This is a genomic window from Vibrio sp. 1288 (assembly GCF_033344475.1).
The window spans coordinates 57,672-115,342 of the sequence record NZ_JAWPOX010000001.1 but is presented as its reverse complement, the minus strand read 5'-3'; the positions used below and the strand labels follow the sequence as shown (position 1 = coordinate 115,342).

Here is a 57,671-nt window from a genome sequence, read left to right as displayed (position 1 = left end):
GTTTATCGCAGCTGGTATGGGTGGCGGTACCGGTACTGGTGCAGCGCCTGTTATTGCTGAAGTGGCTAAAGAGCTTGGCATTCTAACAGTAGCGGTAGTAACTAAACCGTTTAGTTTTGAAGGTAAAAAGCGTTTGGCATTTGCTGAGCAAGGTATCGATGAGCTCTCTAAGCATGTTGACTCTTTGATCACGATTCCAAACGAAAAGCTACTTAAAGTACTTGGTCGTGGTGTAACACTACTAGAAGCTTTTGCAAGCGCTAACGATGTTCTTAAGAATGCCGTTCAAGGTATTGCTGAGCTAATTACTCGCCCTGGCATGATCAACGTCGACTTTGCGGACGTAAGAACTGTAATGTCTGAAATGGGTCACGCAATGATGGGTAGCGGCATCGCCAAAGGTGAAGACCGTGCTGAAGAAGCGGCTGAAATGGCAATTTCTAGCCCACTTCTGGAAGACATCGATCTAGCGGGCGCTCGTGGTGTTCTTGTCAATATTACTGCTGGTCTGGATATGCGTCTTGACGAGTTTGAGACGGTTGGTAATACAGTGAAGGCATTCGCTTCTGACAATGCGACTGTTGTTATCGGTACTTCTCTAGACCCTGATATGACTGACGAAATCCGCGTAACAGTTGTAGCGACAGGTATTGGTAATGAGAAAAAGCCAGATATCACGCTAGTTGCGGGTGGTAAAGCGAAAGTGGCACCGACGCCGCAAGCTCAACCACAGCAACAAGCAGCGGCAACGCAAGCTGAAGAAAAACCGGCACAGACCTTGCAAAATAATCAAGTGCAAGAGAAGCCACAGGTAACTCCTCAGCCGACAAACACTGCTCCTTCTTCTCCAGCTTCGTCGAGCCAAAGTTCTGCGGCTCCAAAGCAAGAAAAGGAAAGTGGTTATTTAGATATACCGGCATTTTTGCGTCGTCAGGCTGATTAATCTTTAACCCATAAATTTGACATGGCTCAAAATTATGGTAGCATTCACGGTCGACGTTACAGACGGCCGTGTTTTGTAGCAAATTTTTGAGAGGCAAGCAGATGATCAGACAACGTACTCTGAAAGAAATAGTGAAAACAACTGGTGTGGGTCTCCACTCTGGTCGTAAAGTCACACTTACTCTGCGCCCGGCTGCTGCAAATACAGGTATCATTTACCGTCGTACAGATGTAAATCCACCTGTAGATTTTCCAGCTGATCCAGCTTCGGTTCGTGACACCATGCTTTGTACTGCATTGGTAAACGATGAAGGTGTGCGTATTTCAACTGTTGAGCACTTGAATGCGGCACTTGCTGGTATGGGCATCGATAACATTGTTGTCGAAGTAGACGCACCTGAAATTCCGATCATGGATGGTAGTGCAAGCCCATTTGTATACTTGCTACAACAAGCAGGTATCGAAACGCAAAATGCGCCAAAACGCTTCATCCGCATCAAAAAGCCAGTTCGTTTTGAAGATGGTGATAAATGGGCAGAATTTGTACCATTTAACGGCTTCCGTATGGACTTCGAAATTGAGTTTAATCACCCAGCGATTGAATCAGACGAGCAACGTTTGCTGTTTGATTTCTCGTCAAAAGGCTTTGTTCGTGAGATTTCTCGAGCACGTACGTTTGGCTTTATGCGTGATATCGAATATCTACAATCTCAAAACCTAGTTTTGGGTGGTAGTTTTGACAATGCTATCGTTTTGGATGATTACCGTATTCTTAATGAAGAAGGTCTACGCTTTGAAAATGAGTTTGTGACTCACAAAGTGTTGGATGCGATTGGTGACCTTTACATGTGTGGCCACCCAATCATTGGTGAATTCCGTGCCTTTAAATCTGGCCACGGTTTAAATAACCAACTGTTACGTGCTGTTCTTGCAGATCAGGAAGCGTGGGAGTGGACTACATTCGAAGAAGAAGTCGGCTCACCAGTAGCATTCGCAGAACCAAATATGGTGCTTGCGTAAATACTTGGCATTAGAATTAATAAAAAACCAGGCTTATGCCTGGTTTTTTGCTATTTGGCTTTAATCCTGGATTTATCAATAACATTCAAGCTTTCAGCATATTGAAATAACGTTCACTTACGATCTTCCTTTTCTGCCATATCGGCTAATCGTTTTAAACGCTCTTGAATTTTCGGTGGCGCCATGTCGGCAATCGTCATTAATGACTTTGCTGCAGATTCGGTTAGTGGTGGACGCTTAGGTCTGTCGTCTTGTTGAAAGCGGTTTCGATATAGTGAAGGATTGATCCTCACTTCAACGCTCATCAGCTTGGCAAAGCCTTGAGTACGAAGTTTATTTAGGATCATGAGGCGATCGTAATCGATCTTCATTTTGATCGCGGCACTAGAGACATCGATCAATAGATGGCCGTTACGAACATTCGCTACTCGGCAATGATCGGCCGTCCCCGTGGGTAAGACCTCTTGCAAAGCTTGGTTAAGCTGTAAGATTTCTCCAGCATGTTCTTGAATCTGCTTGAACTGTGACTCAGCAATAACATCTTCAGTCGAGGTTGGACGGTGATCACGCATAGGTAAAATCTAATTTTGTTGAGATATGGCTATTCTAGAGCAGCTTTCTATCAAGGTATAGTTTACATTAACGTCTTTAGCTTCAGTTTTACAATGTAGCAAGGTAAAAAGCAAAGTTTGCTCTGGATGGATTACACATATTGCGGTATGCAATATCGGCTAATCAGTCACCACTTTAAGTAAAAACTTCAGAGTGCTTCAAACAAATACGTCTATTTATGGTTGTATCGATTAAAAATCCTTACACTAAGCCACATTGTTTCAAAACTTAGCCTTGAAATATGGATGTTTGAACTCAATATCTTTGATAAATGATTTATCTCAGTATTCTTAGTTCCAAACTGGCAGAGACTGAAGGCATTATGAGTAGATCGGGAACGGTCTGAATAAAGAGAGATTCACGAAAAATGATAACTAAGCTACTGACAAAAGTGATTGGCAGTCGCAACGACCGAACACTGCGCCGCCTTAGAAAAATTGTAAAAGAAATTAATAACTATGAGCCAACATTCGAGGCTCTAAGTGATGAAGAGTTAAAAGCAAAGACGGTTGAATTCCGTGAGCGCCTAGAGAAAGGTGAAACTCTTGATAAACTACTTCCAGAAGCTTTTGCTACGGTTCGTGAAGCATCTAAGCGTGTCTACGGTATGCGCCACTTCGACGTCCAGCTTATCGGCGGTATGGTTCTAAATGCGGGTCAAATCGCTGAAATGCGTACGGGTGAAGGTAAAACGCTGACGGCAACGCTTCCTGCTTACCTAAATGCCCTGGCTGGTAAAGGCGTTCACATTGTAACAGTGAACGATTATCTAGCTAAACGTGATGCAGAGACAAACCGCCCTCTATTTGAATTTTTAGGTATGACTGTTGGCGTAAACGTGCCAAACATGCCTCCTCAAGAGAAAAAAGAAGCGTACCAAGCTGACATCTTGTACGGAACGAACAATGAATTTGGTTTTGACTACCTTCGTGACAATATGGCTTTCCGTAGCGAAGATCGCGTACAACGTGAACGCTTCTTTGCAGTTGTCGATGAGGTGGACTCAATCCTAATTGATGAAGCTCGTACCCCTTTAATCATTTCTGGTCCTGCTGAAGATAGCTCTGAGCTATACACCCGAATCAACCTTTTGATCCCGCATCTTAAAAAGCAAGACAAAGAAGACTCTGAAGAATATCGTGGTGATGGTCACTACACTGTTGATGAGAAATCAAAGCAAGTATACCTCACAGAAACGGGCCAAGAGTACGTTGAAGAACTGTTGGTGAAAAATGGTCTTATGGAAGAGGGTGACACACTTTACTCTCCGACTAACATCAGCATGTTACATCACGTGAATGCCGCTTTGCGTGCTCATGTGTTGTTTGAGCGCAACGTTGATTACATCGTTACTGACGAAGGTGAAGTAGTAATTGTTGATGAACATACTGGTCGTACAATGCCAGGTCGTCGTTGGTCTGAAGGTCTTCACCAAGCAGTAGAAGCGAAAGAAGGCGTTAAGATTCAAAACGAAAACCAAACTTTGGCTTCGATTACCTTCCAGAACTACTTCCGCTTATACGAAAAACTGTCTGGTATGACAGGTACTGCGGATACTGAGGCGTTTGAGTTCCAATCTATTTATGGCTTGGAAACGGTGGTTATCCCAACCAACAAACCTATGATTCGTAACGATATGCCGGATGTGGTGTACCGCACCGAAGCTGAGAAGTTTGCTGCAATCATTGAAGATATCAAAGAGCGCGTTGCGAAAGGTCAGCCAACATTGGTTGGTACCGTATCGATTGAAAAATCAGAACTACTCTCCAACGCCTTGAAGAAAGCGAAGATCAAACACAACGTATTGAATGCGAAATTCCATGAGAAGGAAGCGGAAATTGTTGCTGAAGCGGGTATGCCGGGTGCGGTAACTATCGCGACCAACATGGCCGGTCGTGGTACGGATATTGTGCTTGGCGGTAGTTGGCAATCAAAAGTGGAAGCTTTGGAGAACCCAACTCAAGAACAAATCGATGCGATTAAAGCAGAGTGGAAAGTGGTACATGATCAAGTACTAGATGCTGGTGGTCTACACATCATTGGTACTGAGCGCCACGAATCTCGCCGTATTGATAACCAGCTACGTGGTCGTTCTGGTCGTCAAGGTGATGCGGGTTCATCGCGCTTCTACCTATCTATGGAAGACTCTTTGTTACGTATTTTCACTTCTGATCGTATGGCGAGCCTTATTCAAAGTGGTATGGAAGAAGGTGAAGCTATTGAATCGAAAATGCTTTCTCGCTCAATTGAAAAAGCACAGCGCAAAGTGGAAGGCCGTAACTTTGATATCCGTAAGCAGCTACTAGAATACGATGATGTGGCGAACGATCAGCGTAAGGTTGTCTACGAGCTGCGCGACGAATTGATGAACGTTGAAGACATCAGCGGTATGATCGAGCAAAACCGTGAAGATGTGCTAACAGCGGTTATTGATGAGTACATCCCGCCACAATCACTAGAAGATATGTGGGACGTTGAAGGTCTACAAGAGCGCTTGAAAGCAGACTTCGATCTTGATGCGCCAGTGAAGCAATGGCTTGAAGAAGACGATAAGCTTTACGAAGAGGCGCTACGCGAGAAGATCATCAATCTAGCCGTTGAAGTGTACAAAGAGAAAGAGGAAGTGGTGGGTGCGCAAGTACTTCGTAACTTCGAGAAATCGGTTATGCTTCAAACTCTGGATACGCTTTGGAAAGAGCACTTGGCAGCAATGGATCACTTGCGTCAGGGTATTCACTTACGCGGCTATGCGCAGAAGAACCCGAAACAGGAATACAAGCGTGAATCGTTTGAACTGTTTGAAGGTCTACTAGAAGCGCTGAAAACTGATGTGATTACTGTTCTATCTCGCGTTCGAGTTCAGCAACAAGAAGAAGTTGAACGTATGGAAGAGCAACGTCGTGCGCAAGCTGAAGAGGCCGCTCGTCGTGCTCAAGCGCAACACGCAGCAGCACAAAACCCTCTTTCTGAAGGTGAAGAATCTGAAGAAGGTTCAAGTCAGCCAATGGTACGTGATGAACGTAAAGTAGGTCGCAATGAGCCTTGCCCTTGTGGTAGTGGTAAGAAGTATAAACAGTGCCACGGCAAAATCGACTAACGTATTAGTCAGATAATGTTTTAAAGAGTCGCCTAGGCGGCTCTTTTTTTAAGCAAATTCTGTGGCTGTCGAATTTCATAAGTTTTGATAGCATCGGATAGTTTTAGAGATGCAAAGACCGTTGAAGTGTAACGGCCTGAGAGTTAGGAACCCCTATGAAAAGAATTCACATAGTCGCGGCTATTATTTTTAACCAAGACAAATCAAAAATTTTTATTACAAAGCGTCCAGACGACAAGCATAAAGGCGGGTTTTGGGAGTTTCCCGGCGGGAAAGTCGAGTCAGGAGAAAGTATTGAACATGCTCTAGCAAGAGAACTTGAAGAAGAGGTAGGAATTGAAGTTACTGAGCAAGCCCTTTTCGAGCATTTGGAATATGACTATCCAGACAAATCACTTAAGTTTGATTTTATTACGGTATCTAAGTTCAGTAATGAGCCTTACGGCCGAGAAGGTCAAGAAGGTCGCTGGGTTGAGATAAGAGAATTGGGTAACTATGCCTTTCCTGAAGCGAACGTGCCTATCTTGGAGCGTGTCGTAAAAGAGTTCGCTTAAGCCTGATGAACTTGCTTGTGGTAACCACGGTATGTTGTTAGTTTAAACAGATTAAGCGAAACGAGAGAACGAGAGCAAACCTCGTTATCCAGAGAAGGAGAGAAAGCGCAATGGTTCGTATTGCAATCGCAGGAGCAGCAGGCCGAATGGGCCGTAATTTGGTTAAAGCTTCACACCTTAACCCAGAGGCGACAGTGAGCGCGGGATCAGAACGACCTGAGTCCTCACTTGTCGGTGTCGATATCGGTGAACTTTGTGGTGAAGGCAAATTCGATGTGTTCTTAACGGATGATCTTGCTAAAGACGTCGATAATTTTGATGTAATCATCGATTTTACTGCCCCAGTAAGTACGTTGGCGAATCTTGAACTGTGTAAGAAGCATGGAAAGAGTATTGTGATTGGGACGACTGGTTTCAGTGATGCAGAGCGTGAACTGATTGACGAAGCCGCTAAGCAAGTGCCTGTTGTCATGGCTCCTAACTACTCTGTTGGTGTGAACCTAGTATTTAAGCTTCTTGAGAAAGCAGCCAAAGTGATGGGCGACTACTGTGATGTTGAGATTGTCGAAGCACATCATCGTCATAAAGTTGATGCTCCTTCTGGTACCGCTATCGGGATGGGCGAAGCCATTGCTGGTGCGATGGGCAACAAGCTGAATGATGTAGCTGTCTATGCGCGAGAAGGTATCACAGGTGAACGTACTAAAGATGAGATCGGCTTTGCTACAATTCGCGCTGGCGATATCGTCGGTGAGCACACAGCCATGTTTGCTGATATCGGGGAACGAGTGGAGATAACGCACAAAGCGACCGATCGTATGACGTTTGCTAATGGCGCCGTCAAGGCCGCTGTTTGGTTGAGTGCCAAACCAGCGGGCTTTTATACCATGACAGATGTTTTGGGATTGAATGAACTCTAAATACATAATTATTCGCCGGCGGTAGCCGGCTTTTTTATATCTATAGAATTATTTGTAAATGAAATGATTCTAACAGAAAGTATTTTGGTGCTTACTTTTGTCGTTGTTTTGTTTGTTTTGTGGGTGTTTTGGGTTTTGATGTCTAAAAACTAATGTCTTTTTTGTCGAGTGAACGTTTGCGTGAAAAATTCATACTTTTTTGTGATCTCTAAAAAGTTCAAATTTGTAAAATTCATTAAACCTCTATGCCTCTCTATGTAATAGCATGTAAAAGTTATCTTTTTGGGCCTTACTGATTCAAAATGACCTTACTCGCTAGAAATTAATCATTTATTTTTGATTGTAGGTTGACAGGTTTCGAGTCCAACTTTAGAATACCGCCAATTTGTCTGAAATACCTATTTATGTAGATTTTATAGGTAAAGGAAGGCATGTTTGCAGTTTGATTTATTTTTTTTGCATTTTTATTCTGGAGGTTGTCTTGGGTAAATTAGCACTGTTGGTCCTAGAAGATGGGACAGTGTTCCGCGGAGTGTCCATAGGGGCAGATGGTCTTTCCGTTGGTGAAGTCGTTTTTAATACCTCGATGACGGGGTATCAAGAAATCCTCACTGATCCTTCCTATTCTCAGCAAATCGTCACTCTCACTTATCCTCACATTGGCAATACCGGAACCACTTCCGAAGATGAAGAATCCTCTTCCATTCATGCACAAGGCCTTGTGATTCGCGATCTTCCTCTAATCGCTTCTAACTTCCGTAACGAACAATCCCTCTCTGATTATCTTAAGTCTCAAAATATCGTTGGCATCGCTGATATCGATACTCGTAAGCTCACTCGTATCCTGCGTGAAAAAGGTGCTCAAAACGGCTGTATTGTTGCGGGCAACAACCTAGACGAAGCTTTGGCACTAGCGAAAGCAAAAGAATTCCCAGGCTTAAAAGGAATGGACCTTGCGAAAGAAGTTACAACAAAAGAAGCGTATCAATGGAAGCAAGGTTCGTGGACGCTTGAAGGTGGACTTCCAGAGGCGAAAGATGACAGCGAGCTGCCATACCACGTTGTCGCTTACGACTTCGGCGCAAAACGCAACATCTTACGAATGTTGGTTGACCGTGGCTGCCGCTTAACGGTTGTACCTGCAGAAACGTCAGCGGAAGAAGTTCTGGCACTAAATCCAGATGGCGTATTCTTATCAAACGGCCCTGGTGACCCAGAACCATGTACTTACGCGATTGAAGCAACCAAAGTGTTCCTAGAAAAAGGCCTGCCAATTTTTGGTATTTGTCTAGGTCACCAAATTCTGGCGCTAGCATCAGGTGCGCAAACGGTGAAAATGAAGTTTGGTCACCACGGTGCAAACCACCCAGTAAAAGATTTAGAGCGTAACGTTGTGATGATTACCTCGCAAAACCACGGCTTTGCGGCAGATGAAGCAACATTACCGGAAAACTTACGTGCTACTCACGTATCGCTATTTGATGGCTCTTTGCAAGGTATCCACCGCACAGACAAGCCAGCATTTAGCTTCCAAGGTCACCCAGAAGCGAGCCCTGGTCCACATGACGCGGCACCGCTATTTGACCACTTTATCGAACTAATCAAAAAACACAGCGCTTAATTCGGAGTAGTAGATAATGCCAAAACGTACTGACATTCAAAGTATTCTAATTCTTGGTGCTGGTCCGATTGTTATCGGTCAGGCATGTGAGTTTGACTACTCTGGCGCACAAGCGTGTAAAGCTCTTCGCGAAGAAGGCTACCGAGTTATCCTAGTTAACTCTAATCCAGCAACGATTATGACTGACCCAGAGATGGCAGATGCGACTTACATCGAGCCGATTCAGTGGGAAGTGGTACGCAAGATCATCGAGAAAGAACGTCCTGATGCAGTTCTGCCAACTATGGGTGGTCAGACAGCACTTAACTGTGCGTTAGATTTAGAGAAGCACGGCGTTCTCGCAGAGTTTGGCGTAGAGATGATTGGTGCAACGGCTGATGCAATCGACAAAGCGGAAGACCGTTCTCGTTTTGATAAAGCGATGAAGTCTATCGGCCTTGAGTGTCCTCGCGCAGATACAGCGAAGAGCATGGAAGAAGCTTACAAAGTTTTAGATATGGTTGGCTTCCCTTGTATCATCCGTCCATCGTTCACCATGGGTGGCACTGGTGGTGGTATCGCGTACAACAAAGAAGAGTTCGAAGAAATCTGTCGTCGTGGTCTGGACTTATCTCCGACCAACGAACTTCTTATCGATGAGTCACTCATCGGTTGGAAAGAGTACGAAATGGAAGTCGTTCGTGACAAAGCGGACAACTGTATCATCGTATGTTCAATCGAGAACTTTGACCCAATGGGCATCCATACGGGTGACTCAATCACGGTTGCTCCAGCACAAACACTGACTGACAAAGAATACCAGCTTATGCGTAATGCATCGCTAGCTGTTCTGCGTGAAATCGGTGTTGAAACAGGTGGTTCAAACGTACAGTTTGGTATCAACCCGAAAGATGGTCGTATGGTCATCATCGAGATGAACCCGCGTGTATCTCGCTCTTCTGCGCTAGCATCAAAAGCAACAGGCTTCCCAATTGCGAAAATTGCCGCGAAACTGGCTGTTGGCTTTACGCTAGACGAACTACAAAACGACATCACAGGTGGTGCAACACCTGCGTCATTTGAACCAACTATCGACTACGTCGTAACTAAGATCCCTCGCTTTAACTTCGAGAAATTTGCTGGTGCAAACGATCGTCTGACAACTCAGATGAAATCGGTTGGTGAGGTAATGGCGATTGGTCGTAACCAACAAGAATCTCTTCACAAAGCACTGCGTGGCCTAGAAGTTGGCGCAACTGGTTTTGATGAGATGGTCGATCTGGAAGCGCCAGATGCACTGACTAAGATTCGTCACGAACTTAAAGAAGCAGGTGCAGAGCGTATCTGGTACATCGCCGATGCATTCCGAGCGGGTATGTCAGTCGACGGTGTGTTCAACTTGACTCAAATCGACCGCTGGTTCCTGGTTCAAATCGAAGAAATTGTAAAACTCGAAGAACAAGTCAAGGCGGGCGGCTACGCAGGTTTGACCAAAGAAGTGCTTCGTCAGATGAAACGCAAAGGCTTCTCTGATGCTCGCTTGTCTAAATTGCTTGGTGTCGCTGAAAGTGAAATTCGCCGTGCTCGTGAGCAGTTTGATATTCATCCGGTTTACAAACGTGTGGATACATGTGCAGCAGAGTTTTCTTCTGACACGGCTTACATGTACTCATCTTACGATGAAGAATGTGAAGCAAACCCAACAGACAAAGATAAGATCATGGTTCTTGGTGGCGGTCCAAACCGTATCGGCCAAGGTATCGAATTCGATTACTGTTGTGTTCATGCATCACTTGCGCTGCGTGAAGACGGTTACGAAACCATTATGGTTAACTGTAACCCAGAAACGGTATCTACTGACTACGATACGTCTGATCGTCTGTACTTCGAGCCAGTAACTCTGGAAGATGTACTGTCTATCGCTCGCGTTGAAAAACCAAAAGGTGTGATTGTTCAGTACGGTGGTCAAACGCCACTTAAACTGGCTCGTGCTCTAGAAGCGGCTGGTGTGCCAATCATTGGTACTAGCCCAGATGCTATCGACCGTGCGGAAGACCGTGAACGCTTCCAAGCCGCTGTTGACCGTTTAGGTCTACTTCAGCCAGAAAACGCGACAGTAACAACGATGGAGCAAGCGGTTGAGAAATCGAAAGAAATTGGCTTCCCATTAGTTGTTCGTCCATCTTATGTACTCGGTGGTCGTGCGATGGAAATCGTATACGACGAGCAAGACCTGCGTCGCTACTTCAACGAAGCAGTAAGCGTATCGAACGAGTCTCCAGTTCTGCTAGACCGTTTCTTGGATGATGCAACCGAAGTTGATATTGATGCTATCTGTGACGGTGAACGCGTCGTTATCGGCGGTATCATGGAGCACATCGAACAAGCGGGTGTTCACTCTGGTGACTCTGCATGTTCACTGCCTGCATACACGCTAAGTCAGGAAATTCAAGACAAGATGCGTGAGCAAGTTGAGAAGTTAGCATTCGAACTCGGTGTGCGCGGTTTGATGAACACGCAGTTTGCTGTGAAAGATAACGACGTTTATCTAATTGAAGTGAACCCTCGTGCTGCTCGTACGGTACCATTCGTATCGAAAGCGACAGGCGCTCCTCTAGCGAAAATCGCTGCACGTGTAATGGCGGGTCAATCTCTAGAGTTACAAGGCTTTACTAAAGAGATTATCCCTCCTTACTACTCAGTGAAAGAAGTGGTTCTGCCGTTCAACAAATTCCCTGGTGTTGACCCTCTATTGGGCCCTGAAATGCGCTCAACAGGTGAAGTAATGGGTGTGGGTGCAACGTTCGCAGAAGCTTACGCGAAAGCAGAGCTAGGTTGTGGTGCGGTTTATCCTGAAGGTGGTCGTGCGCTACTGTCTGTACGTGAAGGTGATAAAGAGCGTGTTGTTGACCTAGCTTCTAAGTTAGTGAAACTGGGTTACCAGTTGGATGCGACACACGGTACAGCTGTAATTCTGGGCGAAGCGGGTATTAACCCACGTTTGGTAAACAAAGTACACGAAGGTCGTCCACACATTCTTGACCGCATCAAGAACAACGAATACACCTACATCGTAAACACGGCTGCTGGTCGTCAAGCGATTGAAGATTCGAAAGTTCTACGCCGTGGTGCACTGGCTGAAAAAGTGAACTACACAACGACACTGAATGCAGCGTTCGCTACATGTATGTCTCATACTGCAGACGCAAAAGCGTCAGTAACTTCGGTTCAAGAGTTACACGCTAAAGTGAAAGCGAGTCTAGACGCGTAACAGATAAAAATCAGTAAGCTCATTAATCAGGACTTACATGACAACCTCATTGCCCGCTCATTTGAGCGGGCTTTTTTATATCGAGGTTTTTCTAAAATGAAGAGCATTAAAGTGTGCTAGGAACGATTGGTATGCTTCGCTTTTGAAGATCATTAAGCTAATGATGGCAAGCAATGTACCCAAAGATGAAGAAATAGTACTACCATTTGCTACAACAAAATTAATGCTGCAAGTGAGAATGATAAAAGAGATAGTAAGTAAGTTTATTTTTGCAGCAACACTTAATCCTTTGCTTATTGTCAGAATGTTTGGAATGCATACAACAACAACCGTAATAGCTCCCAATGTAAGGAGGTAAGTATCTAGAGCAATGTGTTGAGTGAAAGAAAACCAGTCATTCCAAATGCTTAAGCTAATAGCCAGACCAATAGTCAATGCCAAGTATAAACATATACTTAGTGAGATGTTTGCTATGCTAATTGATTTAGTATTCAACTTTCAATTCCTCATAGATTCCAATAGCAAGATTTCTTAACTCTCCCGAATAACCGCTTCCTACTATGCTAATTGAGCCTCCAATTGCATCTAGAAGCTGATGAGAAATGGATGCGGATATTGTTGCTTGTGAATACCTCTTAGGAATTTCTCCTGACAACATTAGCTGTTTACGAGCTTTATTCGAAATGCTCGGAAGGTTTTTACGGATGATTTCTTTAGTTAATCTTGTTCTTTCTTGTCTGTTTAAGCCTTTTAGAATCTCGGGAACGCCTTTCTTAGTGGTTTGCTTAAGAGATTGAACCATTTTTATCGTTTGATATCCACTAGCGCCCGCTCCAGCTAAGGAGATGTAATCTAAAGCTTTAGTTGTATTTTGATACCACTCATTACTGTCTATATCCGATAATTTGTCTGGTGATTTAGATACCATACGGGTTCTTGCTACTCCAATAGCACATTGAGCTGTGGCAGCAACAGTAGCGGCGTGTGAGATATAGGACATAGTTACGCCCACAGGACCACTTACTGGTATTGTTAGCCCCGAACCAACTACCCCAATCCAGCCAATCGCTGCACCAATACAGCTAATGCTCGCTGATAGAAGCTCTTGATTGAATCTTGATTTTGACTCTTCCTGTTTTATTTTTTTTGCAAATTCTTGAGATGATTGTAATTTTATCGGTTCTCGTAGAATGATAAAGGTAGGATTGATATGGCATGTGGATTTAAAGTCTCTTAAGCGTACAACGGTGAATTTGTTATCAATATAAATTACACCCGCACCGCTAGTCTCTGGTTTAGCGTCAATAACGCTGAATAGCTGATTAATATTCACTATCTGTTCGATTTTTAAGCGTAATTGCTGTTCTTTTATTGATGGTCGAGTCAGTAAGGCTTCCATTATTTTCGTTTTTTATCAGATTAAATATTTCCTATTAAGACAGCATTTTCTTTTTCTATCAAAATATTAAGAGGCTCTTGAGGTGAGGCTCTATATTTGGATGTAATTGATATTTTTAATGTATCATTCTCTAGATTTATTAACTGATGAAAATTAGGAATAGATTGATGTCTTGACTTTCCATTGGTAGTTTTGTGAATAAGTGCTACCGTTTCTTCCTCTTTGATACCTCTTCAAAAAGGAAGTGTAGTGGAAATCACGGTTGAAATTTTGTTGGCCTTATTTTTGGTTGCGACTGCCGCAGGCTTTATTGATGCGATGGCTGGTGGGGGAGGGCTCATTACGCTCCCTGCGCTTTTGGCTGCGGGGTTGAGTCCGACTCAAGCTCTAGCGACCAATAAGTTACAAAGTTCGTTTGGCAGTTTCTCTGCTAGCTGGTATTTCGTGCGTAACGGTATTGTTAGCTTAAAGGAAATGCGTTTTGCGATACTCTGCACTTTTATAGGCGCTGCAATCGGTGCCGAGGCTGTGCAGTTTATTGATGCTAGCGTACTCACCAGTTTGATCCCTGTTCTTTTGATAGCCATTTCCCTCTATTTTTTACTCGCGCCAAGTACGCGAAAAATCGATGGAGAACCAAAGTTATCTGAAGCGATGTTTGCGCTATGCATTGGTGGCGGAATCGGTTTCTATGATGGCTTTTTTGGCCCTGGGACTGGATCTATTTTTACTGTTTGTTTTGTTGCACTAGGTCACTTTTCTTTGGTCGAAGCCACTGCTAGAACCAAAATTCTCAATTTCACGTCAAACATTGCGGCACTACTCTTTTTTATCTTCGCTGGGTTGCCTGTGTGGAAGCTTGGCTTAACCATGGCTGTTGGCGGTTTTCTTGGTGCTCAGTTAGGAGCGAAGGTCGTGGTAAGTAAAGGACAAAAATGGATTCGTCCTCTAGTTATAGTGATGTCGATGCTTATGGCAACGAAACTTCTTTGGCAACAACATCAGCAATGGATTCTGTCAGTGCTTTAACTCGTTCGCTACGATATGTGCTGTGACGTAAGCAGATATGTATTGGTCGAACTAACTGATCTAGCTCTTCAAAGTCATAGCAGAACTTAGATGTGATATTAAGTGTCGTTAGGATAGATTTAGGGATTAAAGCGGGAGCCATACCTCCCAAAGCCAGTTGTGCTGCCGCAGTATACGAATCCATTTCCATCAAAGGTTCGATTCCGTGTTTGGATAAAATAGCTTGTTGATATGTGTTGGCAGGGTTAGTTAAGTCATTGGTCAAAATAGCTTTAGGTAGTTGTGAAAGTGAATGTCGACTGACAATTGAGAAAGGTTCATCGGCGAGGTGAAGGCTCATTAATCCATGATGAGGTGGTAGATAGCCAGCGCAAAATCCCAATGTTGCTTTGCCTGATTTCACATTCTCAATAATGCGTGGCGTATGATTGGTCGATATTCGTATGTACTGATCATGGGCAAAGTGTTCTGCCATGATCATGCTGAGGTATCCCGCCACTAAGGTTTCAGAGCAGTCCATTTTGATTAAAGAAGTATCTTCTATTTGTTGTTGATCGTGGATTTTTCCTCTTAACTCATTGAACGTGGGTTCTATTGTGTTTATGAGGGCAAGGCCATCGGAGGTCAGCTTTATGTGCCGACCATTTGGCTCTATCAATTTTTTTCCTAACTTCTTCTCTAGATTTGAAATACGTTTACTCACGGCAGATTGACTAATATAGAGTTGACTGCCTGTGCGGCTCATGGTTTTTTCTTTACTGAGGACAAGTAACGTTTCAATACCTTCAAGCAACATAATGATTAATGAAAGTTAGGAATGGTTGAGATAATTTAGCGAATTGCCCAAGAATTGGCGAATCAAATGAGCATAAATGAGAGGAGCCGACACTTGGTCGACTCCATGGTGAGTGATGTTGTTGGTGTTTAACGGTTAATGGCGAAAGTTGGCAGGGATAGATGCCAACGAATCGCACCGAGACGTATAATGAGCGTTGAGATTACACCAGCGAGTAAAGCCGTTGAGTGGTCATAACCCATGTTTACCGCCATCGTATGGAAGATGCCGCCAATAATACATGCCGTAGCATAGACTTCACTTCTTAATACCATAGGAACTTCGCGAGCCAGCACGTCTCGTATAATGCCACCGCCACAGCCAGTAATAACCCCCATTATCACCGCGACCATCCCAGATGCATTGTAGGCGAGTGCCTTTTCTACTCCTATTCCTACAAATACAGCGAGACCGATGGCATCACAAACGGGTAATACCCACCATGAGAGTCGCTTGGGTCTTCGAATAACAAGCATGGTTAGTAGACACGTAACAAATATCACCCATAAGTAAGTCGTATCTGTTATCCAAAATACGGGAGTGGCACCAAGCGCCATGTCTCGGATTGTTCCGCCACCTATAGCAGTCACACTGCCGAGCACGATAACGCCGAATGGATCCATTTTTAAACGGCCCGCCAGTAATACGCCAGAGATAGCGAAAACAGCGGTACCGAACAAATCGATCATATAAAGCAGCATGGAGTCCATGTTACTTAGTACCTTTAAATAGTGTGAGAAAAAATGGGCGGAAATTGTACGGTATTTGCCACGAAATCGTTAGCGTTTTTGACGAACGCTTTTAAAGTGCTCACACACTTCCTTGATCGCGTTCAATGTGCGTGGTGTCGGACGGTTAATCCAATCAGAGTTTAGGGACCAGATGTGTTTGTTTTTAAGGGCAAGAAGCTCATTACTCCACTCAGCCCACATACCATCGTTACTCATTGCGTGACGAGAAGTAAAAATAACCTCTGGCTGGCGAGTAATGACTTGTTCGATGCTAACTTGAGGATAAGGCGCGCTGGATGCGGCGAAAATGTTCTCACCACCGCAAAAAGTAAAGACTTCACTTGGCCAGTTCTTTCCGGCGACAGTGATGATAGGCTTTTCACTCAACTGATAAAAGTAACGAACTTTCTCGTTCGTGTTGTACTGTTCTTTTAGTGTACTCAGCTGCGTTCTAAAATCTTCAGCGGCCTTTTTTCCTACTTGTGGAGTTTCGCTGTATTGGCTGAGTTGCTCGATATTATTGGCGATATCTTCTAATGAACCTGTAGTGGAGTAATAGATAGGAATACCGAACTGTTTAATTTTCTCCAACTCTTTAGCGGGGTTTCCGGCTGGCCAAGCAATCACTAAGTCCGGTTGAAGAGCAATAATGCGCTCTAATTTAATTCCTTGATAATTTGAGACTCTTTCTAGCTGCTTTGCCTGTTCTGGATAATCGCTCATTTCGCTGACAGCAACAAGCTGGTCTCCTAGCCCTGCAGCAAAGGCAATTTCGGTGGCATGTGGAGCTAAACTTATAATGCGTTGAGCGGGTTGAGCGACGGTCGCTGTCGAAACAAACAGCGTTAATGCGAAGCATAATTTATTCATCATAATCCTTGATAAATTATTCCTAAAAGCAAACTTTGGATTGCGATCCAAGCCAGGACGCGCCAAACGAGCAGCGTATGTATTTGTGAAAGGTGAATAGCCGATGGCGCAATGCGCCCACCGATTTTTGCGCGCTCTGCACGCACACCTTGATAGATAGCAGGGCCGCATAAAGACAGTTGTAGTTTGTGTCCGATAGTACATAACACCCAACTAGGTCCTGGTAAGGGCCAAGACTTCGCTTGCTGTTGTATTCCAGAGAGCACATTACTTGTATTCTTTCCGGCAGCTAAAAGTATGGCAAAGAGACGAAGTGGAATAATATCCAGAGTAGCAACCAGTTGAATCACAGGTTTACCAAAGGGCAAATATTGGCGTCGGCTAGGGGACCACACTCGCGCTAATTCTGTTGTGAGTCGATACATTAACGCACCAATACCACCTGTTAGTGCGTACCAAAATAGCACACCGATCACGTTGCGGCTGTATGCCATAATCAGGGTTTCTGAGCCAGCTTTACCTATGCCAACGAGCGAGAGGCTACCAGTATCGCGATTAAGGTATGGTCTCAGTAATGCTCGACACTGAGCTTTGTCTTCCGAAGACATACTAGTTACGAGCTGTTTCGTTAACGTTTCGCTGTTGCGCCAGTCTAGCGCAAGGATCAATAGAACCAGTTCATATAAAGGGATTTGCCAAACAAATGGCTTTACTGCAATCAGTAATATCAAACAAGGAAACAGTATCAAGCCTAGTGCAAGACTGCCTGAGATTACACTCTGTGAGTAATTGTGATTATTGTTCACTTTGTTGGCTAGCTGTTCTGCTAGCTTTCGCCATAAAGTGATGGGGTGCGCTGAATGGGGGATTGGCACTAGAAGGTGCAAGAGCAGTGCGCCCCACATTATAAGGAGCGCACCGTTGGCATAAAATGACTGAAAAACTTCTTCCATGAATGAGTCGTTTACTTAATGAGTTCCAGCATTTTGAATACCATTTCGGAAGAGCTTTTTGCTGCTAGAGGCAGGAACTCATCAAAGCTCATTGGTGATTCTTTATCAGCGACATCAGAGATTGCACGCACAACAACAAACGGAGTGTTGAATTGATGACAAGTTTGAGCGATAGCAGATGCTTCCATTTCTACAGCGATAACTGACGGGAAGTGTTTACGAATAAACTCTTGACGCTCAGCAGTACAAACAAACGCATCGCCAGTACAAATTAGGCCGCGAACCGCATGAGTGTTTTCCATTTGTGCTAGGGCTTTTTCGGCTAAGTCCATTAGCTTGTCATCCGCTTTGAATGCAGCTGGTTGACCGGCCATTTGGCCAATCTCATAACCAAAAGCGGTTACGTCTGCATCGTGATGACGAACTTCTGTAGAGATAACTACATCGCCAAGGTTTAAGCTTGAATCGAAACCGCCAGCAGAGCCTGTGTTAATCACAACGTCTGGTTGGTATTCATCAAGAAGGATTGTCGTGCCCACCGCCGCTGCAACTTTACCGATGCCCGATTGTAGTACGACGACTTCAACATCGTTAATTTGACCAGAGAAAAACGTACAACCTGCTTTATTTACAGTTTTGCAGTTTGTAATTGCTTGCTTCAGGATGGTCACTTCTTGTTCCATCGCACCGATGATACCAACTTTCATAACACTCTCTTTAAGTAAATATTTTAGTTGGCCGAGAGTATAGCACTCCCCGTTGGCAGTTTTCTATTTGATGAGCTTCGCTTGAGTGAGCTTTTCTCGTAATTGATCGGCGCGCTTTCTGTTTACGCCAAAGTCAGAGTAGCCCACACGAGATTCCGAGCGCACAATCAGTTGGTCTCCTGCTATTTTTAGTTCGAGGTCATCCACGAAGCGCATGATTTTAGATGTGCACTCGATACGAAGGTAGTTGCTTTCTTTCACCGCGGTTTTCGCGCCTGGCAGTTCAAGCGCAACTTGCTCAATAGCGTCGATGTTCGCTGAATCCACTAAGATGAATGGCGTTAGGTTGTATTTTTCTCGCGTGTCTTGGGTGGAGACGCAGTTTGGTTTGTCACCACAAGGTGATTGAGAACGATCCGTCATGGTTGTGACTCCTTGGCTACAAGCGGTTAAGCCGAGCAAAGTAATGGAAAGGAGAGCGGCTTTTTTCATTGTATTTACTCTTATAATTTTGTTTCTAATTATATGGATACAAAAGAAAAAGGATCCAATAACAGGACCCTTTTTGTGAGGTTAGCTGAGATTAAACTTCGAGGTAATCGAGAATGCCTTCTGCCGCTTTTCGTCCTTCATCAATTGCGGTTACGACAAGATCAGAACCTCGTACCGCATCGCCACCCGCGAAGATCTTTTCGTTGCTGGTCTGGAACTGGAACTCTTGCTTCGCTGGGGCTTTGATACGACCCCATTGATCCAAATCGACATCAAACGGTGCTAACCAGTCCATTTTGTGCGGCTGGAAACCAAACGCCATGATAACAACGTCTGCTGGTAGAACGTGCTCGCTGCCTTCAACGGGTTCTGGACGTCGGCGACCCGCTTCATCAGGTTCACCAAGTGCGGTTTTCACCACTTTGACCCCCGAGACTTTGCCTGACGCATCCACTTCCACTCCCAAAGGCTGAAGGTTGAACATGAACTTCACGCCTTCTTCCTTTGCGTTTTTTACCTCGCGACGAGAGCCTGGCATGTTGGCCTCATCACGACGATAAGCACAAACTACGTTGGAGGCACCTTGGCGAATTGAGGTACGAACGCAGTCCATTGCTGTATCACCACCACCCAGTACGACGACTTTCTTTCCTGCCATATCGATAAAGGGTTGGTTACTCTCAAGATCCATGACTTTGTAGGTGTTCGAAACTAAAAATGGCAGCGCGTCATACACACCCGGCGCATCTTCATTATCTAGACCAGCACGCATGTATTTATAGGTGCCAACGCCCAAGAAAACAGCATCGTATTCATCAAGTAGCTCTTGCATTTGGACATCTTTGCCTACTTCCATGTTCATGCGGAACTCGACGCCCATTTCAGTGAACACACGGCGGCGGTTTTCCATCACGCCTTTTTCAAGCTTGAAGGAAGGAATACCGAAGGTCAGAAGGCCTCCAATTTCAGGGTAGCGGTCAAACACGACTGGCTTAACGCCATTGCGCACTAGGATATCCGCGGCAGCCAAGCCAGCTGGGCCTGCTCCAATGATTGCGACCTTTTTATCGGTCCACTCCACCTTGGACATATCTGGCTTCCAGCCCATTTCAAACGCTTTGTCGGTAATGTACTTTTCTATGTTACCGATGGTGACGGCACCAAAGTCATCATTAAGCGTGCATGAACCTTCACATAGGCGGTCTTGAGGACAAACGCGCCCACATACTTCCGGTAGGCTGTTGGTTTGATGCGATAGTTCAACCGCTTCAAGAATACGACCTTCATTGGCAAGTTTTAACCATTGAGGGATGTAGTTGTGGACTGGGCATTTCCATTCACAATATGGGTTGCCACAATCTAAGCAGCGATCCGCTTGTGCAGTCGCCTGTTGTTTAGTGAACGGTTCATAGATTTCAACGAACTCGATCTTACGAACTTTGATAGGCTTTTTCGCAGGATCTACACGCTGCACATCGATAAATTGATAAACGTTCTGGCTCATGATTCAAACATCCTCCATGATTACTGTGCTTGAACACGCAGCTCTGCGGCACTGCGGCTCTGGTGACCAAGTAGCGTGCGAAGATCTGCCGCTTGTGGTTTCACCAAATAGAACTTTGGAATCCATTCATCAAAGTTCGCCAAAATATTTTCAGCATGACTCGACCCTGTTTCTTCAAGGTGTTCCGCAATTAGGCCACGCAAATGTTCTTGGTGGATGTAAAGATCGGACAATGAGATGGCTTCGACAGACTCAGTATTAACTCGACCTTCAAAGCTTTGGTTCTCATCCAGAACATAGGCAAAGCCTCCAGTCATACCCGCGCCAAAGTTCACACCTGTCGCACCAAGAATGGCAACAATACCGCCAGTCATGTACTCACAAGCGTTATCGCCAGCACCTTCAATGACGGCTATCGTACCTGAGTTTCGTACGCCGAAACGCTCACCTGCTTTACCGGCTGCAAATAGTTTACCGCCGGTCGCGCCGTACAGACAGGTGTTACCAATGATGGTTGCTTCATTACACTTAAATGCAGTGCCAAGGTGAGGTTTGATAACCACTTTACCACCCGCCATGCCTTTGCCCACGTAGTCGTTCGCATCGCCCGTGAGGTAAAGCTCTACACCACCTGCGTTCCAAACACCAAAGGACTGGCCTGCGGTGCCGTCAAGATAGATTTTGATAGGGGAAGCCGCCAACCCTTGGTTGCCATAGCGTTTTGCTATTTCGCCAGATAAGCGTGCACCAACAGAACGATCAGTGTTGATGACATTGTAGAAGAAACTTGCCGATTGACTGTTTTCGACCGCATGCATGGCATCATCAACGATCTTTTGGTTGAGCTCAGCTTTATCAAACGGTTTGTTTGGCTCTGTCCAAAATAGCGGATGGCCCTCAGGTGATACTGGAGCTTCTAGAATATTGGATAGATCCAGCTTGGTCTGTTTCGCTGTAAATCCCTCTACTGCCTCAAGTAAATCGGTACGACCAATCAAGTCCGTCAGCTTTTCAACGCCAAGTTCGGCGAGTAATCCGCGCACTTCGTCTGCCAGGCCGATGAAGTAATTCATCACCATTTCTGGTAGACCTTTGAAGTATTCTTTACGCAGTGTCTCGTCTTGAGTCGCAACCCCAGTTGCACAGTTGTTGAGGTGACAAATTCGTAGGAACTTACAACCCATAGCGACCATTGGCGCAGTACCAAAACCGAAGCTTTCTGCACCTAAAATTGCGGCTTTAACTACGTCTAAACCAGTCTTTAGACCACCGTCTACCTGTAGGCGGATCTTATGACGCAGACCATTAGCAACCAGAGCTTGTTGTGTCTCTGCCAACCCCAACTCCCAAGGGCTACCAGCGTATTTTACCGAAGTTAATGGGCTTGCTGCGGTACCACCGTCGTAACCCGAAATGGTAATAAGATCAGCGTAAGCCTTGGCTACACCCGTTGCGATGGTGCCGACACCTGGCTCGGAGACGAGTTTTACCGAAACCAGCGCATTCGGGTTGACTTGTTTAAGGTCGAAGATCAGCTGGGCCAAATCTTCAATCGAATAGATATCGTGATGCGGAGGAGGGGAGATCAGAGTCACGCCTTGTACCGAATAACGCAGTTTTGCGATTTCTGCGGTGACTTTGTGTCCTGGTAGCTGTCCACCTTCACCCGGTTTCGCACCTTGTGCCACCTTGATTTGCAGTACATCCGCATTAGTCAGGTAATGCGGCGTTACACCAAATCGGCCAGAAGCAATCTGTTTGATACGTGAGTTACGCTCAGTACCGAAACGGCGAGGATCTTCACCGCCTTCACCCGAGTTAGAGTAACCACCAAGACGGTTCATCGCCGTTGCAAGTGCTTCATGCGCTTCTGGGCTAAGTGCGCCAATGGACATTGCCGCTGAGTCAAAGCGTTTGAACAGTTCAGTGCGTGGTTCTATTTGCTCAAGTGGCAGCGGTGAGTCTGATTTTTTCAGCGACATTAAGTCACGCAGCATGGCAACAGGGCGTTGGTTTACCTGCTTAGCAAAGCTCTGATAGTCGTTACTTTCGCCAGATTTAACGGCCTGTTGCAGCGTGCCGACAACATCCGGGTTGTAAGCATGATACTCACCTCCATGGACGTACTTTAACAAGCCGCCATGATCAATCGATTTGCGTTTCGCCCATGCTTTACGAGATAAGTTTGTAAGATCTTGCTGGAAGTCTTCAAAATTCGCGCCTTCAATTCGAGTTGTGACGCCTTTAAAACACAGATCGACCACATTTTGGCTCAAGCCAACTGCTTCAAATAGTTGTGAGCAGCGGTAAGAGGCGATGGTTGAGATCCCCATTTTCGACATGATCTTGTACAGGCCTTTGTTGATGCCGTATTGGTAGTTTTGCATCACATCGCGGTAGTCTTTCTCTAGCGCTTTATCATCAATCAGTTTACCTAACGCTTCATAAGCAAGGTATGGGTAAACCGCAGTGGCACCAAAACCAAGCAAGACGGCAAATTGGTGTGGATCACGGGCTGTTGCGGTTTCGACAACAATGTTGGCATCGCAACGTAAGTTCGCGTCAATCAGACGAGTTTGAACGGCGCCGACTGCCATTGCTGCCGGAATTGGTAACTTACCTTTGACCAAGGCTCTGTCCGAAAGAACCACTAAAACCGTGCCTTCACGAACGACTTGCTCTGCTTGCTCACACAGATCATTAATGGCTTGTTTAAGATCTTTTTGTTGTGGGTCGTAGTTGATATCGAGAATGGTATTACGGTAATGATCGTCACTCAGCTCTAGTAGTTGCTGCATGTCAGAATAGAGCAGTACTGGAGAATCAAAGGTTACACGATGCGCGTGGCCATCGGTTTCACAGAAGACATTCATTTCCTGACCGATGCTGGTCGCCAGCGACATGACGTGTTTCTCACGCAGTGGATCGATTGGTGGGTTGGTGACCTGCGCGAACTTCTGACGGAAGTAATCAGTCACCAAGCGCTCTTTCGAAGAAAGAACCGCCATCGGGGTGTCATCACCCATCGAACCGACGGCTTCTTGCCCCATATCACCGAGGACACGCAATACTTGATCGACTTCTTCATTGCTCATAGCAAACTGCTTTTGATAAGTCTTAAGCAAGTCTTCATCAAAGCTGCGCTCACCTACTTGATCTTCAGGCAGCTGAGAGAACGGTGTTAGTTTGCGAACGTTGTTCTCCATCCATTCGCGATAAGGGTGACGAGATTTCAGGTCATTATCGATCTCGCTAGATTGCCAAAGCTTACCTTTACGAGTGTCGATGACGAGCAATTCCCCCGGACCTACACGACCTTTTTTGGCAACTTCATCTGGGGCGTAATTCCAAATCCCTACCTCAGACGCCAGAGTGATCAACTTGTCTTTGGTAATTACATAACGCGCAGGACGTAGACCGTTTCGGTCTAGGTTACAAGCAGCATAACGACCATCGGACAGTACGATACCTGCTGGGCCATCCCATGGTTCCATGTGTTTGGAGTTGAAATCGTAAAACGCACGCAAATCCGGATCCATGTCAGGGTGGTTTTGCCATGCTGGCGGCACAAGCATACGCATGGCACGGAAGATATCCATGCCGCCAGCTAAAAAGAGATCTAGCATATTATCTAGGCTAGACGAGTCTGAGCCTGTCTCGTTCACAAACGGTGCTGCAGTTTGTAGGTCAGGCAGCAGTGGTGACGAGAACTTGTAAGCACGAGCGCGTGCCCATTGTCGGTTACCTTCAATGGTATTGATCTCACCATTATGAGCAAGGTAGCGGAACGGTTGAGCTAATGGCCAACGCGGTTGAGTGTTGGTAGAAAAACGCTGGTGGAACAGACAGATAGCAGATTCCATACGTAGATCGGCAAGATCAAGATAAAAGCGCGGTAAGTCCGCAGGCATGCATAGGCCTTTGTACACCAAAACTTGAGTCGATAAGCTACAGATGTAGAAATCCGGATCTTCGGTGATTTGTTTCTCGATGCGACGGCGTGCGATGTAGAGACGACGTTCAATGTCGCGTTCGCGCCAACCTGCCGGTGCAGAGACAAAGACTTGCTGAATATTTGGAAGCGAGTTGGCCGCAATTGGACCGAGTACTTCTGAATTAGTTGGTACTTCACGCCAACCAGCCACAGTTAGCGTCTCTTGCGCCAGTTCTTTGTTGACGATGTCTTTAGCGAGTTGAGCTTTGACTGGATCTTGGTTGAAGAAAATCATCCCTACGGCGTATTGCTTGCCAAGGTTGAAACCATTTTCTTCGGCAATAAGACGTAAATAGGAATCGGGCTTTTGTAATAGAAGACCACAACCATCACCAGTTTTACCATCGGCGGCGATACCACCACGGTGAGTCATGCGGTCAAGTGCAGAAATTGCTGTACGTACCAGCTTGTGGCTTTGTTCGCCTTCCATATGCGCGATCAAGCCAAATCCACAGTTGTCTTTCTCAAGACTTGGATCATAAAGAGCCATTGCAATTCTCCCTTTGCTTATCCGTCATCCCGACAGATATATCAACACTGCTTACGTTGATATCGATGACTAACTATGCGTCATCTTTATAGCTTTATGTATAATTATTCAGTAAAAGTTGTGAAATATTTAACATTTTTTGAGTGTTTTATTTTCATCAACTTCACAAGCTATAGCTTATTGTAAAAAAGGTCAAGTTATTAGTGGATCATCACGTGAATATACGATTTACCATTTAATAAGCTAAAATAGTTTAATAATTTCAAATAGATAGAAAATTGATTGTTACAAAAAAGTAACATTTGATTCTGTGGGAGATAAAAAAGACCAGCATAAAATGCTGGTCAAAATAGAAAGATTGGAAGGAATTGTTTTCTTTCTTCACCGATAGCCATCGATATTGCTGATGGCTATTAGGCAATTGAAAGAGAGAAGCATGACTGCTTCGTTAAGCAGAACGCATCAGTGAATCTGCTTTTGCTTCTAGGTTTGTGCCACCCATTAGGTAATCATCGATAGCACGGGCACATTCGCGGCCTTCATTGATACAACGAACCACCAAAGATTGGCCTGTTCGCATATCACCAGCAGCAAATACGCCTTCTTGGTTAGTAGCAAAATCTTGAGTTGCTACGTTACCGCGATCGTCTAGTGCGATATCCAGTTGAGCAAGTACGCCTGTTGGTTCAGGGTGTAGGAATCCCATCGCTAGAAATGCCATATCACATGGAATCACACGCTCGCTGCCTTCTACTTCTTTGAAGCTTGGACGCTCGCCTGGTTTCGCATCTTGCCAAACGATATCAGCTAAACGAAGACCGGTAACTTCACCTTTGTCATTGCCGATGAACTCTTTGGTTAGGATATTCCAGTGACGATCAACGCCTTCTTCATGAGACGTCGAAGTACGTAGGATCATCGGGTACTGTGGCCATGGCATATTGGCAGGACGTTTCTCTGGTGGAATCGGCATGATTTCAACCTGAGTGATGCTTGCTGCACCGTGGCGGTTTGATGTACCTACACAGTCAGAACCCGTATCACCACCACCGATAACGACAACGTGTTTACCCGCGGCGTGAAGTTCTTCACCCTTAAGATCCATGTCGTTGGCACGGCGGTTATTTTGACCTAGGAATTCCATCGCGAAGTGAACGCCTTTTAGTTCACGACCCGGAACGGGCAAATCACGTGGAACCGTTGAGCCACCGGTTAGTAGAACCACATCGAACTCTTGACGCAATTGTTGAGCATTTACATCAACACCGACGTGTTGGTTTACTTTAAACTCAATGCCAGCTTCTGCCATTAGATTGATCTTGCGATCAATGACTTCCATGCTCAGTTTAAAGTCTGGGATACCAAAACGTAGCAGACCGCCCACTTTCTCGTCTCGCTCGAATACCGTCACAGTATGACCAGCGCTGTTTAGCTGCTCTGCTGCCGCAAGGCCAGCAGGACCTGAACCAATGATCGCAACGGTTTTGCCAGTGCGAGAGCGTGGTGTTTTTGGTTTGGCGTACCCTTCACGATACGCCGTTTCTACGATGGTTTTCTCGATATTACAGATAGTGATTGGATCTTGGTTGATGCCAAGTACACAAGCACTTTCACACGGAGCAGGGCAAACACGACCAGTGAACTCTGGGAAGTTATTGGTTGAGCTTAGAATGTTCCAAGCTTCTTCCCAGCTATCACGATAAACCGCATCGTTAAACTCTGGGATGATGTTACCGATAGGGCAGCCGTTATGACAAAACGGCACACCACAATCCATACAACGAGAAGCCTGAGTATTGATCTTGTCACCAAACTCCTCGTTCAGAACGAACTCTTTGTTGTTCTTGATGCGTTCAGCTGGGTCGATCTTCTGTGGTAGTTCACGACCATGCTCTAAAAATCCAGTAGGCTTACCCATTATACGGCCTCCACTTGAGTTTCGTTTCCTTGAGACTGTGCTTCAGCTTTACGCTTTTGAAGAACCGCTTTGTAGTCACGCGGCATTACCTTAACCATAGAGGCTAGGCTTGCTTCAAAGTTGTCTAGGAAAGACTGAGCGACTTCACTTCCTGTGAATTGAACATGCTTAGTTAGCATGTCGAGTAATAGATCTCTGTCTTCTTGCTCGATTGGATCTAGGTCTACTAACTCTGGGTTCAGTTTTGACTCAAAGTCACCTGATTTATCCCATATGTAAGCCACGCCACCACTCATACCTGCGGCAAAGTTACGACCTGTTGACCCAAGGATGATGGCTGCACCGCCAGTCATGTATTCACAACCGTGGTCACCGACGCCTTCTACTACTACTTTCGCGCCTGAGTTACGAACACAGAAACGTTCACCAGCCATACCACGAATGAAAGACTCACCCGAAGTTGCACCGTAGAAGCACACGTTACCAACCACGATGTTGTCTTCCGCGACAATGCTTGATTTCGCATCTGGATAAAGTACTAAAGTACCGCCGGATAAGCCTTTACCCCAGTAGTCGTTCGCGTCGCCTTCCACTTCGAACTTCACGCCCTTAGCTAGGAATGCGCCGAATGACTGACCTGCAGAACCTTTGAACTTCACGTTCATTGGCTGAGGTAGACCTGCATCTTTGTACACTTTCGAGATTTCGTTCGACAACATGGTACCTGCAGAGCGGTCCGTGTTGACGATAGGGAACTCGGCATTCACCGCTTCGCCTTTCTCTAGTGCAGGAATCGCTGCTTGAATCAGCTTACGGTCTAGCACTTCTTCTAGGTTGTGGTTCTGTTGAGCTTGGTTGAATACACCATCAGCTTCACGTGGTTGCTCAACGTGGAGAACAGGAGACAGATCTAGGTTCTTGTATTTCCAGTGAGAAATGTCTTGGCGGATCTTCAGTTTCTGACCTTGACCGACCATTTCATCGATAGTGCGGAAGCCAAGCTCAGCCATGATTTCACGTAGACCTTGTGCCATGTATTGGAAGAAGGTAACGACGTCTTCTACGCGGCCATCAAAGCGCTCGCGAAGCGTCTTGTTCTGAGTCGCGATACCAACAGGACAAGTGTTCTTATGACACTTACGCATCATGATACAACCTTCAACCACTAATGCTGCGGTTGCTACGCCCCATTCTTCTGCACCAAGTAGTGTTGCCACTGCAAGGTCGCGAGGTGTCTTCATCTGACCATCTGCTTGAACCACGATACGGTTACGTAGACCGTTCTTCAGTAGCGTTTGGTGCGTTTCTGCCAAGCCAAGTTCCCAAGGAAGACCGGTATGGCGGATTGAAGACATTGGTGATGCACCTGTGCCGCCGTCGAAACCTGCGATTAGTACAACGTCCGCTTTCGCTTTCGCTACACCAGAAGCGATCGTACCTACGCCTGCTTCTGATACCAGCTTCACGTTTACACGGCCTGCGCGGTTCGCGTTCTTCAAGTCGTAGATAAGCTGAGCCAAATCTTCGATTGAGTAGATATCGTGGTGTGGTGGTGGAGAGATAAGGCCAACGCCCGGAGTCGAGTGACGCGTTGCACCGATCCAGTCATCTACTTTATCGCCTGGTAGCTGACCACCTTCACCTGGCTTCGCACCTTGAGCCATTTTGATTTGCAGCTCTTCAGCGTTAGTTAGGTAGTAAGAGGTTACGCCGAAACGACCTGAAGCCACCTGCTTGATTGCAGAGCGTTCCCAATCGCCGTTCTCTTTGCGCTCGAAACGCATTGGGTCTTCACCACCTTCACCAGAGTTCGATTTCGCGCCAAGACGGTTCATCGCAACAGCCAGTGTGGAGTGTGCTTCGTAAGAAATAGAACCGAATGACATAGCACCCGTCGCGAAGCGTTTCACGATGCTGTCAATTGGCTCGACTTCGTCGATAGAGATAGAACCGGCTGGATTCTTAATGAATTCTAGCTGGCTACGCAGAGTTACCGCGTTGTCACCTTGTTTATCTACGGCTGTCGCGTATTGCTTGAACTGATCGTAGTTCTTGTTGCGCGTAGACTCTTGCAGTAGAGAAATAGTCTCTGGGTTGAATAGGTGCTTTTCACCACGCTGTTTCCATTGGTAAACACCACCAACATCCAGCATTTGAATTGGGATTTCGCGTTGTGGGTAACCGATGCGGTGACGGATCAGCACTTCTTTGGCGATATCATCAAGGGTGAGACCTTGGATACGAGAAACCGTACCAGTGAAGTATTTGTCTACCACGGATTTGTGGATGCCCAAGGCTTCGAAGATTTGTGCGCCATGGTACGACTGTAGCGTCGAGATACCCATCTTCGAGAAGATCTTCAGAAGACCGCCATTAATCGCTTTACGGTAGTTGTTGAACAGATCGCGCGGGTTCGCTTCTGGATCCAACTTCTTCGTACGTTGAAGTTCAATGATGGTTTCAATCACTAGGTAAGGGTTAACCGCATTCGCACCGTAACCAAGTAGCGTTGCAAAGTGGTGCGTTTCACGCGCGTCACCAGTTTCAACCACGATGTCACACTTCGCACGTAGACCTTTACGGATCAAGTGGTGGTGCACTGCGCCAACAGCCAGCATTGCTGGGATCGCCGCGTGGTTTGAATTCACTGCGCGGTCAGTGAGTAGGATGATTGAATAACCATCGATAACCGCGTCTTCTGCGTATTGGCAGATACGTTTTAATGCACGCTCAAGTTTGCCTTGATCTTCACTAGCTTGGAATACGATATCCAACGTTTTCGCTTGTAGGTGCTCGTTATCGATCGCACGCAGTTTTTCAAGCTCAGAGTTGGCTAGAACAGGCGATTCCAATTCTACTTTCTGACAGTGAAGTGGTGTTTCAGTCAGAAGGTTTTGGTCTTTACCCAAGTAAGTGTTCAGCGACATAACCATACGCTCACGGATCGGGTCGATCGGTGGGTTAGTTACCTGTGCGAACAGCTGCTTGAAGTAGTTTGAAAGATGTTGAGACTGATGAGATAGAACCGCAAGAGGCCAGTCGGCACCCATTGCTGATAATGGCTCTTTCGCATCATTCGCCATTGGAACGATGATTTCGTTCACTTCTTCAGTGCTTACGCCAAACGCTTGTTGGCGGTGTAGAAGGTGTTCTGGCTTAGGTTGGCTGAACTGGTTGCTCGCATCTGGCAGCTTCTTCAAGCTCAGTAGGTTTTCTTCTACCCACTTCTCGTAAGGCTGTGCCGTTGCGATGGTGTCTTTCACTTCTTCATCAGAGATGATTCGACCTTGTTCTAGGTCTGCAACGAAGATACGACCCGGTTGTAGACGACCACGGAACTCTACGTTCTCTGGTTCAATATCCACAACACCAGATTCAGATGCCATCACTAGGAAGTTATCTTTGGTCACTGTGTAGCGAGAAGGGCGCAAACCGTTACGGTCTAGTGTCGCACCAACTTGAACACCATCAGTAAAACATACTGAAGCAGGACCATCCCATGGTTCCATGATGTTCGCGTGGTACTGATAGAACGCGCGACGTTTAGGATCCATGTTTTTGTTTTCTTGCCATGCTTCCGGGATCATCATCATCAATGCGTGTGGCAGGCTGCGACCAGAAAGAACTAGGAGCTCAAGTGCCATATCGAAGTTAGATGAATCCGAGCTGCCTTCCTGACAGATTGGAAGAAGCATGTCGATTTCAGCCTGAGTAAACAGGTCTGATTCTAGGATTGCTTCACGGGCTTTCATCCAGTTCAAGTTACCGCGAACTGTATTGATTTCACCGTTGTGGGCAATGTAACGGAAAGGCTGTGCAAGACGCCATTTCGGGAAGGTATTGGTAGAGAAACGAGAGTGTACCAGCGCCAGTGCAGTCACCATGGTCGGGTTTTGTAGATCAAGGAAGTACTGAGGTACTTGCTCGGTCGTTAACTGACCTTTGTATACCAATGTCTTGTAAGACATGGAGTTAATGTAGAAGTCGTCACCAATGTTCGAAACGCTTTCTAGGCAAACACGTACAGTATAGTTACGAAGTACGTACAGTTTGCGCTCTAGCTCTTCAGGCGTGATGCCAGGGCCGCCGGAGATAAACACGTGCTCAAATTGAGGCTCTGTGCTTAGAGGGTCGGCACCAATCATGGAGTTGTCGGTTGGTAATACGCGGTAGCCGATAACTTCAAGGTCTAGACGCTGTGCGTTGCGTTCTAGAATGTCACGGCATTGTTCGCGTTTGTATTCGTCTTTCGGGAAAAGAACGACACCAACACCATACTTTTCAAACGAAGGCAGTTTAATGCCTAGCTTAACGGCTTCTTCTAATAGGAATTCATGAGGTTTTTGTAGCAAGATACCCGCACCGTCACCGCTGCATGGGTCACAACCTTGACCACCACGGTGTTCCATGCGAGCCAGCATATCCAATGCTTGAGTCACTACTTCATGAGATTTACGGTTTTTAAGGTGAGCAACAAAACCGATACCACAAGCGTCATGCTCCAGTTCCGGAGTGTACAGACCCTGTGGATTTTGCTCTCTATCTACCATAGATACATCCTTCCAGTTCAATGTCGACGCAAAAGTACCGGGCAGCAAATACTACCTAGACTATTGATTACGTCTTGTCCTTTATATTTATTATCGCCACCGATCTAGGTTGACCGGTCTTGATTCCTTTCCGTATCTCGCAGGAAAAGTTTTGCGAGAAAAACAATCCTTGGTGGTATCCCTTTATTTATTATCACTATCTAGTGATTTATATAGGTAGGAGTGGGATAACACCGACAAATCCCGCAGTGTGCTTTGTAATAAAAGTCACAAAAATAACGGGGTTGTGTAAGTATCCTACAATTTTGTCACTTCAGAATGCAATGAAAAAGTCGGCGTTGTGACCCAATTTTTTCGTTTAATTATGCATTTTAGTTTAACATTTACGCAACATGAACGATTTTTGTCTTTAATTATGCAAGTTTATTGATTTTGACCTGCATGATGGGTGTTTGAATTGATTAATATTGTGTGTTTTTTCTTGCAGGGATGTAATTTATTTACATAGATCGTAGTGAGATTGATTACGATTTATTGTTGGTGAGAATTTATGCAGTTACATGAGTTGGTCAATACAATCGGCCAAGATCTTCAGCGTCGATACGGTGAAAAGGTTCATAAGTTAACATTGCACGGTGGATTTAGTTGCCCTAACCGCGATGGCACGATTGGGCGGGGAGGATGTACATTTTGCAATGTGGCTTCGTTTGCAGATGAAGAAGTCCAGATAAAAAGCATTCACGAACAGTTAAAAGATCGCGCAGGTGAAATTCACAGAGCGAAGAAGTATCTCGCTTATTTTCAGGCCTACACCAGTACCTATGCAGAAGTACAAGTTCTCAAAAACATGTATGAGGAAGCACTAAAGGCTGCAGACATGGTTGGTCTTTGTGTGGGGACGCGTCCTGATTGCGTCCCTGATGCGGTATTGGATTTACTGTCGGGCTATGTACAGCAAGGTTATGAAATTTGGCTAGAACTAGGTCTTCAAACCGCCAACAACGACACCCTCAAACGTATCAATCGTGGTCATGACTTTGAGTGTTATGCCGAAATCACTAAGCGTGCTCGAACACTCGGAATCAAGGTTTGTACTCACTTAATTGTGGGTTTACCCAAAGAAACCCGCGCCGAAAATATTGAAACGCTGCAAAAAGTGTTGGCCGTGGGAACGGATGGCATCAAGTTACATGGCTTGCATATTGTCGAAGGTAGCACCATGGCGAAAGCTTGGCGTGCTGGAAAGCTAGAAGCCCCTGAATTAGAAGAATATGTTGCGATCGCCAGTGAAATGATTCGTATGACACCACCAGATGTGATTTATCATCGCGTTTCATCAGCAGCCAGGAGGCCCACGTTATTATCGCCTCTGTGGTGTGAAAACCGTTGGCTAGCGATGACGGAAATTGGTCGAGATCTCAGTGCTCATGGTGCTCAAGGGAGCCTTACGGGGAATGCCTTTATCTATACTAAACCGGAATTAATAGCAGATCGCTCAATAAATAACTGATATATTTTAACCAGTGTTCTTTGAAGGTTTAAACGATGGATCAGTTACTCAATTGGCTTTGGGGTGGTCAAGGCGGTTATGGCTATGTCGTCTTGTTGTTAATCGCAGGCGTGTGCGCGTTAGCACTGATCTATTTGCACTTTCAGACATCACTTAAGCAACTAGTAACGGATTCTCCCTATCCAGTCATAGTGGTGGACACTAGCCATGCTCAGCTCTTGCTATCTAACCAGGCTGCGATGCAGTTGTTAGGCATTCGCTCTTTGGGAACGGGGTATTTGTATCCTGCTTTATTCGATATTCATGAGCTTGAGCAGTTTCTCGATCGCTTCTCTAGTCGTCATTTTCGTCAGCAGGCTTTTGACTGGCGACTATCTGATAGTGAATCTATTAAAGTGGAGCTGTCAGGCAGAAAGAGTTTATTGCGCAATCATCGAGTTTGGATTCTTTATGCTCAGCCATATCAAGCCACTCACCAAGAGCAGCAACAAGAACTTGCCCAATTAATCATCGCACGTTCGGCATTAGACTCACTTTCAGAGCTGATTTGTACCCAAGACCGCCAAGGCAATCTATTAACGACCAATCGAGCATTTGATCAATTCTGGCAAGGGCGAAGGGAAGAAGCTTGCGCATCCAAGGCCTTGGGTGAGATGACCAGAAAAAGCGAACGTAAATGGACAACGGATCCACAAGGTCGAAGTTGCTTATTGGAAGTCAATCAAAACTCTCTTGTTTCGCCGAGTGGTGAGCTTATCGGTACGCTGTCTATTAGTCATGACGTGACTGAATGGCACAAGATGCAACAGAATCTGCGAGATGAAATGGAGCGTCGCAAAGATACAGAGGTGGCGCTAGCGCAAAGAGATACTATCTTACAAACGATTCTGGATGCCAGTCCGGACTCTATTGGTATTTTCAATGAGAACATGGTCTATCAAGCGTGTAATCAGCCTTTTGTTAAGGCGTTAGGCATTTCAAAAATTTCTGATTTGATAGGTAAGCGCCTCCAAGACGTGATTCCTAAAGAGATGTACGCGCGCTTAGCAGACAGTGACTTAGAAGCATTACGCCAGTTAGAGCCAGTTCGATACATAGATAAAGTCGTGAGTAGTGATGGTAAAAGTACGTGGTTTGATGTGGTGAAATCGCCTTTTAAAGATAAAGCATCAGGAACGAATGGTGTGCTGATCATGGCGCGTGATATTTCTGAGCGTTATCTTGCAGAACAAAAGTTGGAAAAAGCCAACCTAGAGTTAGAAAAATTGAGCTTTATGGATAGCTTAACTCAAGTATCGAACCGACGCCGTTTCGACGAACAACTGCAGGTATTGTGGTACCACCACGCTCGAGAAAAGCTGCCGCTCACCATCATGTTATGTGACATCGACTTTTTCAAAGATTACAACGACTGTTACGGTCACCAACAAGGTGATGAAGCGTTAGTCAGTGTCGCTACCGTGTTTACACAAGTCATCAATCGTTCTTCGGATTGTGTTGCGCGTTATGGTGGCGAGGAGTTTGGTTTTATCTTGCCGAATACCACCACGGAAGGTGCGCGCAACGTAGCACAGCGTATTCATGAGAAAATTCTACAGCTTGATATGGAACACGACAGTTCAGAAGCATCTGAACGCCTTACCGTCAGTATCGGTCTGGTCTCTTACATTCCTCAGCATGGTGATGAACCCGAAATGGGCATCGCTATGGCTGACAGTGCGTTATACCAAGCTAAAGCTGATGGACGTAATCGCACCTGTATTCACCCCAGTTCTTGCTAACGCTTTGTGACCGCTTGCTCTAAGTTGATAGCTGATTGTTTAAATCACCGTATTAAACACGTTAAACTTACAGAAGCCTGTGCGCTCGTTGGTTTATCTTTCTATCTCGTGTCACAAGCGCAGATCGCACCGTGTGTTTTTCACTAATCAAACAGACCTAAATTGCGTTAGGTCGAGTGCATTTACCTGTTTTTCATCATCGAATGGCGCTATCTAGCCACCACCATGGAGTAGTTAATGAAACCCATGAAAAACCTCGCCCAGTATTATGTCGACTTGCTAGTCAAACTGGGGATTGTTCGCTTCTCTATTTTGCTAGCCCTTGCGCTGGTGGCATTAGCTGTTGTGGTGCAGGTAGGGATTACTTTAGCTCTCAAAGGGCGAGTAGATGATATCGATATTGTCCGTTCGGTGTTTTTTGGTCTATTGATCACCCCTTGGGCGGTTTACTTCCTCTCTGTGGTTGTCGATCAACTAGAAGAGTCTCGCCAGCGTTTAACTAAGCTGGTGTCCAAACTGAAGGACATGCGTTCGCGAGATCAAGAGCTGAATTACCAACTTCAACAAAACATTGAAAAGCTTAACCAAGAAATTGAAGAGCGTATTAAAGCGGAAGAAGCACGTGAAGAGGCGATGCAAGACCTCGAAAATGAGGTGTTCCAACGCGAACGTACTCAATTAGAGTTGGCAGAACGTACCGCATTACTGCGTTCATTTATTGATGCCTCACCAGACTTAATTTACTACCGCAATGCGGATGGTGTTTTCTCTGGCTGTAACCGCGCGATGGAAGAGCTAACGGGCAAGAAAGAGCACCAGTTAGTCGGATTAAGCCCTTGGGATGTGTATAGCAAAGAAATCGCCGAGCATATCGTTGATACTGACCAAAAGGTTTTTGCCGATAATCAAGCGATTACTTACGAGCAATGGCTCGAATACCCAGATGGTCGCAAGCATTACTTTGAGCTGCGTAAAGTGCCATTTTACAGCAAAGATGGCCGCCACCTTGGTCTCGTTGGGTTCGGTCGTGATATCACTGAACGTAAGCGCCATGAAGAGTCGTTAGAGAAAGCAAGCCGCGACAAAACTACCTTCATCTCAACCATCAGTCATGAGCTGCGAACGCCGCTGAATGGCATTGTAGGCTTAAGTCGTATGCTTCTAGATAGTCCGTTGACAGAAGAGCAGCGTAAACACATGCAGACCATCAATGTGAGTGCGATTACTCTAGGTAACATCTTCAACGATATTATCGATATGGATAAATTTGATCGCCGTAAGTTAGAACTATTACCTGCGCCACTTAACTTCGAAGACTTCGTCGCAGAGATTGAGAGTATCTCAGCTCTGATGGCGGAACAAAAAGGGTTACGCTTTGACTTAGAACGTTTAAGCGACTTGCCAAAAGCAATTGAAGTGGATGCAACCCGTCTACGTCAGGTGATTTGGAACTTGGTCAGCAACGCAATGAAGTTCACCAAGGAAGGTGGCGTTGTGATGACAGTGAGCGCGGATGTCGAAGACGATTTTGCGACCATTATTATGGAAGTGGAAGACACAGGTATTGGTATCCCAGACGAAGAGCTAGATAAGATCTTTGCGATGTACTACCAAGTGAAATCAGGCAAGGACAACCTGCATGCGGTCGGTACAGGTATTGGTTTGGCGGTATCTAAGCAACTGATCAATATGATGGATGGTGACATTACGGTTACCAGTGAGGAAGGCTTTGGTAGCACTTTTACTGTATCGATCCACGTTCCGATTGTTGAACTAGCTGAGCCAGTCATTGATGCGAAACGCGACAATGTGCGCCTCAACATATTTATGGTCGAAGACATCGAGCTTAACGTAACTGTGGCTAAATCGTTACTAGAGAGCCTAGGGCACTCTGTCACCGTGGCAATGACGGGCCAAGAAGCGTTAGTGAACTTTGTGCCAGAAAAATACGACTTAGCGTTGTTGGATATCCAACTGCCTGATATGACGGGCTTTGATGTCGCCAATTATTACCGCAAGCATTATAACAATCTTCCTCCATTGGTCGCCTTAACTGCTAATGTAATGAAAGATCGTCGTGAATACTTAGATAACGGCATGGATGATGCGATCAGTAAGCCGCTGGCAGTGAATGCTATTCAGTCAGTGATTGATAAATTCTTCGCTCACCAGTTAGAACAACCTAAGGAAGTGGTGAGCGGTCCCGAAACAGTGGAAGAGCCAGTGCCTTCTCCTGTGATTGAGACACATTTGCTCGATATGGATATGTTAGAGTCTTACGTCGACATTGTTGGTGCAAAACCTGTCTACGACAGCATAAAAATGTTTGAAGATATGATGCCAGACTATATCGATGTCTTAGATTCGAACATGACAGCGAAAGATCAAGATGGGATTGTTTCTGAAGCGCATAAAATCAAAGGTGCTGCAGGTTCAATTGGCCTGAAACGTATCCAAAGTGTGGCGCAAAAAGCGCAATCGCCCGATATGCCAGCATGGTGGGAAAACATTTCAGACTGGGTTGAAGAGATCAAAAATGAATACCAAAACGATATTCAAGTCCTCAAAAGTTGGTTGGAACAAAGGAAATAACATGAAAAGAATCGCACCATTGGCATTAGCCATGGCATTGATGGCAGGCTGTAGTTCCGTTCCAAATGTGAATTGGCAACAAAACAGTCAGATTACGATTAATGAGGTTAATGTTGAGCTCAAAAGTAATTTATGGGTGAACCTCATGCCGAATATTGGGGACGTGGAAGAGCAAAGTATTCAAGGTGCACTTTACCTCGAAGGAGATCAGTTACTTCCTGCAAATCTAACGGCAGAAGCTCTTATTATTAAACAGGGGCAAAAAGAGTGGTTGGTGGACAGTGCGTCTTTAGATACTCGAACGCACAGTGAAAGCCGATGGGAGGTGGCGTTCTCGTCTCACATTGATGTGAACACAGAAAAATCGGTTGATATCGCAGTGCTTCTAGACGATGCGGGTAAACAGCGTTGGTTAGTCGAAAAGTACGTGAAGATTAACAAGGTTTATTAACCGCAATGATGTTGCATTAGTCGTTAGACCTAAAACAAAAAGGGCTTGCTCAATGAGCAAGCCCTTTGCATATTAGCGGTTAAATCTAGTCTTCTAGATCGCCACAGAAGCGGTAACCTTCGCCGTGGATAGTGGCGATGATTTCTGGCGTACCTGAAACAGACTCAAAGTGCTTACGGATACGACGAATCGTTACGTCTACAGTACGGTCGTGTGGCTTAAGTTCACGACCAGTCATCTTCTTAAGAAGATCTGCACGAGTTTGAATCTTACCCGGGTTCTCACAGAAGTGCAGTAATGCGCGGAACTCAGAGCGAGGTAGCTTGTAGCTATCACCAGCAGGGCTTACTAGAGAGCGGCTGTTGATGTCTAGTACCCAACCGTTGAATTCATACTTTTCTACCGAGCGCTTCTCTTCTTGCACCGCGTTAGAGCTCATTGAGCGACTAAGTAGGTTACGTGCACGAATAGTTAGTTCACGTGGGTTGAATGGTTTAGTGATGTAGTCATCTGCACCAATCTCAAGACCTAGGATCTTGTCTACTTCATTGTCACGGCCTGTCAGGAACATTAAAGCAATGTTCGCTTGCTCGCGTAATTCACGCGCTAGTAGAAGGCCATTCTTGCCTGGAAGATTAATGTCCATAATAACCAAGTTGACTGAGTTATCAGACAACACTTGGTGCATCTCTTCACCGTCACTGGCTTCAAAAACAGCGTATCCCTCTGCTTCAAAAATACTCTTAAGAGTGTTACGAGTTACTTGCTCATCTTCAACGATAAGAATCTGCGGGGTTTGCATTGGCGGTACCTAAATTTGTGACAAAATTGTGCTAATAGAATAAATTCTAGGCAAAAATATAACATACAGGTAATGTGATTTTGATAATAAATCAAGTTGATCAAAAAAACACTTCTTTCAGTTATCCGCCCTCCATGGAATTTTGCCAACTCACCAGTATCCAATGGCGACGTTTATTCTAAAGGGCTTGTTTACCTTTCATTTCCTGCTTTCAGTGGGGCCTGAAACGTAAACACCCTAAGATATTGAGCGGATTTTATATTGTTAACAGCATGCTAACAATGCTCAAATGTTAATTCCATTCAGTTTGTTGATTTATATCAATTGATGAAATGTAACTGTTATTAATCGTTTAAGACTTATGATAGAAAAAAGTAATAAGAACATAGACGCATCGTTATGGAATGCTTATTCAGAATCTTTTTTCAGATTCGAAGCCGAGTGGCGTGTTTCAAACTATGCTGTGATAACCGCTTGGAACCCATACAGTAACTTGAGGTCCAAAGAAGAGAACAGCATAAACAATCACGCGTTAGAAAAACAGCTACAGCACGTTAATTACGCGCCTGTCACGGTAGGTGATAGCGCTTTTACATGGTATGAGGAAAGCTTTGCCGTCGAGTTGTCGCCAGAGGTAGCCGTTGAATTGGCGAGTGACTTTCAACAAAACGCGATTTATTACGTCATTAATGACCAACTTTATCTTATTGCGTGCTCGCAGCCGAAAGTTTTTCATACGTTAGGCTCCATTAAACCTCGGCTCGTATAGAAGGTATAGAAAAGGATACTGCTCACTGAAGCACCGCTTGGGTGAGAAAATTCACGGAGGAAATATGAGAGACATTACACCCGATATTTGTGACCAATTTGAAGACCAAGTGAGCTTGCTTACTTTACCATTGCAGAACTTTGGTCAACGTAGCGCTTTTTACGGTGAAATCGTTACGGTGCGCTGCTATCACGATAACTCGAAAGTGCGTGAAGTACTGGGCGAAGATGGAACGGGTAAAGTATTGATTGTTGACGGACATGGATCGTGTCAGAGAGCATTACTCGGCGATCAATTAGCGATACTCGGAATAGAAAATGGGTGGGAAGGTATCATTGTCTATGGTGCAATACGCGACGTAGCACAAATATCTCAAATGGACATTGGCGTTCAAGCTCTTGGAACTAACCCGTTTAAAACAGAGAAACGCGGGATAGGAGAGGTAAACGTAACCTTAACGATGCAAAACCAAATCGTTCAACCTAAGCACTACGTTTACGCGGACTGGAACGGTGTGTTGATTTCTAAGCAAAAGCTGGACTTCTAAAAACGAAAGCCTAAACCAACCTCAAAGCCTTGTTGCCAATCTTGGTAATCAAGAGTCGCGTGAAGATCCAGTTTATCGGTAATTTTTACGCGACTTGATACTTCAGCCGCGAGGCTACTGTCGTCTTGGCGAATACCTTCCGCTGTTTCGTTCTTGTAAGAGCGAACTGTACTTTTCAGCGTGACACGATCATTAAAGTGATAGCTGATCCCACTCAAAAAACCACTTTGATTTTTGGTAGGAGAGTTATTGACTCGCGCACCGACATAAACGTCTACCGAATCAAAAAGTTCGTAAGCGTAACCCGTATCGATATTCCAAACATCAAAACTGTCAGACTGATAACTGTCGCTGGAAATGAATAGTTTATGAGGAGAAGGGGATGTTTTACCTGGAAGCGGCGGAAGCTCGTTTGCTAGACAAACACCAGGCACAAAAAACAGCAACAGAAAAAGCCCTCTTTTCATGTTCACCACTCCTTGTGTCAACTTTTTTATTAGTATGCGCCCAAAGCTTCTCACTATTAAAGCATAGAATATGAAAGCTAGCTCACCTATTTTCTAAATAATTCGATCCTATGAACATAAGTCACAGTTAAGTTGTTGTTATGTGTCACAACCCTCTCGAATTATTTGATCGTACGTTTTATGGCAAAGATCAGACTAGTTATTAGATAAAAAACCGAACTGGTGATGATGGTTAAGTCCTTTACAAAAACTAACTGTAGATTTTTAAATGATCAATAATGTGTAATTAACTATAAATATCAATGACATTGCTTAGCAGAATTCTCTGAAAGATGGAAAAACAAACAATTTTTTGTTGACTATGTATCAGAAACTCGGTAAACGTAGAGTTAAGCAAACACAATTAACGTTGAATATTTATTTATGCCATCTAACAGCCTAGTAGTAATGACCACGACCATTATTATTACCGACACGACACATGTTGGGGCAGGCTGCTGAGCGAAAGAAATTCACAAAAAAGGCCTGTATCCAACAAGATACAGGTCTTTTTTTATGCTTTTTTATCCAGAATTTAGACAAATTTAAGAAGATATACCGGAGGAAGGGATGCGAGTATTGAAGTTTGGCGGATCATCACTAGCTGATGCAGATCGCTTTTTGAGAGCGGCAGACATTATTGCCAATAACGCTCAACAAGAAGAAGTGGCGGTTGTTCTTTCCGCTCCTGGTAAAACAACAAACAAATTGGTTGCGGTCATTGAAGGCGCATTGCGCAATGGTGAAGCAGAACTACAAATCAAAGAGTTGGAGGAGTCGTTTAAAACGCTCTTCACTCAAGTCCAAGCAGTACTACCCAATATCGATGGTTCAGCTTTCGATAACCAAGTGAAAACTTCTCTCTCTCAATTACGCCAATTCGTTCATGGCATCAATCTTCTTGGCATGTGCCCAAACAATGTTAATGCACGTATTATTAGCAAAGGCGAACGCGTTTCGATTCAATTGATGAAAGCGGTGTTAGAAGCCAAAGGCCAGCCTGCACATCTTATCGACCCAGTTGAATACCTATACGCAAAAGGTGATCACCTTGAAGCCATGGTCGATGTAGATGTTTCAACGCAAAACTTCCGCCAAAACCCTCTTCCTCTGGGCCATGTGAATATCATGCCTGGCTTTACCGCAGGTAACGAGAAAGGTGAATTGGTAACACTTGGTCGCAATGGCTCTGATTATTCGGCGGCGGTTCTTGCGGCGTGTCTGCGCGCAGATTGCTGTGAGATCTGGACAGACGTAGATGGTGTGTACAACTGTGACCCTCGCTTAGTCGAAGATGCTCGCCTACTTAAATCTCTTAGCTATCAAGAAGCGATGGAGCTTTCTTACTTCGGTGCTTCCGTTCTGCACCCGAAAACCATCGCCCCAATCGCACAGTTCCACATCCCATGTCTGATCAAAAACAGCTTTAACCCACAAGGTGCAGGAACTTTGATTGGGCAAGACACTGGTGAAGACAATCTGGCGATCAAAGGTATCACGACGCTAAACGACCTAACTATGGTTAACGTCTCCGGCCCAGGTATGAAGGGTATGGTTGGCATGGCAAGCCGCGTATTTGGCGCAATGTCTTCCGCTGGTGTGTCTATTGTTCTTATTACTCAGTCTTCTTCTGAGTACAGCATTAGCTTCTGTATTGAGGCAGAAGATAAAGCAAAAGCGCAACAAGTACTGGCCGATGCGTTTGAGTTGGAACTGAAAGATAGCTTATTAGAGCCGGTCGAGTTTATTGATAATGTTTCAATCATAACGTTGGTTGGTGACGGCATGCGTACATCGCGCGGTGTTGCATCTCGCTTCTTCTCATCTCTTGCTGAAGTGAACGTAAACATTGTAGCCATCGCACAGGGCTCATCTGAGCGTGCTATCTCAGCCGTGATTCCTGAAGATAAAATCTCTGAAGCGATCAAAGCGTGTCACGAAAACCTATTCAACTCTAAGCACTTCTTAGACGTATTCGTGGTTGGTATTGGTGGCGTTGGTGGTGAGCTGGTGGATCAGATCGAGCGTCAACAGGCGAAGCTTGCGGAAAAAGGCATCGTTATTCGCGTGTGTGGCTTGGCAAACAGCAAAGGTCTTCTGCTTGATAGTGAAGGTCTGCCACTCGATCATTGGCGTGATCGTATGTCGGCAGCGACAGAAGAGTTCAGCCTAGCGCGTTTGATTTCTTTGGTTCAACGTAACCACATCATCAACCCAGTATTGGTTGACTGTACATCAAGTGAAGATATTGCGAATCAATACGCTGATTTCCTAGCTGCTGGTTTCCATGTCGTTACACCAAATAAAAAAGCAAATACAGCAAGCATGGCTTACTACCATCAGCTTCGCGATGTTGCGCGCAGCTCTCGTCGCAAGCTGATGTACGAAACAACTGTGGGGGCGGGTCTACCGGTAATCGAAAACCTGCAAAACCTAATCTCAGCGGGTGATGAGCTAGAGCGCTTCAGCGGTATTCTTTCTGGCTCTCTGTCATACATCTTCGGTAAGTTAGATGAAGGTATGAGCCTAAGTGAAGCAACTAATATCGCAAAAGAAAATGGTTTTACTGAACCGGATCCTCGTGATGACCTTTCTGGTATGGATGTTGCGCGTAAGCTTCTGATCCTGGCTCGTGAAGCAGGCATGTCTCTAGAACTAGAAGACGTTGTGGTTGATCAAGCACTGCCACCAGGTTTTGATGATTCTGGTAGCGTTGATGAATTTATGGCGCGTTTACCTGAAGCAGACGCTTACTTTAAAGAATTATCTGCAAAGGCAGCAGAAGAAGGCAAAGTACTGCGCTACGTTGGTGAGATTAATGAGGGCAAGTGCACAGTAAGCATCGCAGCGGTGGATGAAAACGATCCAATGTATAAAATCAAGGACGGTGAAAACGCACTGGCATTTTACAGCCGTTACTATCAGCCAATCCCACTAGTGTTACGTGGCTATGGTGCAGGCACCGAAGTAACGGCTGCGGGTGTATTTTCTGACGTGATGCGTACTTTAGGTTGGAAACTAGGGGTATAACAATAATGAGTTCAAGTGATATGGATGTAGTGGTTTATGCCCCAGCATCAATTGGTAATGTAAGCGTTGGCTTTGATGTGCTGGGGGCTGCCGTGTCTCCAGTGGATGGTACACTATTGGGTGACCGTGTATTGGTGAAATCTGGGGCTGATCCGTTCAGCCTTAAAACGGCGGGTGATTTTGTTGAGAAATTGCCAACTGAACCAAAAGAGAACATCGTTTACGACTGTTGGCTTGTGTTTGCTCGTGAGTTAGACAAAAAAGGCGTTGAGCTAAAACCACTTGAGATGACGCTAGAAAAGAACATGCCAATTGGCTCTGGTTTAGGCTCAAGTGCATGTTCTATCGTTGCTGCATTAGATGCATTGAACCGATTCCATGGACAGCCACTTAACGAGACAGAATTACTAGCGCTGATGGGAGAGATGGAAGGCAAGATCTCTGGTGGTATTCACTACGACAACGTTGCGCCATGTTACCTTGGTGGTGTGCAACTGATGCTTGAAGAGTTGGGTATCATCAGTCAAGAAGTGCCTTGCTTTGATGATTGGTACTGGGTGATGGCGTATCCGGGTATCAAGGTATCAACGGCGGAAGCGCGTGAGATCCTACCATCTCAATACCGCCGACAAGATATCATCGCTCATGGTCGCCACCTTGCGGGCTTTATTCATGCGTGTCATTCTGGTCAGCCAGAACTTGCTGCAAAAATGATCAAAGACGTGATCGCAGAACCGTATCGTGAGAAACTGCTTCCAGGTTTTGCGAATGCACGTCAATACGCAGCGTCTGCGGGTGCATTGGCAACCGGTATTTCTGGCAGTGGTCCGACACTGTTCAGTATTTGCAAAGAGAAAGATGTCGCTGAGCGAGTTGCTCGCTGGTTAGAACAAAACTACGTACAAAACGAAGAAGGATTCGTCCACGTTTGTCGTCTAGATAAGCAGGGTTCGAAAGTAACAGGAAGTGAGCTATGAAGCTTTACAATATAAAAGAAAATGATGAACAAGTTTCCTTTGGCCAAGCCGTTCGCCAAGGGTTAGGTCGCAATCAAGGCCTATTTTTCCCATCGGAATTACCAAAATTTGAAGATATCGATGCGCTGCTTGCAGAAGACTTTGTCTCTCGTAGCACTAAGATTCTATCGGCGTTAATTGGAGATGAACTTACAGAGGAGCAAGTGAATGCTCTTGTTGATGCTGCATTCCAATTCCCTGCGCCAATTAATCAGGTCAAAGACGGTGTTTACGCTCTGGAACTGTTCCATGGTCCAACGCTTGCATTTAAAGACTTTGGTGGTCGCTTTATGGCGCAATCTCTTGCTGCGGTTTCGGACGGCGGCAAGATCACTATTCTGACTGCAACTTCCGGCGATACTGGCGCAGCCGTTGCGCATGCTTTCTACGGTATGGAAGACATCAACGTTGTGATTCTTTACCCGAAAGGTAAGATCAGCCCACTGCAAGAGAAGCTATTCTGTACGCTTGGTAAGAACATCCATACTGTCGCGATCGATGGAGACTTCGATGCGTGTCAGGCACTGGTTAAGCAAGCTTTTGATGATTCTGCACTGCGTGAAGAGATCGGTCTGAACTCTGCAAACTCAATCAACATCAGCCGTTTGATGGCGCAAATCTGTTACTACTTTGAAGCAGCTGCGCAAATGAGCAAGCAAGAGCGTGAAAACCTAGTGGTATCAGTACCAAGTGGTAACTTTGGTAACCTAACTGCTGGTCTACTGGCAAAAGCGCTGGGCTTGCCTATCAAACGCTTTATCGCGGCAACTAATGCCAATGACACTGTTCCTCGCTACCTAGAAACAGGTAAGTGGGAGCCAAAACCAACAGTCGCAACAACATCGAACGCGATGGACGTGAGCCAACCAAACAACTGGCCTCGTATTGAAGAGCTGTGCCGCGTGAAAGAGTGGGGCTTGGAGACGTTAGGTAAAGGCGCAGTATCTGATGAGCAAAGCGCACAGTCAGTGAAAGATTTACATGCTCTAGGCTACCTATGCGAACCGCATGGTGCGATTGCTTACCGAGTGCTTGAAGAACAATTGCAAGACGGTGAAACCGGTCTGTTCCTATGTACTGCTCACCCTGCGAAGTTCAAAGAAGTCGTGGATGATATTCTAGAATCCGATATCGAGCTTCCTGCGCCACTAGCGAAGCACGCTGCGATGGAGCTGCTATCGGAAGAGCTCGACGCAGACTTTGACGCATTGAAACAAGTACTGCGCCGCGTGCAGTAAGCTTCAAAGTATAGTAAGTATCAAAAACAGAAATAACGAGAGGTGAATGAGTAATCATTCACCTTTTTTATTGTTGGTAAGTTTTGACTCTCTTTATGATTGAGAAACGAACTTAACTAAATGAGATGGAAAGAGAAGCATGCATTTTTTGATTTTTCTTGGCTCAGTGAGAGACAGCACGCCACCACGACCAGCCCGTTTAGGAATGCGAGTCAGTAAAGCGTGTGAAAAACTCATCGCGAGTCAACATTCGCAACATACGGTCGAAATCATCGACCCTTTGAATTACGACTTTGGCGATGTGTTTAAGCCCGAGTTTGCTTATCACCGCTCTAAAGTTCCGCAGCACCTAAGTGAGCTGGCAGACAAAATCAAACAGGCCGATGGGTATGTGATGGTTAGCCCGGAATATAACCATTCGATGAGTCCTGCTTTGGCGAACATGCTTAACCATTTCGGCAGTTCGCTGTTTTCTTACAAGCCGAGTGCTATCGTGACCTATTCTGCCGGACAATGGGGTGGTGTTAGAGCTGCTGTTTCTATGCGTACCTTCTTATCTGAACTTGGATGTCTACCTGTCTCTGCGATGATCCACATTCCGAAAGCGCAAGAAGTCTTTGATGAACAGGGCGTTGCTGCGGATGAGTCGGAGCAGACGCAGTGGGACAACTATATGAATCGCACTATGCATCAAATGATTTGGTGGGCAGAAGGGGCGTCACTGCAAAGAGATAGGCTTGATCCAACCTCTTTAGCGCAAGCGTTTCAGAAAGATCCTTCGCAAAGAAATGCACCTTAGAGGCGAGTTGCTTTCCATTATAGAAAGGGTTTAGAAGGATTCTGAAACAAAAAAAGCTTGGTCATTGCAGACCAAGCTTTTTAAATTCTAGCGAGCTAGTTTACTGAGAGATTATAGAGTCTCAGTAAAAGTACGAGCGATTACATCACGTTGTTGCTCTGGAGTTAGCGAGTTAAAACGTACTGCGTAACCAGAAACACGAATAGTTAGTTGTGGGTATTTCTCTGGGTGTGCAACTGCATCTTCTAGTGTTTCGCGTTTAAGCACGTTCACGTTTAGGTGTTGGCCGCCTTCGATACGAGGAGCAGTTTCGATTGCAACTTCACGGCTTTCGTATTCACCTAGGTCGCTGATTGCGATAACTTGGTCTGCTTCGTAGCCAGCAGTTGCAGCAACACAACGAGCTTCATTTTTTTCGCTATCTAATAGCCAGATAGAGTTTAGTAGGTCGTCGTTTGCCGCTTTTGTAATTTGGATACCTTGGATCATCACTATCTCCTAGACCACTTACGTGGTGATTATTGGTGTTAATTTTCGAATTTTCGTTGAGCTGAGTATTATATAGCTAATATCCACTATTTTAATATTGATTTAAGTCAAAAAACAACCAAAAACATTATTTTTATTAAGGTGATTTTATTGAGTTAAATCAATAAAACCTTTGAAAACAAACCAATTACAATTTATTTGATAATATAAAAAATATTTAATAACTAGTTTTGTTGTAAATTTACTACAAATTGAGATTAAAGTTTAAACTGGTTAACACAACTATCTGTATTTAGGTAGCAATACTGAAAGTCTAAAGTGATTAAATGACAAACATGAAAAACAAGCTTGGGAATAAACTCATTGGTGCACATGTCTCTGCTGCTGGTGGGGTCGATCAAGCTCCGTTGAGAGCTCGTGAAATTGGCGCGAATGCATTCGCACTATTTACAAAAAACCAACGCCAGTGGGTGGCGAAGCCTTTAGAAGCAAAAACCATCAGTGCGTTTAAAGCGAACTGTAAAATGCTGGGTTTCGGAGCAGAACATATTCTTCCCTATGATTCTTATCTGATTAACTTGGGTGCGCCGGAAGAAGAAAAGCTGAATAAATCCCGCGCGGCATTTATTGATGAAATGGAGCGTTGTAATCAGTTGGGGCTGACTTTGCTTAACTTCCATCCGGGTAGTCACCTAAAGAAAGTCTCTGAACAGGAGTGCCTCGCGACGATCGCCGAGTCGATCAATCTTGCGCATAAAGCGGTGCCGAATGTGATCGCTATTATCGAGAATACGGCAGGTCAAGGCACTAACTTAGGCTGGAAGTTTGAGCACCTTGCTGAAATCATCGAGCAAGTGGAAGATAAAGATCGTGTCGGCGTTTGTATTGATACCTGCCATACCTTTACGGCTGGTTATGACTTACGTACAAAAGAAGATTGCGAGCGCACCTTTGCAGAGTTCGACCGTATCGTAGGTATGCACTATTTAAGAGCAATGCATCTAAATGATTCAAAAGTAGAGTTTGCCAGCAAAGTAGATCGCCACCATTCTCTTGGTAAAGGAGAGATCGGGTGGGATTGCTTTGAGTACATCGCGAAAGACCCTCGTTTTGATGGTATCCCTCTGATTTTAGAAACAATTGATCCAGATATTTGGCAGCAAGAGATCAACACGTTGCGTCAATTCCATTTAGCGGCCATTGACAGTTAATGGCGTAACCACAAAGTTGGCACCTTTCTTTCTTAGTCATTGAACATCAATCTCTGAATTAGCAAAGAAGGATGCCAACATGTCTCGACCACTCTCTTTTACTCCTTATGCTTACACTCGTCGCGTGCTTCGCTTACCGATGCCTAATCGTCACATTACCGGACAGGGGCACTTTCGAACGCCACAGAAGCATTAGTCTTTTATTACTTGTCTCAAGTTCGTGGTAAGTTTTTGTTTGTTTGAGTTTCGCTCGTTAGAATAGAAGCAAAATTTAGGACAGGAACTTTCCATGAATCAGTCACCCACTTGGCACGATGTGATCGGCGAAGAGAAAAAGCAGAGCTACTTTGTAGACACCTTGAATTTTGTTGAAGCCGAACGCGCCGCAGGCAAAGCTATTTTTCCTCCCGCAAAAGATGTCTTTAACGCGTTTCGTTTTACCGAGTTCAAAGACGTTAAGGTCGTGATTCTAGGACAAGACCCATACCACGGCCCAAATCAGGCGCATGGCCTGTGTTTCTCTGTACTTCCTGGCATTAAAACGCCACCATCTTTGGTGAATATGTACAAAGAACTGGCGCAGGATATTGAGGGTTTCCAAATTCCTCAACATGGCTTTCTACAAAGCTGGGCTGAACAAGGGGTGTTGCTACTCAATACCGTATTAACAGTAGAGCAGGGCAAAGCACACTCACATTCGAAAACTGGCTGGGAAACCTTTACTGACCGCGTTATTGAGGCCATTAACCAGCATCAAGAAGGTGTAGTGTTCTTGTTGTGGGGGTCACATGCACAGAAGAAAGGTCGTTTTATCGATCGCAATAAGCACCATGTGTTAGCTGCCCCACACCCATCGCCACTCTCTGCACATCGAGGCTTTTTCGGTTGTAAGCATTTCTCTCAAGCAAACCAGTTACTTACATCACAAGAAAAAGCACCAATCAACTGGCATTTGCCATTAACGGTATAAATGAAGAGACAGCGATCATGGATGCTATGATCGCTGTTTTTTTGAGCACGCTCGAGGCTGATAGTAAATTTCTCATGTACACTTACTAAAAGTAGGTGTTAAGGAGAGACGCTATGATGATCGAAAGAATTCGACGCGAACATGGTTATATGGTTCGTCTGTTGGCGATACTGCGCCATAAGCTTAATGAGATAAAAAAAGAACGTGTAATCAACTATGCGTTAGTAAGCGAGATTGTTGATTACCTCTCTAATCATTCGGAGAAAGTACACCACCCGAAAGAAGATATCCTCTATCATCACTTTCTTGAACACTATGGTAAGCAACAAACCATGGAAAATTTAGAGAAAGAACATCTAGAGTTAGCGAGTAAAACCAGAGAGTTTTCATCCGTGATAGAGATGATCCTTCAGGATGCTGTTGTGCCACAAGACATGTTCGTCGCTCACCTAGAAGATTTCATTGAATCGCAAAGGCGCCACTTGGAGCTAGAAGAGCGAAAAATTTTGCCTCTCATTGAAGAGTTATTTACCACAGAAGATTGGCAGCATGTCGAGAGCTTATGGAGCGTCAGTGAGGATGATCCTGTGTTTGGTGACACGATTGCTGATCGTTATAAGCAGTTGGCCGAACGTGTTCGTCAAAGTGATACTGAGTATGTTTAAGCCTGAGTGATGAAACCTGAGCGAGCGAAAGCCGTCTCTCGGGTTTGTGAGATACATTTCTTATTTATTGGGAATCAACCGAAAATTTAGTGTGCATATTTCTCGGCAAAAAGTACGGAAGATTCTCATTGAGTAATAATGGTATTCATACTTAAACCTTGGTACATAAACTCACGGTGTTTACGGTCACTGTAAACAAAAAACAAAAGGCACCTGTAAGGTGCCTTTTGTTTGAATTAGAGTTTAATGTCTTCCAAGTTATAATCGGTACAGACATCAAGTTCGCGCAGCTCTTTAAGCAAATTGCGTCTGTCGTTCATCTCTTCTATTTCACGCCACTTTCGCTTTACTGGTTTGGCACGAGATTTGGTTGTTGAGGTAGTATCCAGATTAAAAATGTCATCTAGTTGAAAGCCTTCCATAAGCCACCTTTACCTTTCTTAAGCTAAACTGTTGTAACCAGTCCTTGTGGAGTTTTTTAAGTACCACAATAGCCGTGAGAATAACCATGATATATTTCGCATTTGTGTCGGTAGCATGACATTTTCGTGCAAAAATATTCTCAAAATCACACTTTTTATTGCAACGATGTGGATAAAAAATGCACAAACGATCTCAAGAAAACGATTAAATAGAGAGATTTTCTATGTTAATTCGATTTGATGAATGGGTGCACTGCGCAAAGGTTAAAGTTGCATAAAATCAGTTTGATGAAATAGTGTTCAATTAGATGGTAAGTCACTAGCGTAAATTTATGTAACACCTTGTGAATACTAGCTTGTTCTTGTTTATACGGTTTACCATTCTATTTAATGAGGAATAATTATTTATGTTGGTGTTTGGTAATTGAAATGTTGCGCAGTTTGAGTGTTAAGTCTTCTATTTATGTTATTTTTTGGTGACTTTATAGTGAAAAATAACAATGTTATTCTCATTGTTGCATATTGATTTTTGCGCTCCTAGGTTGCATTATCCGCCCGTCAAAAAATACGCTGGTACGTAAAATGGATGCATGAAGCGACGTTTACGATTCTAGATTGCCCATAAACATTACTTAAAAAGCTAAGCACACTTTGACACTTAGCAGGCAATTTGGTGGATGGCTAGGACGCATAGACTGGCGCAACTCACTTTGAGGTACACATGACAGACTTAATCAATTTGATGAACGATCTCCTCTGGGGCTCGATTCTGGTTTATCTTCTTGTTGGTGTTGGTATTTACTTCACCGTTCGATTAGGGTTCATTCAGTTCCGCCATTTCGGCCACATGTTCTCTGTTCTTAAGAACAGTCGTAAAGCAGACAAAGCTGGTATTTCCTCTTTCCAAGCGCTTTGTACTAGTCTTGCTGCACGTGTTGGTACAGGTAACATGGCGGGCGTTGCAGTTGCATTGACTGCGGGTGGTCCTGGTGCGATCTTCTGGATGTGGCTGATTGCAATGCTTGGTATGGCAACATCGTTTGCCGAGAGCACACTGGCGCAGCTATACAAAACCAAAGATGATGATGGCAACTACCGTGGTGGCCCTGCCTACTACATGGAAAAAGGCCTGGGCATGCGTTGGATGGGCGTGTTGTTCTCAGTTTTCCTAATCATCGCTTTTGGTTTGGTATTCAACGCCGTACAAGCTAACTCAATTGCCAATGCAATGAGCAACGCATTTGGTTGGAATAACCTGTATGTCGGTATTGCCGTTGTTTTACTGTCTGCAATTGTTATTTTCGGTGGCATCAAGCGTATCGCAAGAGTTGCTGAGATGATCGTTCCGATCATGGCACTACTTTATCTAGCCCTAGCGCTGTTCATCATGTTCTCTAACCTAGAGAAACTACCTGATGTATTGATGCTTATCTTTAAGAGTGCATTTGGTCTGCAAGAAGCAGCAGCAGGTGGTCTTGGCTACGCAATTGCACAGGCAATGATTAACGGTATCAAGCGCGGTCTATTCTCGAATGAAGCAGGTATGGGTTCGGCACCTAACGCGGCAGCTTCAGCAACACCTTACCCACCACACCCAGCGTCTCAAGGTTACGTACAGATGCTAGGCGTGTTCATGGATACGATCGTTATCTGTTCTGCAACAGTGGCTATCATCCTGATGTCTGGTGAGTATGTCGGTCAAGCAACAGAAGTGACGGGTATCGAGCTAACTCAGCGAGCATTGAGCTCACAAGTTGGCGATTGGGGCGGCATCTTTGTTGCTGTGGCAATCTTCTTCTTTGCGTTTACTTCAATCATTGCAAACTACTCGTATGCTGAAACGAACTTAATCTTCCTAGAGCACAATCATAAAGCGGGCTTAAGCATTTTCCGCGTTATTGTTCTTGGTATGGTGATGTTTGGTGCACTAGCTTCGTTACCAGTCGTATGGTCGCTTGCTGACGTCTCTATGGGTCTGATGGCGATAGTCAACTTGGTGGCGATCATCTTGCTATCTGGCATCGTGATTAAACTGGCCAAAGATTACAACCGCCAGCTTGGTGAAGGAAAAGTGCCAACATTTGATGCGAATGACTTCCCGGAGCTGAAATCTCAGCTTGAAGAAGGCATTTGGTACAACGATAAAAAAGACTAAGTGAGCTATCACTCATAGTTGAAAGCTATTAGTACGATGTAAAAAGCCATGCAGACAATGCATGGCTTTTTTTGTACCCTATTAAAAACAAAATTAGAGAAGGGAAAGTCATGCTTATCGTAGTTTCTCCAGCGAAGACTCTTGATTACGAGTCTCCGTTAGCGACAGAAAAATTTACTCAACCTGAGTTGGTCGAATACTCAAAAGAGCTTATCGATGTTTGCCGCAAACTGACTCCTGCTGATGTTGCCTCTTTAATGAAAGTGAGCGACAAGATTGCCGATTTAAATGTGGGCCGATTCCAAGAGTGGAGTGAAACGTTTACCACGGAAAACTCACGACAAGCCATTCTTGCATTTAAAGGTGACGTTTACACAGGGCTAGACGCCGAAAGTTTATCTGAAGCGGACTTCGAATATGCTCAAGATCATCTGCGTATGCTATCGGGTCTTTATGGTTTACTAAAACCACTTGATTTGATGCAGCCATACCGTCTTGAAATGGGTACCAAGCTTGCAAACGACAAGGGTACGAACTTGTACCAGTTTTGGGGCAATGTAATTACGGACAAGCTTAACGAAGCGATTTCTGCTCAAGGTGATAATGTCCTTATCAACCTTGCATCAAATGAATACTTTAAAGCGGTTAAGCCAAAGAATTTAGATGCGCAAGTGATCACGCCAGTATTCAAAGATTGTAAGAATGGTCAATACAAGGTCATCAGTTTTTACGCGAAGAAAGCGCGCGGTATGATGGCGCGTTACATCATTGAAAACCGTGTTGAGAGCGTGGCAGACCTGACTAAGTTTGATACGGCGGGTTACTACTTTGTGGAAGATGAATCCACGCCAACAGAGTTAGTATTTAAACGCGAAGAGCAAAAATAAAGCTAATTGAGACGTAGTCTACGTTAATCTCTATCAGCACAAACGAAAAAGGGTTGGCATTGCCAACCCTTTGTTATTTTCTAGCTTGAGCTACTTGGCCCCAACAAGATTACTTCTTCTTAGCGGTTTTCTTTTTCGCTACTTTTTTCTTGTCGTCTTTTTTCTTTTTCTTCTTAAACACAGGCTTTTTGTGTTTAGGACGCATCTCTTTCACGAAACGCTCTTTGATGTCTTCTTTCACATAACGTGCAACGCGATCCATCATTGGTTGGTCGTGTGCTTCTACGATTGAGATAGCGTTACCTTTCTTACCTGCGCGAGCCGTACGGCCGATACGGTGAAGGTAAACATCAGCCGTGCGCGGCATGTCGTAGTTGATAACGTGTGATACATCCGGAAGATCGATACCACGCGCAGCAACGTCCGTCGCGAGCAGAACGTTCACAGTTCCATCGCGGAAGCGAGAAATCGCATTGTTACGACGATCTTGCGGCATTTCACCTTGAATCCAAGAACATGGAATCTGTGCGCTTTCAAGCTGCGCTCGTAGCTCAGCCAAACGCTCACGAGTCTTTAAAAAGACGATAGTGCGCTCAGCTTGCTGAGTAATAATGTGTTTTAGTAATTCCAGTTTGTGTTCAGCATCATCAGCTCGGTGGTACCACTGAGCAATTTTCTTACGCTCACGCAGCGGCGATTTTGCGTCGATCTCTGCTGGGTCATTCAACAGATCAGCGGTAAAGCCTTCTACGCCTTTCCCTTCTAACGTTGCTGAAAACAGAAGGGTTTGCTTACGCCAGCGACATTCGTTAGATAGGCGATCGACAGTAGGAGCAAAACCCATATCTAGCATACGGTCTGCTTCATCAAGGATTAACCATTCGATTGCACGACAATCAAAACGTTCTGCATCAATGTATTCTTTTAAACGGCCAGGTGTCGCAACCACAATGTCTTGCGTTGTTGCAAGGATGTCGGCGTGCTCTTGGTACTGAACACCACCAGTGATGGTGAAAATGTTGAGTTTGGTATTTTTTGCCAAAGCACGTGCTTGATCGGCAATTTGCATCGCCAGTTCGCGAGTAGGCGTTAGGATCAAAATACGCGCAGGCCCAGGCTTACGACGAGGGAAGTCTTGCAAGTATTGCAATGCTGGCAGGACGAAGGCGGCCGTTTTACCAGTTCCTGTTGGCGCTGACGCTAGAATGTCACGACCGTCCAACGCTTGTGGAATCGCTTCTGCCTGAATTTTTGTTGGGCGTTCGTAACCCATCTCTTCAATGGCTTCAAGTAGGTTTTGGTCTAGATCAAGTTCAGCAAAGGTTCTGATCACAATGAGTTCTCCACAAGCAAAGCTTGGTTAATGGTTCGCCACAACAGCATAGAATACAAAAAGGTCGCACATTATAAAGTGATTGGTGATAAGGATCACATGTTATTTCACATCTTAAGATAAAACTCGCGAGTTAACTGGATAAAATCATCACTATAGCCGTCATTTGAACGGATAATTAAATGTGACGTTTGAGAATCGCAAGGTCGTTTTGATAGTTCAAATAACAGTCGGTGTACTGGTTTCTTTTCTGATGGTTGCACACGACAGATCCGCGATAGATACCAACCTTGGTTTAATGCTAGCTCAATGAACTGCTCGCCTTCGGTGATTGGCAACACAAAACTAGCCCTCCCTTCGTCATCAAGCAAATGATAGCAACGCTGTAGCAATGTGTTATGGCCTAGCGTATCAGTGTGCCTCGCGGTTGCACGTTGACTGTGTTTCGATTGTTCGCCGCTGTTGAAGTAGGGCGGATTACAAATGATGCGTTGAAATGGATGTGTCGGCGTAAAGTGCAGTATGTCGGTGTGATGCACACTTACACGATCTGACCAAGGAGACTGGGCCATATTTTTTTGCGCGGCAGCAACGGCTGTTAATTCGATATCGACCGCGGTTATTTGAGCTTCTGTAAAGCGTTGAGCACACATCAGGGCAAGCAGGCCAGTGCCAGTGCCAATATCGAGAATTTTAGCGTCGTTAGGGCTTTGAATCCAAGCACCAAGCATTACCCCATCTGTGCTGACTGGCATACCACTCTCGCCACCCTCAATACAAAATTGCTTAAAATTGAAGCCTTTAGTTTTCAGTTTTTTGTTCTTCATGATTGTTTTATATTTGCTCAATAATTAAGTGGATTGCTCTATTGTTTATTAATTGTATAGATTGTTGTTTTGTTGGTTATTAAATTGTATTGTTAATTGATCGAGATAAAGAACTGGTCTGTTATTTGGATCTGGTTATATCCACTGCTTTTAAGTTTGAAAACTAAATTAATATGGTGTTTTTTTCTTAAAGGTTGCCAAATGATGAGTCTTTCGTCATTATGCGGCGAAAATTTTATAGATTGAACCACGTGTACTTATTGACTTTAGGTATACAAAAAGTGGTCTAAGCATACACAACATTCATTAATTAAAAGACAAGGGTTATCTGTGAAGCAGACGTTAAAACTAACAGATATTATCGCAGTAGGCTTTATGCTATTTGCGTTCTTTTTAGGTGCGGGCAATATTATCTTTCCACCTTTAGCGGGTCAGTTAGCGGGTGAAAACTTAATGCCAGCTATGTTTGGTTTCTTGCTAACAGCGGTAGGTCTACCTCTTATTACTATCGTTGCTATTGCTGTTGCTGGTGGTTCTTGGGATCACTTGACGCAAGATCTTCCGAAAAAAGCGGCAGTTCTTATGGCTGCACTGATTTTCATCATCATTGGTCCTGCGTTTGCAGCGCCTCGTACTGGCCTAGTGGCTTACGAGATGGCGGTGAAACCTTTCTTCCTTGAGGCATCACAAACGCATCTGACAGCGTTCTCAGTGATCTTCTTTATCGCAGCAATGATGTTCTCATGGTTCCAAGGCCGTTTGATCGATCTCATCGGTAAAGTACTGACACCAGCATTGTTCGTTGGTTTGATCATTCTTGCTGTCGCTGTCTTCCTTGATCCTCAGGGCGATATGATTGGCGCGCACGGTGAATACCTAACGCAGCCTCTGACCAAAGGCTTCTTAGAAGGCTACAACACAATGGATACGTTCGCGTCATTGATGTTTGGTATGCTGATGGTTGATGCACTGCGCGGTAAAGGCATTACTGAGCGCTCTGCAACTACTAAATATCTGATCTATGCAGGTTGTATTGCTGCTGCTGGTCTTGCGTTTGTTTACATCTCACTATTTTACTTAGGTGCGACGAGTGCAACGGTTGCTGCTGGTGCTGATAATGGTGGCCTAGTACTTAGCCAATACGTTCAAGCGTTGTTTGGTCCATACGGTCAAATCGTTCTGTCTGTCATCGTATTGCTAGCGTGTCTGACAACCGCGATTGGCTTGATTTCTGCGTGTTCAGATTTCTTCAGCTCGAAAACACCACTGTCATACAAGCAATGGGTACTGATTAATGGTTCTGTTTGTGCATTGGTTGCAAACGTTGGTCTTGCGCAGCTGATTTCTCTGTCAGTGCCAGTATTGTTTGCGCTGTACCCTGTGGCGATTGCGTTGGTTGCACTAACATTTGTGCGCAGCAAACTGCCGAATCCACGCTTTGCTTACCGTGCGGTACTGCTTGTATCTCTGCTGTTTGCGTTAGTTGATGCGGCAAAAGTATCGGGTATTGATGTTTCTGCGTTTAACATGTTGCCACTATTCGAAGTCGGCATGGGTTGGGTGCTTCCAACATTTGCGGCTATCGTGTGCATGTTCTTCATCGCGAAACCTCGCCCAGAGCTAGCACAAGAAACCGCGTAATCAAGATAATAAAAAGCCCGATGAATTACTTCATCGGGCTTTTTACTTTTTAATGATGACGTGTTTGCGCTATTAAAGCGTGTCGTGGAATTCCACAAGAACTTGTTCACACCATTTTTCGATGCGTTCATCACTCAGTTCGTACTGTGAGTCTTCATCTAACGCAAGTCCAACAAACTTGCTGCCATCTTCGATCAATGCTTTCGATGCTTCAAATTCGTAGCCTTCATTTGGCCAGTAACCGATAAAGGTTGCGCCTGTGGCTTGCAATTCATCGTGAAGTAAGCCCATCGCATCTAAATACCACTCTCCGTAACCTTCTTGGTCACCCAGACCAAACAGCGCTACAACTTTGCCTTTCAGTGGTGTGGTCGCGATGTCTTGCCAAATCGCGTTCCAATCTTCTTGAATTTCACCAAAATCCCAAGTTGAGATGCCAAGGAGTAATAAGTCGTAGTCCGCCATTAGTGATAACGGTGTCTCTTTCACATTGTGAATGTCGACAAGGTCTTCACCAATAAGGGTACGAATTTTCTCTGCTG

The 57,671-nt window shown here is 44.9% G+C and carries 45 protein-coding genes and 1 other annotated feature (2 of these 46 cut by a window edge); of the genes, 25 read left to right on the top strand and 20 right to left on the bottom strand.

Annotated features, from left to right (window positions below; translation table 11 throughout):
• Positions 1 to 943, top strand: partial view of a cell division protein FtsZ gene (gene ftsZ, locus R8O11_RS00475; protein WP_017633617.1) — the 3' portion only. Its footprint begins 296 nt before the window's first position; only the last 943 of its 1,239 coding nucleotides appear in the window; its start codon lies off the left edge, out of view; the stop codon is at positions 941 to 943.
• 101 nt (positions 944 to 1,044) lie between these two features.
• A complete protein-coding gene (gene lpxC, locus R8O11_RS00470; RefSeq protein ID WP_005381871.1) occupies positions 1,045 to 1,962 on the top strand; it encodes a UDP-3-O-acyl-N-acetylglucosamine deacetylase in 918 nt (305 codons plus the stop codon).
• Positions 1,963 to 2,075: 113 nt separating this feature from the next.
• On the opposite strand, the gene R8O11_RS00465 is transcribed toward lpxC, so the two are convergent.
• Positions 2,076 to 2,534, bottom strand: a complete 459-nt coding sequence (locus R8O11_RS00465; protein WP_033906094.1) for a DUF721 domain-containing protein — start codon at positions 2,532 to 2,534, stop codon at positions 2,076 to 2,078.
• A gap of 407 nt (positions 2,535 to 2,941) precedes the next feature.
• On the opposite strand from R8O11_RS00465, the gene secA reads away from it, so the two are divergent.
• The 5 genes from secA to carB all read left to right on the top strand — a co-directional run bounded on the left by secA (position 2,942) and on the right by carB (position 12,016).
• Positions 2,942 to 5,671, top strand: coding sequence for a preprotein translocase subunit SecA (gene secA / locus R8O11_RS00460; protein ID WP_005387389.1), 2,730 nt, complete (start codon positions 2,942 to 2,944; stop codon positions 5,669 to 5,671).
• Between the two features lie 155 nt (positions 5,672 to 5,826).
• Positions 5,827 to 6,225 carry an 8-oxo-dGTP diphosphatase MutT gene (gene mutT / locus R8O11_RS00455; protein ID WP_005387387.1) on the top strand — a complete coding sequence of 133 codons (399 nt, stop codon included), beginning with the start codon at positions 5,827 to 5,829 and terminating at the stop codon, positions 6,223 to 6,225.
• A gap of 110 nt (positions 6,226 to 6,335) precedes the next feature.
• A complete protein-coding gene (gene dapB, locus R8O11_RS00450; RefSeq protein WP_005381860.1) occupies positions 6,336 to 7,145 on the top strand; it encodes a 4-hydroxy-tetrahydrodipicolinate reductase in 810 nt (269 codons plus the stop codon).
• 481 nt (positions 7,146 to 7,626) lie between these two features.
• A complete protein-coding gene (gene carA / locus R8O11_RS00445; protein ID WP_017821483.1) occupies positions 7,627 to 8,766 on the top strand; it encodes a glutamine-hydrolyzing carbamoyl-phosphate synthase small subunit in 1,140 nt (379 codons plus the stop codon).
• 16 nt (positions 8,767 to 8,782) lie between these two features.
• Positions 8,783 to 12,016, top strand: a complete 3,234-nt coding sequence (gene carB, locus R8O11_RS00440; RefSeq protein WP_318193828.1) for a carbamoyl-phosphate synthase large subunit — start codon at positions 8,783 to 8,785, stop codon at positions 12,014 to 12,016.
• 75 nt (positions 12,017 to 12,091) lie between these two features.
• On the opposite strand, the gene R8O11_RS00435 is transcribed toward carB, so the two are convergent.
• Together R8O11_RS00435 and R8O11_RS00430 are read right to left on the bottom strand one after the other, a co-directional pair.
• Positions 12,092 to 12,511, bottom strand: coding sequence for a hypothetical protein (locus R8O11_RS00435; RefSeq protein ID WP_155396149.1), 420 nt, complete (start codon positions 12,509 to 12,511; stop codon positions 12,092 to 12,094).
• Positions 12,501 to 13,415, bottom strand: coding sequence for a hypothetical protein (locus R8O11_RS00430; RefSeq protein WP_025768414.1), 915 nt, complete (start codon positions 13,413 to 13,415; stop codon positions 12,501 to 12,503). Before R8O11_RS00430 ends, R8O11_RS00435 begins: the two co-directional genes overlap by 11 nt.
• Before the next feature lie 249 nt (positions 13,416 to 13,664).
• Here R8O11_RS00430 and R8O11_RS00425 point away from each other — a divergent pair, with 249 nt between their 5' ends.
• A complete protein-coding gene (locus R8O11_RS00425) occupies positions 13,665 to 14,444 on the top strand; it encodes a TSUP family transporter (RefSeq protein ID WP_005381847.1) in 780 nt (259 codons plus the stop codon).
• Here R8O11_RS00425 and R8O11_RS00420 read toward each other — a convergent pair.
• From R8O11_RS00420 to gltB (R8O11_RS00375), 10 genes are all read right to left on the bottom strand, one after another.
• Positions 14,386 to 15,240, bottom strand: a complete 855-nt coding sequence (locus R8O11_RS00420) for a LysR family transcriptional regulator (RefSeq protein WP_064353625.1) — start codon at positions 15,238 to 15,240, stop codon at positions 14,386 to 14,388. The two genes, R8O11_RS00425 and R8O11_RS00420, sit on opposite strands and share 59 nt — an antisense overlap.
• Before the next feature lie 128 nt (positions 15,241 to 15,368).
• Positions 15,369 to 15,989: a TRIC cation channel family protein gene (locus R8O11_RS00415; RefSeq protein ID WP_005387377.1), complete on the bottom strand. Its 621-nt coding sequence runs from the start codon at positions 15,987 to 15,989 to the stop codon at positions 15,369 to 15,371.
• Positions 15,990 to 16,058: 69 nt separating this feature from the next.
• Positions 16,059 to 16,880, bottom strand: a complete 822-nt coding sequence (gene btuF, locus R8O11_RS00410) for a vitamin B12 ABC transporter substrate-binding protein BtuF (RefSeq protein ID WP_025768416.1) — start codon at positions 16,878 to 16,880, stop codon at positions 16,059 to 16,061.
• A complete protein-coding gene (locus tag R8O11_RS00405) occupies positions 16,880 to 17,833 on the bottom strand; it encodes a cobalamin biosynthesis family protein (RefSeq protein ID WP_064353626.1) in 954 nt (317 codons plus the stop codon). The genes btuF and R8O11_RS00405 overlap by 1 nt, the downstream gene beginning before the upstream one ends.
• Before the next feature lie 11 nt (positions 17,834 to 17,844).
• A complete protein-coding gene (gene mtnN / locus R8O11_RS00400; RefSeq protein ID WP_005381837.1) occupies positions 17,845 to 18,540 on the bottom strand; it encodes a 5'-methylthioadenosine/S-adenosylhomocysteine nucleosidase in 696 nt (231 codons plus the stop codon).
• A gap of 63 nt (positions 18,541 to 18,603) precedes the next feature.
• Positions 18,604 to 19,032, bottom strand: coding sequence for a DUF1499 domain-containing protein (locus tag R8O11_RS00395; RefSeq protein ID WP_025768418.1), 429 nt, complete (start codon positions 19,030 to 19,032; stop codon positions 18,604 to 18,606).
• 91 nt (positions 19,033 to 19,123) lie between these two features.
• Positions 19,124 to 20,536, bottom strand: a complete 1,413-nt coding sequence (locus R8O11_RS00390; protein WP_005381833.1) for an FAD-dependent oxidoreductase — start codon at positions 20,534 to 20,536, stop codon at positions 19,124 to 19,126.
• 20 nt (positions 20,537 to 20,556) lie between these two features.
• A complete protein-coding gene (gene gltB, locus R8O11_RS00385; RefSeq protein ID WP_318193827.1) occupies positions 20,557 to 25,020 on the bottom strand; it encodes a glutamate synthase large subunit in 4,464 nt (1,487 codons plus the stop codon).
• 448 nt (positions 25,021 to 25,468) lie between these two features.
• Positions 25,469 to 26,938, bottom strand: coding sequence for a glutamate synthase subunit beta (locus tag R8O11_RS00380; protein WP_318193826.1), 1,470 nt, complete (start codon positions 26,936 to 26,938; stop codon positions 25,469 to 25,471).
• Positions 26,938 to 31,488 (bottom strand): glutamate synthase large subunit, encoded by a 4,551-nt coding sequence (gene gltB / locus R8O11_RS00375; RefSeq protein WP_205390715.1) that lies wholly within the window; start codon positions 31,486 to 31,488, stop codon positions 26,938 to 26,940. Before gltB (R8O11_RS00375) ends, R8O11_RS00380 begins: the two co-directional genes overlap by 1 nt.
• A gap of 550 nt (positions 31,489 to 32,038) precedes the next feature.
• Here gltB (R8O11_RS00375) and R8O11_RS00370 point away from each other — a divergent pair.
• The 4 genes from R8O11_RS00370 (at position 32,039) to R8O11_RS00355 (ending at position 37,822) form a co-directional block, all read left to right on the top strand.
• Complete coding sequence (locus R8O11_RS00370) at positions 32,039 to 32,998, top strand: TIGR01212 family radical SAM protein (protein WP_005381829.1); 960 nt, start codon at positions 32,039 to 32,041, stop codon at positions 32,996 to 32,998.
• Positions 32,999 to 33,033: 35 nt separating this feature from the next.
• The gene (locus tag R8O11_RS00365; RefSeq protein ID WP_005381828.1) at positions 33,034 to 34,779 is read left to right on the top strand and encodes a GGDEF domain-containing protein; all 1,746 of its coding nucleotides are present in this window, start codon (positions 33,034 to 33,036) and stop codon (positions 34,777 to 34,779) included.
• A gap of 237 nt (positions 34,780 to 35,016) precedes the next feature.
• Positions 35,017 to 37,371, top strand: a complete 2,355-nt coding sequence (gene arcB / locus R8O11_RS00360; RefSeq protein WP_005381826.1) for an aerobic respiration two-component sensor histidine kinase ArcB — start codon at positions 35,017 to 35,019, stop codon at positions 37,369 to 37,371.
• 1 nt (position 37,372) lies between these two features.
• Positions 37,373 to 37,822, top strand: a complete 450-nt coding sequence (locus R8O11_RS00355; protein ID WP_005381825.1) for a hypothetical protein — start codon at positions 37,373 to 37,375, stop codon at positions 37,820 to 37,822.
• Between the two features lie 85 nt (positions 37,823 to 37,907).
• On the opposite strand, the gene arcA is transcribed toward R8O11_RS00355, so the two are convergent.
• The gene (gene arcA / locus R8O11_RS00350) at positions 37,908 to 38,624 is read right to left on the bottom strand and encodes a two-component system response regulator ArcA (protein WP_005381824.1); all 717 of its coding nucleotides are present in this window, start codon (positions 38,622 to 38,624) and stop codon (positions 37,908 to 37,910) included.
• Between the two features lie 361 nt (positions 38,625 to 38,985).
• On the opposite strand from arcA, the gene R8O11_RS00345 reads away from it, so the two are divergent.
• Positions 38,986 to 39,393: a DUF3293 domain-containing protein gene (locus tag R8O11_RS00345; RefSeq protein WP_005381823.1), complete on the top strand. Its 408-nt coding sequence runs from the start codon at positions 38,986 to 38,988 to the stop codon at positions 39,391 to 39,393.
• Between the two features lie 64 nt (positions 39,394 to 39,457).
• A complete protein-coding gene (locus R8O11_RS00340) occupies positions 39,458 to 39,940 on the top strand; it encodes a putative 4-hydroxy-4-methyl-2-oxoglutarate aldolase (protein WP_005381822.1) in 483 nt (160 codons plus the stop codon).
• Here R8O11_RS00340 and R8O11_RS00335 read toward each other — a convergent pair.
• Positions 39,937 to 40,407, bottom strand: coding sequence for a hypothetical protein (locus R8O11_RS00335; protein ID WP_005381821.1), 471 nt, complete (start codon positions 40,405 to 40,407; stop codon positions 39,937 to 39,939). The two genes, R8O11_RS00340 and R8O11_RS00335, sit on opposite strands and share 4 nt — an antisense overlap.
• A 423-nt stretch (positions 40,408 to 40,830) precedes the next feature.
• Here R8O11_RS00335 and thrL point away from each other — a divergent pair, with 423 nt between their 5' ends.
• From thrL to R8O11_RS00310, 5 genes are all read left to right on the top strand, one after another.
• Positions 40,831 to 40,908: a thr operon leader peptide gene (gene thrL, locus R8O11_RS00330; RefSeq protein ID WP_074192076.1), complete on the top strand. Its 78-nt coding sequence runs from the start codon at positions 40,831 to 40,833 to the stop codon at positions 40,906 to 40,908.
• Positions 40,844 to 40,963, top strand: a sequence feature (Thr leader region). Its footprint overlaps the gene before it by 65 nt.
• 53 nt (positions 40,964 to 41,016) lie before the next feature.
• Entirely contained in the window at positions 41,017 to 43,476 is a 2,460-nt protein-coding gene (gene thrA / locus R8O11_RS00325; RefSeq protein WP_005381820.1) for a bifunctional aspartate kinase/homoserine dehydrogenase I, read from the top strand.
• A 20-nt stretch (positions 43,477 to 43,496) separates the two neighbouring features.
• Positions 43,497 to 44,453 (top strand): homoserine kinase, encoded by a 957-nt coding sequence (gene thrB / locus R8O11_RS00320; RefSeq protein WP_017635074.1) that lies wholly within the window; start codon positions 43,497 to 43,499, stop codon positions 44,451 to 44,453.
• Positions 44,450 to 45,730, top strand: a complete 1,281-nt coding sequence (thrC, locus tag R8O11_RS00315) for a threonine synthase (protein WP_005381818.1) — start codon at positions 44,450 to 44,452, stop codon at positions 45,728 to 45,730. Before thrB ends, thrC begins: the two co-directional genes overlap by 4 nt.
• Positions 45,731 to 45,869: 139 nt before the next feature.
• A complete protein-coding gene (locus tag R8O11_RS00310) occupies positions 45,870 to 46,529 on the top strand; it encodes an NADPH-dependent FMN reductase (protein WP_213874537.1) in 660 nt (219 codons plus the stop codon).
• A gap of 111 nt (positions 46,530 to 46,640) precedes the next feature.
• On the opposite strand, the gene grcA is transcribed toward R8O11_RS00310, so the two are convergent.
• Positions 46,641 to 47,018 (bottom strand): autonomous glycyl radical cofactor GrcA, encoded by a 378-nt coding sequence (grcA, locus tag R8O11_RS00305; protein ID WP_005381814.1) that lies wholly within the window; start codon positions 47,016 to 47,018, stop codon positions 46,641 to 46,643.
• Positions 47,019 to 47,344: 326 nt separating this feature from the next.
• Between grcA and nfo the strand changes: the two genes are divergently transcribed.
• The 3 genes from nfo to R8O11_RS00290 all read left to right on the top strand — a co-directional run bounded on the left by nfo (position 47,345) and on the right by R8O11_RS00290 (position 49,864).
• Positions 47,345 to 48,229, top strand: coding sequence for a deoxyribonuclease IV (gene nfo, locus R8O11_RS00300; RefSeq protein WP_318193825.1), 885 nt, complete (start codon positions 47,345 to 47,347; stop codon positions 48,227 to 48,229).
• A 289-nt stretch (positions 48,230 to 48,518) separates the two neighbouring features.
• Positions 48,519 to 49,199 carry a uracil-DNA glycosylase gene (gene ung / locus R8O11_RS00295; RefSeq protein ID WP_005382846.1) on the top strand — a complete coding sequence of 227 codons (681 nt, stop codon included), beginning with the start codon at positions 48,519 to 48,521 and terminating at the stop codon, positions 49,197 to 49,199.
• Between the two features lie 113 nt (positions 49,200 to 49,312).
• Positions 49,313 to 49,864: a hemerythrin domain-containing protein gene (locus R8O11_RS00290; RefSeq protein ID WP_017821507.1), complete on the top strand. Its 552-nt coding sequence runs from the start codon at positions 49,313 to 49,315 to the stop codon at positions 49,862 to 49,864.
• Between the two features lie 236 nt (positions 49,865 to 50,100).
• On the opposite strand, the gene R8O11_RS00285 is transcribed toward R8O11_RS00290, so the two are convergent.
• Complete coding sequence (locus tag R8O11_RS00285; RefSeq protein ID WP_005381805.1) at positions 50,101 to 50,286, bottom strand: DUF3545 family protein; 186 nt, start codon at positions 50,284 to 50,286, stop codon at positions 50,101 to 50,103.
• A 721-nt stretch (positions 50,287 to 51,007) separates the two neighbouring features.
• Here R8O11_RS00285 and R8O11_RS00280 point away from each other — a divergent pair.
• The gene (locus tag R8O11_RS00280) at positions 51,008 to 52,441 is read left to right on the top strand and encodes an alanine/glycine:cation symporter family protein (RefSeq protein ID WP_005381800.1); all 1,434 of its coding nucleotides are present in this window, start codon (positions 51,008 to 51,010) and stop codon (positions 52,439 to 52,441) included.
• Positions 52,442 to 52,551: 110 nt separating this feature from the next.
• Entirely contained in the window at positions 52,552 to 53,328 is a 777-nt protein-coding gene (yaaA, locus tag R8O11_RS00275) for a peroxide stress protein YaaA (RefSeq protein WP_005382848.1), read from the top strand.
• A 109-nt stretch (positions 53,329 to 53,437) separates the two neighbouring features.
• Here yaaA and srmB read toward each other — a convergent pair whose 3' ends face one another.
• On the bottom strand, positions 53,438 to 54,661 hold the full coding sequence (gene srmB / locus R8O11_RS00270) for an ATP-dependent RNA helicase SrmB (protein ID WP_005381797.1): 1,224 nt from the start codon (positions 54,659 to 54,661) through the stop codon (positions 53,438 to 53,440).
• A gap of 107 nt (positions 54,662 to 54,768) precedes the next feature.
• Entirely contained in the window at positions 54,769 to 55,488 is a 720-nt protein-coding gene (locus R8O11_RS00265; protein ID WP_171345745.1) for a tRNA1(Val) (adenine(37)-N6)-methyltransferase, read from the bottom strand.
• A 330-nt stretch (positions 55,489 to 55,818) separates the two neighbouring features.
• On the opposite strand from R8O11_RS00265, the gene brnQ reads away from it, so the two are divergent.
• Positions 55,819 to 57,129, top strand: a complete 1,311-nt coding sequence (gene brnQ, locus R8O11_RS00260; RefSeq protein WP_005381792.1) for a branched-chain amino acid transport system II carrier protein — start codon at positions 55,819 to 55,821, stop codon at positions 57,127 to 57,129.
• 72 nt (positions 57,130 to 57,201) lie between these two features.
• Here brnQ and fldB read toward each other — a convergent pair whose 3' ends face one another.
• Positions 57,202 to 57,671, bottom strand: partial view of a flavodoxin FldB gene (gene fldB, locus R8O11_RS00255; protein ID WP_005381790.1) — the 3' portion only. Its footprint extends 49 nt past the window's final position; 470 of the gene's 519 nt are visible here — the last part of the coding sequence; its start codon lies beyond the right edge, outside the window — the gene reads right to left on this strand; the stop codon is at positions 57,202 to 57,204.

Bases quoted from the DNA above. Each gene is read 5' to 3' on its own strand.
- thrL (WP_074192076.1), top strand. From the start codon at position 40,831: ATGCCATCTAACAGCCTAGTAGTAATGACCACGACCATTATTATTACC.
- R8O11_RS00465 (WP_033906094.1), bottom strand. From the start codon at position 2,534: ATGCGTGATCACCGTCCAACCTCGACTGAAGATGTTATTGCTGAGTCA.
- carB (WP_318193828.1), top strand. From the start codon at position 8,783: ATGCCAAAACGTACTGACATTCAAAGTATTCTAATTCTTGGTGCTGGT.
- R8O11_RS00365 (WP_005381828.1), top strand. From the start codon at position 33,034: ATGGATCAGTTACTCAATTGGCTTTGGGGTGGTCAAGGCGGTTATGGC.
- R8O11_RS00345 (WP_005381823.1), top strand. From the start codon at position 38,986: ATGATAGAAAAAAGTAATAAGAACATAGACGCATCGTTATGGAATGCT.
- arcB (WP_005381826.1), top strand. From the start codon at position 35,017: ATGAAACCCATGAAAAACCTCGCCCAGTATTATGTCGACTTGCTAGTC.
- R8O11_RS00370 (WP_005381829.1), top strand. From the start codon at position 32,039: ATGCAGTTACATGAGTTGGTCAATACAATCGGCCAAGATCTTCAGCGT.
- thrC (WP_005381818.1), top strand. From the start codon at position 44,450: ATGAAGCTTTACAATATAAAAGAAAATGATGAACAAGTTTCCTTTGGC.
- mtnN (WP_005381837.1), bottom strand. From the start codon at position 18,540: ATGAAAGTTGGTATCATCGGTGCGATGGAACAAGAAGTGACCATCCTG.
- thrA (WP_005381820.1), top strand. From the start codon at position 41,017: ATGCGAGTATTGAAGTTTGGCGGATCATCACTAGCTGATGCAGATCGC.
- nfo (WP_318193825.1), top strand. From the start codon at position 47,345: ATGACAAACATGAAAAACAAGCTTGGGAATAAACTCATTGGTGCACAT.
- gltB (WP_205390715.1), bottom strand. From the start codon at position 31,488: ATGGTAGATAGAGAGCAAAATCCACAGGGTCTGTACACTCCGGAACTG.
- lpxC (WP_005381871.1), top strand. From the start codon at position 1,045: ATGATCAGACAACGTACTCTGAAAGAAATAGTGAAAACAACTGGTGTG.
- secA (WP_005387389.1), top strand. From the start codon at position 2,942: ATGATAACTAAGCTACTGACAAAAGTGATTGGCAGTCGCAACGACCGA.
- R8O11_RS00395 (WP_025768418.1), bottom strand. From the start codon at position 19,032: ATGAAAAAAGCCGCTCTCCTTTCCATTACTTTGCTCGGCTTAACCGCT.
- mutT (WP_005387387.1), top strand. From the start codon at position 5,827: ATGAAAAGAATTCACATAGTCGCGGCTATTATTTTTAACCAAGACAAA.
- gltB (WP_318193827.1), bottom strand. From the start codon at position 25,020: ATGGCTCTTTATGATCCAAGTCTTGAGAAAGACAACTGTGGATTTGGC.
- R8O11_RS00310 (WP_213874537.1), top strand. From the start codon at position 45,870: ATGCATTTTTTGATTTTTCTTGGCTCAGTGAGAGACAGCACGCCACCA.
- R8O11_RS00285 (WP_005381805.1), bottom strand. From the start codon at position 50,286: ATGGAAGGCTTTCAACTAGATGACATTTTTAATCTGGATACTACCTCA.
- R8O11_RS00420 (WP_064353625.1), bottom strand. From the start codon at position 15,240: ATGTTGCTTGAAGGTATTGAAACGTTACTTGTCCTCAGTAAAGAAAAA.
- grcA (WP_005381814.1), bottom strand. From the start codon at position 47,018: ATGATCCAAGGTATCCAAATTACAAAAGCGGCAAACGACGACCTACTA.
- thrB (WP_017635074.1), top strand. From the start codon at position 43,497: ATGGATGTAGTGGTTTATGCCCCAGCATCAATTGGTAATGTAAGCGTT.
- R8O11_RS00265 (WP_171345745.1), bottom strand. From the start codon at position 55,488: ATGAAGAACAAAAAACTGAAAACTAAAGGCTTCAATTTTAAGCAATTT.
- ung (WP_005382846.1), top strand. From the start codon at position 48,519: ATGAATCAGTCACCCACTTGGCACGATGTGATCGGCGAAGAGAAAAAG.
- R8O11_RS00430 (WP_025768414.1), bottom strand. From the start codon at position 13,415: ATGGAAGCCTTACTGACTCGACCATCAATAAAAGAACAGCAATTACGC.
- btuF (WP_025768416.1), bottom strand. From the start codon at position 16,880: ATGAATAAATTATGCTTCGCATTAACGCTGTTTGTTTCGACAGCGACC.
- R8O11_RS00290 (WP_017821507.1), top strand. From the start codon at position 49,313: ATGATGATCGAAAGAATTCGACGCGAACATGGTTATATGGTTCGTCTG.
- R8O11_RS00380 (WP_318193826.1), bottom strand. From the start codon at position 26,938: ATGGGTAAGCCTACTGGATTTTTAGAGCATGGTCGTGAACTACCACAG.
- R8O11_RS00415 (WP_005387377.1), bottom strand. From the start codon at position 15,989: ATGGACTCCATGCTGCTTTATATGATCGATTTGTTCGGTACCGCTGTT.
- R8O11_RS00390 (WP_005381833.1), bottom strand. From the start codon at position 20,536: ATGAGCCAGAACGTTTATCAATTTATCGATGTGCAGCGTGTAGATCCT.
- arcA (WP_005381824.1), bottom strand. From the start codon at position 38,624: ATGCAAACCCCGCAGATTCTTATCGTTGAAGATGAGCAAGTAACTCGT.
- R8O11_RS00405 (WP_064353626.1), bottom strand. From the start codon at position 17,833: ATGGAAGAAGTTTTTCAGTCATTTTATGCCAACGGTGCGCTCCTTATA.
- R8O11_RS00335 (WP_005381821.1), bottom strand. From the start codon at position 40,407: ATGAAAAGAGGGCTTTTTCTGTTGCTGTTTTTTGTGCCTGGTGTTTGT.
- yaaA (WP_005382848.1), top strand. From the start codon at position 52,552: ATGCTTATCGTAGTTTCTCCAGCGAAGACTCTTGATTACGAGTCTCCG.
- dapB (WP_005381860.1), top strand. From the start codon at position 6,336: ATGGTTCGTATTGCAATCGCAGGAGCAGCAGGCCGAATGGGCCGTAAT.
- R8O11_RS00355 (WP_005381825.1), top strand. From the start codon at position 37,373: ATGAAAAGAATCGCACCATTGGCATTAGCCATGGCATTGATGGCAGGC.
- R8O11_RS00340 (WP_005381822.1), top strand. From the start codon at position 39,458: ATGAGAGACATTACACCCGATATTTGTGACCAATTTGAAGACCAAGTG.
- R8O11_RS00280 (WP_005381800.1), top strand. From the start codon at position 51,008: ATGACAGACTTAATCAATTTGATGAACGATCTCCTCTGGGGCTCGATT.